The sequence below is a fragment of the Nordella sp. HKS 07 genome (assembly GCF_011046735.1).
GTDB lineage: Bacteria > Pseudomonadota > Alphaproteobacteria > Rhizobiales > Aestuariivirgaceae > Taklimakanibacter.
This window is the reverse complement of record NZ_CP049258.1, coordinates 733,339-787,979: the sequence shown is the minus strand read 5'-3', so window position 1 is coordinate 787,979 and position 54,641 is coordinate 733,339. Positions and strand designations below refer to the sequence as shown.

61 protein-coding genes and 1 tRNA gene (2 of these 62 only partly in view) are annotated in these 54,641 nt (G+C 61.3%); 38 read left to right on the top strand and 24 right to left on the bottom strand.

What is annotated here, in order from left to right; genetic code table 11:
- The 3 genes from G5V57_RS03845 to G5V57_RS03835 form a co-directional block, all read left to right on the top strand.
- A protein-coding gene (locus G5V57_RS03845; protein WP_165166275.1) for a xanthine dehydrogenase family protein molybdopterin-binding subunit crosses the window boundary here: on the top strand, positions 1-634 show its 3' portion. Its footprint begins 1,640 nt before the window's first position; the window shows 634 of its 2,274 coding nt (coding positions 1,641-2,274); its start codon lies off the left edge, out of view; its stop codon occupies positions 632-634.
- Positions 635-795: 161 nt separating this feature from the next.
- A complete protein-coding gene (locus G5V57_RS03840; protein WP_165166274.1) occupies positions 796-1,041 on the top strand; it encodes a MoaD/ThiS family protein in 246 nt (81 codons plus the stop codon).
- A 72-nt stretch (positions 1,042-1,113) separates the two neighbouring features.
- Positions 1,114-2,427, top strand: coding sequence for an NAD(P)/FAD-dependent oxidoreductase (locus G5V57_RS03835; RefSeq protein WP_246737514.1), 1,314 nt, complete (start codon positions 1,114-1,116; stop codon positions 2,425-2,427).
- Positions 2,428-2,459: 32 nt separating this feature from the next.
- On the opposite strand, the gene mntR is transcribed toward G5V57_RS03835, so the two are convergent.
- On the bottom strand, positions 2,460-2,909 hold the full coding sequence (mntR, locus tag G5V57_RS03830; protein WP_165166272.1) for a manganese-binding transcriptional regulator MntR: 450 nt from the start codon (positions 2,907-2,909) through the stop codon (positions 2,460-2,462).
- 127 nt (positions 2,910-3,036) lie between these two features.
- On the opposite strand from mntR, the gene G5V57_RS03825 reads away from it, so the two are divergent.
- Positions 3,037-4,164 (top strand): multicopper oxidase domain-containing protein, encoded by a 1,128-nt coding sequence (locus G5V57_RS03825; RefSeq protein ID WP_165166271.1) that lies wholly within the window; start codon positions 3,037-3,039, stop codon positions 4,162-4,164.
- Entirely contained in the window at positions 4,161-5,351 is a 1,191-nt protein-coding gene (locus G5V57_RS03820) for a ZIP family metal transporter (protein ID WP_165166270.1), read from the top strand. The genes G5V57_RS03825 and G5V57_RS03820 overlap by 4 nt, the downstream gene beginning before the upstream one ends.
- 7 nt (positions 5,352-5,358) lie before the next feature.
- Here the strand turns inward: G5V57_RS03820 and G5V57_RS03815 are convergent, their stop codons facing one another.
- Positions 5,359-6,051, bottom strand: a complete 693-nt coding sequence (locus G5V57_RS03815; RefSeq protein WP_165166269.1) for a glutathione binding-like protein — start codon at positions 6,049-6,051, stop codon at positions 5,359-5,361.
- Between the two features lie 187 nt (positions 6,052-6,238).
- Here G5V57_RS03815 and G5V57_RS03810 point away from each other — a divergent pair, with 187 nt between their 5' ends.
- From G5V57_RS03810 to G5V57_RS03790, 5 genes are all read left to right on the top strand, one after another.
- The gene (locus G5V57_RS03810) at positions 6,239-7,723 is read left to right on the top strand and encodes an amidase (protein ID WP_165166268.1); all 1,485 of its coding nucleotides are present in this window, start codon (positions 6,239-6,241) and stop codon (positions 7,721-7,723) included.
- 44 nt (positions 7,724-7,767) lie between these two features.
- Positions 7,768-8,688: a pirin family protein gene (locus G5V57_RS03805; RefSeq protein ID WP_165166267.1), complete on the top strand. Its 921-nt coding sequence runs from the start codon at positions 7,768-7,770 to the stop codon at positions 8,686-8,688.
- 21 nt (positions 8,689-8,709) lie between these two features.
- Complete coding sequence (locus tag G5V57_RS03800; protein ID WP_165166266.1) at positions 8,710-9,867, top strand: acyl-CoA dehydrogenase family protein; 1,158 nt, start codon at positions 8,710-8,712, stop codon at positions 9,865-9,867.
- A gap of 8 nt (positions 9,868-9,875) precedes the next feature.
- Positions 9,876-11,003 carry a CaiB/BaiF CoA-transferase family protein gene (locus G5V57_RS03795; RefSeq protein ID WP_165166265.1) on the top strand — a complete coding sequence of 376 codons (1,128 nt, stop codon included), beginning with the start codon at positions 9,876-9,878 and terminating at the stop codon, positions 11,001-11,003.
- Between the two features lie 189 nt (positions 11,004-11,192).
- Complete coding sequence (locus tag G5V57_RS03790; protein WP_165166264.1) at positions 11,193-11,345, top strand: DUF3309 domain-containing protein; 153 nt, start codon at positions 11,193-11,195, stop codon at positions 11,343-11,345.
- A gap of 526 nt (positions 11,346-11,871) precedes the next feature.
- Here G5V57_RS03790 and G5V57_RS03785 read toward each other — a convergent pair.
- Positions 11,872-11,946: transfer RNA gene (locus G5V57_RS03785), tRNA-Val, on the bottom strand.
- A gap of 192 nt (positions 11,947-12,138) precedes the next feature.
- Positions 12,139-12,501 (bottom strand): cell cycle two-component system response regulator CpdR, encoded by a 363-nt coding sequence (gene cpdR, locus G5V57_RS03780; protein WP_246737513.1) that lies wholly within the window; start codon positions 12,499-12,501, stop codon positions 12,139-12,141.
- Between the two features lie 154 nt (positions 12,502-12,655).
- On the opposite strand from cpdR, the gene G5V57_RS03775 reads away from it, so the two are divergent.
- Entirely contained in the window at positions 12,656-13,546 is an 891-nt protein-coding gene (locus G5V57_RS03775) for an N-formylglutamate amidohydrolase (RefSeq protein WP_246737512.1), read from the top strand.
- A gap of 467 nt (positions 13,547-14,013) precedes the next feature.
- A complete protein-coding gene (hisN, locus tag G5V57_RS03770; RefSeq protein WP_165166263.1) occupies positions 14,014-14,808 on the top strand; it encodes a histidinol-phosphatase in 795 nt (264 codons plus the stop codon).
- Here hisN and G5V57_RS03765 read toward each other — a convergent pair.
- The 5 genes from G5V57_RS03765 to G5V57_RS03745 form a co-directional block, all read right to left on the bottom strand.
- A complete protein-coding gene (locus G5V57_RS03765; RefSeq protein ID WP_165166262.1) occupies positions 14,795-15,745 on the bottom strand; it encodes an alpha/beta fold hydrolase in 951 nt (316 codons plus the stop codon). The two genes, hisN and G5V57_RS03765, sit on opposite strands and share 14 nt — an antisense overlap.
- A gap of 446 nt (positions 15,746-16,191) precedes the next feature.
- Complete coding sequence (locus tag G5V57_RS03760; protein ID WP_165166261.1) at positions 16,192-16,707, bottom strand: hypothetical protein; 516 nt, start codon at positions 16,705-16,707, stop codon at positions 16,192-16,194.
- A 59-nt stretch (positions 16,708-16,766) separates the two neighbouring features.
- Positions 16,767-17,144, bottom strand: a complete 378-nt coding sequence (locus G5V57_RS03755; protein WP_165166260.1) for a hypothetical protein — start codon at positions 17,142-17,144, stop codon at positions 16,767-16,769.
- A gap of 261 nt (positions 17,145-17,405) precedes the next feature.
- Positions 17,406-17,780: a hypothetical protein gene (locus G5V57_RS03750; protein ID WP_165166259.1), complete on the bottom strand. Its 375-nt coding sequence runs from the start codon at positions 17,778-17,780 to the stop codon at positions 17,406-17,408.
- Between the two features lie 141 nt (positions 17,781-17,921).
- The gene (locus G5V57_RS03745; RefSeq protein ID WP_165166258.1) at positions 17,922-18,281 is read right to left on the bottom strand and encodes a hypothetical protein; all 360 of its coding nucleotides are present in this window, start codon (positions 18,279-18,281) and stop codon (positions 17,922-17,924) included.
- A gap of 293 nt (positions 18,282-18,574) precedes the next feature.
- On the opposite strand from G5V57_RS03745, the gene G5V57_RS03740 reads away from it, so the two are divergent.
- A complete protein-coding gene (locus G5V57_RS03740; protein WP_165166257.1) occupies positions 18,575-19,033 on the top strand; it encodes an Hsp20 family protein in 459 nt (152 codons plus the stop codon).
- Positions 19,034-19,104: 71 nt separating this feature from the next.
- Here G5V57_RS03740 and G5V57_RS03735 read toward each other — a convergent pair whose 3' ends face one another.
- Positions 19,105-19,314 carry a hypothetical protein gene (locus G5V57_RS03735; protein WP_165166256.1) on the bottom strand — a complete coding sequence of 70 codons (210 nt, stop codon included), beginning with the start codon at positions 19,312-19,314 and terminating at the stop codon, positions 19,105-19,107.
- A 150-nt stretch (positions 19,315-19,464) separates the two neighbouring features.
- On the opposite strand from G5V57_RS03735, the gene ykgO reads away from it, so the two are divergent.
- Complete coding sequence (ykgO, locus tag G5V57_RS03730; protein ID WP_119272963.1) at positions 19,465-19,590, top strand: type B 50S ribosomal protein L36; 126 nt, start codon at positions 19,465-19,467, stop codon at positions 19,588-19,590.
- Between the two features lie 91 nt (positions 19,591-19,681).
- Positions 19,682-20,293 carry a tetratricopeptide repeat protein gene (locus G5V57_RS03725; protein WP_165166255.1) on the top strand — a complete coding sequence of 204 codons (612 nt, stop codon included), beginning with the start codon at positions 19,682-19,684 and terminating at the stop codon, positions 20,291-20,293.
- Between the two features lie 164 nt (positions 20,294-20,457).
- Here the strand turns inward: G5V57_RS03725 and pyk are convergent, their stop codons facing one another.
- Both pyk and G5V57_RS03715 read right to left on the bottom strand, forming a co-directional pair.
- A complete protein-coding gene (pyk, locus tag G5V57_RS03720) occupies positions 20,458-21,879 on the bottom strand; it encodes a pyruvate kinase (protein WP_165166254.1) in 1,422 nt (473 codons plus the stop codon).
- Complete coding sequence (locus G5V57_RS03715; RefSeq protein WP_371744725.1) at positions 21,876-22,265, bottom strand: DUF1036 domain-containing protein; 390 nt, start codon at positions 22,263-22,265, stop codon at positions 21,876-21,878. The genes pyk and G5V57_RS03715 overlap by 4 nt, the downstream gene beginning before the upstream one ends.
- 270 nt (positions 22,266-22,535) lie before the next feature.
- Between G5V57_RS03715 and G5V57_RS03710 the strand changes: the two genes are divergently transcribed.
- The 5 genes from G5V57_RS03710 (at position 22,536) to G5V57_RS03690 (ending at position 24,347) form a co-directional block, all read left to right on the top strand.
- A complete protein-coding gene (locus G5V57_RS03710; RefSeq protein WP_371744724.1) occupies positions 22,536-23,228 on the top strand; it encodes an N-formylglutamate amidohydrolase in 693 nt (230 codons plus the stop codon).
- A gap of 8 nt (positions 23,229-23,236) precedes the next feature.
- Positions 23,237-23,536 (top strand): DUF1244 domain-containing protein, encoded by a 300-nt coding sequence (locus G5V57_RS03705; RefSeq protein WP_165166251.1) that lies wholly within the window; start codon positions 23,237-23,239, stop codon positions 23,534-23,536.
- A 21-nt stretch (positions 23,537-23,557) separates the two neighbouring features.
- Complete coding sequence (locus G5V57_RS03700; RefSeq protein WP_165166250.1) at positions 23,558-23,821, top strand: DUF2312 domain-containing protein; 264 nt, start codon at positions 23,558-23,560, stop codon at positions 23,819-23,821.
- Positions 23,822-23,970: 149 nt separating this feature from the next.
- Entirely contained in the window at positions 23,971-24,108 is a 138-nt protein-coding gene (locus G5V57_RS03695) for a hypothetical protein (RefSeq protein ID WP_165166249.1), read from the top strand.
- A gap of 47 nt (positions 24,109-24,155) precedes the next feature.
- Positions 24,156-24,347, top strand: coding sequence for a hypothetical protein (locus tag G5V57_RS03690; RefSeq protein WP_165166248.1), 192 nt, complete (start codon positions 24,156-24,158; stop codon positions 24,345-24,347).
- A gap of 430 nt (positions 24,348-24,777) precedes the next feature.
- Here the strand turns inward: G5V57_RS03690 and G5V57_RS03685 are convergent, their stop codons facing one another.
- The 3 genes from G5V57_RS03685 to G5V57_RS03675 all read right to left on the bottom strand — a co-directional run bounded on the left by G5V57_RS03685 (position 24,778) and on the right by G5V57_RS03675 (position 30,228).
- Positions 24,778-26,199, bottom strand: coding sequence for a DUF882 domain-containing protein (locus G5V57_RS03685; RefSeq protein ID WP_165166247.1), 1,422 nt, complete (start codon positions 26,197-26,199; stop codon positions 24,778-24,780).
- A gap of 303 nt (positions 26,200-26,502) precedes the next feature.
- Complete coding sequence (locus G5V57_RS03680; protein WP_165166246.1) at positions 26,503-28,398, bottom strand: murein L,D-transpeptidase; 1,896 nt, start codon at positions 28,396-28,398, stop codon at positions 26,503-26,505.
- Between the two features lie 333 nt (positions 28,399-28,731).
- Positions 28,732-30,228 (bottom strand): sigma-54 dependent transcriptional regulator, encoded by a 1,497-nt coding sequence (locus tag G5V57_RS03675; RefSeq protein ID WP_165166245.1) that lies wholly within the window; start codon positions 30,226-30,228, stop codon positions 28,732-28,734.
- A gap of 394 nt (positions 30,229-30,622) precedes the next feature.
- Between G5V57_RS03675 and G5V57_RS03670 the strand changes: the two genes are divergently transcribed.
- Positions 30,623-32,419 (top strand): M3 family oligoendopeptidase, encoded by a 1,797-nt coding sequence (locus tag G5V57_RS03670; RefSeq protein WP_165166244.1) that lies wholly within the window; start codon positions 30,623-30,625, stop codon positions 32,417-32,419.
- Positions 32,420-32,479: 60 nt separating this feature from the next.
- A complete protein-coding gene (locus tag G5V57_RS03665; protein WP_165166243.1) occupies positions 32,480-33,850 on the top strand; it encodes an AarF/ABC1/UbiB kinase family protein in 1,371 nt (456 codons plus the stop codon).
- On the opposite strand, the gene G5V57_RS03660 is transcribed toward G5V57_RS03665, so the two are convergent.
- Positions 33,825-36,647 (bottom strand): CHAT domain-containing protein, encoded by a 2,823-nt coding sequence (locus tag G5V57_RS03660; protein WP_165166242.1) that lies wholly within the window; start codon positions 36,645-36,647, stop codon positions 33,825-33,827. The two genes, G5V57_RS03665 and G5V57_RS03660, sit on opposite strands and share 26 nt — an antisense overlap.
- Positions 36,648-36,957: 310 nt before the next feature.
- On the opposite strand from G5V57_RS03660, the gene G5V57_RS03655 reads away from it, so the two are divergent.
- The 6 genes from G5V57_RS03655 (at position 36,958) to G5V57_RS03630 (ending at position 41,341) form a co-directional block, all read left to right on the top strand.
- Complete coding sequence (locus G5V57_RS03655) at positions 36,958-37,245, top strand: aa3-type cytochrome c oxidase subunit IV (RefSeq protein ID WP_165166241.1); 288 nt, start codon at positions 36,958-36,960, stop codon at positions 37,243-37,245.
- 12 nt (positions 37,246-37,257) lie between these two features.
- Entirely contained in the window at positions 37,258-38,370 is a 1,113-nt protein-coding gene (locus G5V57_RS03650) for a Re/Si-specific NAD(P)(+) transhydrogenase subunit alpha (protein WP_165166240.1), read from the top strand.
- A 13-nt stretch (positions 38,371-38,383) separates the two neighbouring features.
- Positions 38,384-38,719 carry a proton-translocating transhydrogenase family protein gene (locus G5V57_RS03645; RefSeq protein WP_165166239.1) on the top strand — a complete coding sequence of 112 codons (336 nt, stop codon included), beginning with the start codon at positions 38,384-38,386 and terminating at the stop codon, positions 38,717-38,719.
- Entirely contained in the window at positions 38,719-39,285 is a 567-nt protein-coding gene (locus G5V57_RS03640) for a hypothetical protein (protein WP_165166238.1), read from the top strand. The genes G5V57_RS03645 and G5V57_RS03640 overlap by 1 nt, the downstream gene beginning before the upstream one ends.
- A gap of 2 nt (positions 39,286-39,287) precedes the next feature.
- Entirely contained in the window at positions 39,288-40,685 is a 1,398-nt protein-coding gene (locus G5V57_RS03635; RefSeq protein WP_165166237.1) for an NAD(P)(+) transhydrogenase (Re/Si-specific) subunit beta, read from the top strand.
- A 197-nt stretch (positions 40,686-40,882) separates the two neighbouring features.
- On the top strand, positions 40,883-41,341 hold the full coding sequence (locus tag G5V57_RS03630; RefSeq protein WP_165166236.1) for a hypothetical protein: 459 nt from the start codon (positions 40,883-40,885) through the stop codon (positions 41,339-41,341).
- A gap of 154 nt (positions 41,342-41,495) precedes the next feature.
- Here the strand turns inward: G5V57_RS03630 and G5V57_RS03625 are convergent, their stop codons facing one another.
- Entirely contained in the window at positions 41,496-42,011 is a 516-nt protein-coding gene (locus tag G5V57_RS03625) for a hypothetical protein (RefSeq protein WP_165166235.1), read from the bottom strand.
- 153 nt (positions 42,012-42,164) lie between these two features.
- On the opposite strand from G5V57_RS03625, the gene G5V57_RS03620 reads away from it, so the two are divergent.
- Together G5V57_RS03620 and G5V57_RS03615 are read left to right on the top strand one after the other, a co-directional pair.
- Positions 42,165-43,280 carry a flagellar motor protein MotA gene (locus tag G5V57_RS03620; protein WP_165166234.1) on the top strand — a complete coding sequence of 372 codons (1,116 nt, stop codon included), beginning with the start codon at positions 42,165-42,167 and terminating at the stop codon, positions 43,278-43,280.
- 3 nt (positions 43,281-43,283) lie between these two features.
- A complete protein-coding gene (locus G5V57_RS03615; protein ID WP_165166233.1) occupies positions 43,284-44,312 on the top strand; it encodes a peptidoglycan -binding protein in 1,029 nt (342 codons plus the stop codon).
- A 25-nt stretch (positions 44,313-44,337) separates the two neighbouring features.
- Here G5V57_RS03615 and G5V57_RS03610 read toward each other — a convergent pair whose 3' ends face one another.
- Positions 44,338-46,128, bottom strand: a complete 1,791-nt coding sequence (locus G5V57_RS03610; RefSeq protein ID WP_165166232.1) for an ABC transporter transmembrane domain-containing protein — start codon at positions 46,126-46,128, stop codon at positions 44,338-44,340.
- A 152-nt stretch (positions 46,129-46,280) separates the two neighbouring features.
- On the opposite strand from G5V57_RS03610, the gene rpmE reads away from it, so the two are divergent.
- Together rpmE and G5V57_RS03600 are read left to right on the top strand one after the other, a co-directional pair.
- On the top strand, positions 46,281-46,502 hold the full coding sequence (gene rpmE / locus G5V57_RS03605) for a 50S ribosomal protein L31 (protein ID WP_165166231.1): 222 nt from the start codon (positions 46,281-46,283) through the stop codon (positions 46,500-46,502).
- 69 nt (positions 46,503-46,571) lie between these two features.
- A complete protein-coding gene (locus tag G5V57_RS03600; RefSeq protein ID WP_165166230.1) occupies positions 46,572-46,874 on the top strand; it encodes a SelT/SelW/SelH family protein in 303 nt (100 codons plus the stop codon).
- On the opposite strand, the gene G5V57_RS03595 is transcribed toward G5V57_RS03600, so the two are convergent.
- The gene (locus tag G5V57_RS03595; protein ID WP_165166229.1) at positions 46,864-47,361 is read right to left on the bottom strand and encodes a DUF2165 family protein; all 498 of its coding nucleotides are present in this window, start codon (positions 47,359-47,361) and stop codon (positions 46,864-46,866) included. The two genes, G5V57_RS03600 and G5V57_RS03595, sit on opposite strands and share 11 nt — an antisense overlap.
- Before the next feature lie 92 nt (positions 47,362-47,453).
- Here G5V57_RS03595 and G5V57_RS03590 point away from each other — a divergent pair, with 92 nt between their 5' ends.
- Positions 47,454-47,696: a hypothetical protein gene (locus G5V57_RS03590; protein WP_165166228.1), complete on the top strand. Its 243-nt coding sequence runs from the start codon at positions 47,454-47,456 to the stop codon at positions 47,694-47,696.
- A 103-nt stretch (positions 47,697-47,799) separates the two neighbouring features.
- Here G5V57_RS03590 and G5V57_RS03585 read toward each other — a convergent pair whose 3' ends face one another.
- Both G5V57_RS03585 and G5V57_RS03580 read right to left on the bottom strand, forming a co-directional pair.
- A complete protein-coding gene (locus tag G5V57_RS03585) occupies positions 47,800-48,339 on the bottom strand; it encodes a DUF1465 family protein (RefSeq protein WP_165166227.1) in 540 nt (179 codons plus the stop codon).
- A 312-nt stretch (positions 48,340-48,651) separates the two neighbouring features.
- Positions 48,652-48,840, bottom strand: coding sequence for a DUF1192 domain-containing protein (locus G5V57_RS03580; RefSeq protein WP_165166226.1), 189 nt, complete (start codon positions 48,838-48,840; stop codon positions 48,652-48,654).
- A 79-nt stretch (positions 48,841-48,919) separates the two neighbouring features.
- Between G5V57_RS03580 and G5V57_RS03575 the strand changes: the two genes are divergently transcribed.
- The 3 genes from G5V57_RS03575 to G5V57_RS03565 all read left to right on the top strand — a co-directional run bounded on the left by G5V57_RS03575 (position 48,920) and on the right by G5V57_RS03565 (position 51,317).
- Positions 48,920-49,918 (top strand): NAD(P)H-quinone oxidoreductase, encoded by a 999-nt coding sequence (locus tag G5V57_RS03575; protein ID WP_165166225.1) that lies wholly within the window; start codon positions 48,920-48,922, stop codon positions 49,916-49,918.
- Positions 49,919-50,004: 86 nt separating this feature from the next.
- Positions 50,005-50,718, top strand: a complete 714-nt coding sequence (locus G5V57_RS03570; RefSeq protein ID WP_165166224.1) for a DUF1013 domain-containing protein — start codon at positions 50,005-50,007, stop codon at positions 50,716-50,718.
- The gene (locus G5V57_RS03565) at positions 50,718-51,317 is read left to right on the top strand and encodes a short chain dehydrogenase (RefSeq protein ID WP_165166223.1); all 600 of its coding nucleotides are present in this window, start codon (positions 50,718-50,720) and stop codon (positions 51,315-51,317) included. The genes G5V57_RS03570 and G5V57_RS03565 overlap by 1 nt, the downstream gene beginning before the upstream one ends.
- Positions 51,318-51,326: 9 nt before the next feature.
- Here G5V57_RS03565 and G5V57_RS03560 read toward each other — a convergent pair whose 3' ends face one another.
- Positions 51,327-51,941, bottom strand: a complete 615-nt coding sequence (locus tag G5V57_RS03560) for a GyrI-like domain-containing protein (protein WP_165166222.1) — start codon at positions 51,939-51,941, stop codon at positions 51,327-51,329.
- A 6-nt stretch (positions 51,942-51,947) separates the two neighbouring features.
- A complete protein-coding gene (locus G5V57_RS03555; RefSeq protein ID WP_165166221.1) occupies positions 51,948-52,493 on the bottom strand; it encodes a PadR family transcriptional regulator in 546 nt (181 codons plus the stop codon).
- 395 nt (positions 52,494-52,888) lie between these two features.
- Between G5V57_RS03555 and G5V57_RS03550 the strand changes: the two genes are divergently transcribed.
- Positions 52,889-53,884: a helix-turn-helix domain-containing protein gene (locus G5V57_RS03550; protein ID WP_165166220.1), complete on the top strand. Its 996-nt coding sequence runs from the start codon at positions 52,889-52,891 to the stop codon at positions 53,882-53,884.
- Positions 53,885-54,184: 300 nt separating this feature from the next.
- Positions 54,185-54,406 carry a hypothetical protein gene (locus G5V57_RS03545; protein WP_165166219.1) on the top strand — a complete coding sequence of 74 codons (222 nt, stop codon included), beginning with the start codon at positions 54,185-54,187 and terminating at the stop codon, positions 54,404-54,406.
- Positions 54,407-54,429: 23 nt separating this feature from the next.
- On the opposite strand, the gene G5V57_RS03540 is transcribed toward G5V57_RS03545, so the two are convergent.
- On the bottom strand, positions 54,430-54,641 hold the end of the coding sequence (locus G5V57_RS03540) for a GNAT family N-acetyltransferase (RefSeq protein ID WP_165166218.1). It continues 217 nt past the right edge of the window; the window shows 212 of its 429 coding nt (coding positions 218-429); its start codon lies beyond the right edge, outside the window — the gene reads right to left on this strand; the stop codon is at positions 54,430-54,432.

Sequence of the window (54,641 nt, the reverse complement as noted above, 5' to 3'; positions counted from 1 at the left end):
CAAGATGTGGGACATCCCGGAAGACGCGGTCACCTGGGAAGACGGTCATGCGAAGCCCGCCGGCGCAAATGCCGGCAACTTCCCGCCGCTCTCGCTCAAGGAGATCGCGGCAGCCGCCGCCAATACCGGCGGACCGATCGCGGGGCATAATGAGTTCGTCGCCGACGGTGCGGGTGTCAGCTTCGCCACCCATATCTGCGACGTCGAGCTCGATCCCGATACCGGCGCCACCAAGATCATCCGCTACACGGTGATCCAGGACGCCGGCAAGGCGATCCATCCGGCCTATGTCGAGGGCCAGTATCAGGGCGGTGCCGCGCAGGGCATCGGCTGGGCGCTCAACGAGGAGTATATCTACGGCAAGGACGGGCGGCTGCAGAATGCCGGTTATCTCGATTATCGCATCCCGGTCTGTTCGGACCTGCCGATGATCGACACGGTCATTCTGGAGATCCCGAATCCGAACCATCCGTATGGTGTGCGTGGCGTCGGCGAGACATCGATCGTTCCGCCGCTCGCTGCGATCGCCAATGCCGTCTCCAACGCGGCCGGGGTGCGTATGACGCATATTCCGATGTCGCCGCCGCGCATCCTGAAGGCGCTGGACGAGCAGGCGAAAGCGAAGGCAGCCTAGTGTGCTGAACGCGAAGTTCCTGAAATCTGGCCGCTTGTACCGACAGGAACTTCGCGTTCAAAAGCACACTAGAATTATAAATCTACTAGTGTCCTTTCGAATCCGAAGTTCGCTCGGAAGACGCTGCTGGTTGATGCGAACTTCGGATTCGAGACACTAGTATGGTCAAGGTCGTGCTCTGGGGGTCGCTCAGGGCGGCCGCCGGAGGCACGGAGGCCGTCGAGGTTGAGGCCGGCAATATCCGCGAACTGTTCAGCAGGCTCGAGACCGAATATCCCGGTCTCGAGCCGCATATCGGACGCGGTATCGCGGTATCCATCAACGGACGCATCTTCCGGGATTCGTGGGACGAACGAATTCCGGAGAATGCGGAAGTTTACCTTCTGCCGCGCATCGCCGGAGGATAAGTCCTCGGCGGGTTGCGCCCCCGCCACAAATCGCCCATTCTCGCTTGATTGGACAAAACAAGCAGGTGTGGCTTGAGCGACAGCCCAGACGCATCGTCAAGGCGACCCCAGGTCGTCATCCTCGGCGCCGGGTTTGGCGGGCTGACGGCCGCCAAAACACTCCGTCACGCGCCCGTCGACGTGACTTTGCTCGACCGGCACAATTATCATCTGTTCCAACCGCTGCTCTATCAGGTGGCGACAGCCGGCCTGTCGCCCGCCCAGATCGCATCGCCGATCAGGCGCATCGTCTCGCGGCAGAAGAATGTCGCGGTGCTCATGGACAAGGTGGTCGATATCGATAGGTCGAGGAACGAGGTGGTGACTGCCACGCGCCGCGTTCCGTTCGATTATCTGATCGTCGCCACAGGCGCCCGGCATGCCTATTTCGGCAATGATCAATGGGAGGAATTCGCCCCTGGCCTGAAGAAGATCGATGATGCGACAGAGATCCGCCGCCGGATTCTCCTGGCCTTCGAACAGGCAGAGGCCACGGAAGACGAGACTGAACGCCGTCATCTCTTGACCTTCGTCGTCGTCGGCGGTGGTCCGACCGGGGTCGAAATGGCGGGCTCCATCGCCGAGTTGGCGCACCGCACGGTGAGACGCGATTTTCGCCGCATCGACTCCACTCAGAGCAGGATCATTCTGATCGAAGCGGGTAGCAGGATCCTGGCCTCATTCCCGGAGCGACTGTCGCGCTCGGCGACAAAGCAGCTTGCCCGGCTCGGCGTCACCACCATGACCGGCGCCGCGGTCACGGGGTGCGATCAGAACGGAGTTTCCCTAAAGGACGGCAGCCGGATCGCCTCCGCTACGATTGTCTGGGCGGCGGGCGTCGTGGCGTCACCGGCGGCCAGGTGGCTCAAGGCCGAATGCGATCGCGCCGGCCGGGTCCTTGTCGACGCGAAGCTGCATCCGCCGGGCGCCGACAATATCTTCGTGATCGGCGATACGGCCGCGGTGACCGATGCCAAAGGCGTCGTTGTCCCCGGTATCGCGCCCGCCGCCAAACAGATGGGCCGCTATGCCGCTCTGGCCATCATGGCCAAGCTCGATCACCGCGCGGCCGATCCGTTCGCGTACCGGAATTATGGGAATCTCGCGACCATCGGGCGCAAATCGGCGGTCGCGGATTTCGGCGGCTTCGGACTGTCCGGATTCGTCGCCTGGGTGATCTGGTGCTTTGCCCATATCTGGTTCCTCATCGGCTTCCGTAACCGTGCCATCGTCTTCCTCGACTGGGTCGTGGCCTACTTCTCGTTCGAGCGAGGCGCGCGTCTCATCACCGGGGATGAAAACCGACAATCGGCCTCGACTTCGGGTCCGGAACGATCAAAGTCCTGACACCACGGCGGAGATCAGGGAAGCCGATGTGTCTATGAATTCTTGCGCAGGAACTCCCTGAAGGCGTCGAGGGTTTCCTGGCTTACATGATGTTCGATACCTTCGGAATCGACCTGCGCCGTCTCCGCGCTGATACCCAAAGCCAGCAGGAAACTCTCCACCACCTGATGCCGCTCACGGCTCATCTCGGCAAGACTTTTGCCCTCCTCGGTCAGGAAAATGCCGCGATAGGGCTGCTGGAGGATCAGACCTTCCGCAGCGAGGCGCTTGAGCATCTTGGCGACTGTCGGTTGCGCTACCCCGAGGCGCTGCGCGATCTCGACTTGCCGGGCCTCGCCGCGGCTCGCGATCAGCTCGGCGATCAGCTCGACATAGTCCTCAGCAAGTTCGCTTCGCCGATTGTGGCGGGTCTGACGGAAACCTTCGGCGCGCGCATCGGCGCCGGAGGTTTCATCCGCCGGACTGTTTGAGGCCTCTTTCAACTCACTTCACTCCAAAACGATATAGCTACGGCTATATAACATTCCGATACTTTTCACAAAATATAGCTCTTGCTATAATATTACGCATATGCTGATATTCTTTGAGTGGGCTAATTGGGAGAGTGTCATGTCGGGCTGGCCGGTCGATCTCAAGAGACGCGGTTTGATGGGGGCGGGACTATTAGCGGCGAGCAGTGCCCTGGTCGGTGCCAAAGGTGCGCTCGGGCAAGGCGATCAGGTGTCAGGGCATCAAGGGCACAATTCCGCCGCCGCGGATACCAGCGCGCACGTGAACGCCCATGGCGAGATGATCACCGTTGGCGATGTCGACAGCGCGAACAACGGCTTCGACCCCACAGCGATGCTGACCGAGTGGGATACGGGCGAGGTGTCGTACCTGCCCGACGGGCGCAAGCTGCGCACCTTCCAGGTGACCGCGGAAGACAAGGAGATCGAGATCGCTCCTGGCGTCAAATTCCCGGCCTGGACATTCAATGGACGTGTTCCCGGTCCCGCTTTGCGCGTCACCGAGGGAGAAAGGGTGCGCATCGTCTTCAAGAATTTCGGGTCGCATCCTCATTCGATGCATTTCCATGGATTTCACGCTGCCCGCATGGACGGCATTCCGGGCGCCGGTCTCGTCGCGCCTGGCGAGGAGTTCACTTACGAATTCGATGCGAGACCCTATGGCTGTCATCTTTATCACTGCCACGCGCTGCCCTTGGCGCGGCATATCCACAAAGGCATGTATGGCCTGTTCGTGATCGATCCCGATCCGGCGCGTCATCCCGAGATGGCCGAAGCCGCCAAGTCGCGTCTTCTCGGCACGCCGGAGAACGCAAGATGGCAGGAGATGGCCATGGTCATGAACGCCTTCGACACGAATTTCGACGGCGAGAATGAGTTCTACGCCTGCAACACGATTGCCCATTGCTATGCCAAGAAGCCGATCAAGGTGGTGCGCAGCCGGCCGGTCCGCATCTATCTGGTGAATGTGACGGAGTTCGATCCGATCAACTCCTTCCACCTGCACGGCAACTTCTTCGACTATTACGACCAGGGCACGACGCTCACGCCGACGCTCAAGACGGTCGACATCATCATGCAATGTCAGGCGCAGCGCGGCATCCTGGAATTCACCTTTGCCGAGCAGAGCGATCATGAGCCGGGGCTCTATATGTTCCACGCTCATCAGTCGGAATTCACCGAGCTTGGCTGGATGGGCATGTTCGACGTGGTGGAGGCCCTGTCATGAGCGTCGACGAAACCCCGCAATCCTCCGTCGCGCCGTCCTATGCCAGGCTTTCCTGGCTTCTCGTGCCCCTTGCTTTGCTGATCGGCGCGCTGTGGTGGCTCGTCTCCAGTGATCTGCTCGGCAATTTCGGCAATGGCGCGCCGCCGGTCGAGAATCTCACCGTCGAGCGCACGATACTCGACCAGAATGGCATCCGGCTCCTGGTGAGGGGCGGTGGTTCGGAACCGATGACCATCGCGCAGGTACAGGTCGATTCCGCCTATTGGCGCTTCACCCAGGATCCGCCCGGACCCCTGGAACGCGGCAGCGTCGCCTGGATCTCCGTTCCCTTTCCCTGGGTGCTTGGTGAAGCCCATAGCGTGACCTTCGTCACCAATACCGGCGCTACCTTCGGGCACGACATTCCGGTGGCGGTCGAAACACCACAGGCCAGCTCGCTTAATTTCGTGTCACAGGGGCTGTTGGGCGCCTTTGTCGGTATCGTGCCGGTCGTGATCGGGCTGGCTTTCTTCCCGGCCTTGCGCGGCGCCGGCCCGGCGCTCATGAAGTTCCTGCTGGCAATGACCGTCGGTCTGCTGGTTTTCCTTCTGATCGACACGCTGGAGGATGCGCTTGAATTCGCCGGACGCTCGGCGAGCATCTTCCAGGGACCGATGATGGTGATCCTGGCCGCCGGTGCGAGCTTCGCCTTCCTGCTCAGCCTGTCGCGCCGGCAGGGCGCGCCAAGCGGCCTGGCACTTGCCACCTACATCGCCATCGGCATCGGTCTCCACAATCTCGGGGAAGGGCTTGCCATTGGCGCCGCCTTTGCCGCCGGCGCCGCCGGTCTCGGCACATTCCTGGTCATGGGTTTCACGCTCCACAACATCACCGAAGGCATCGGTATCGCGGCCCCGCTTCTCAAGATCAAACCGTCATTGAAGCATTTCGCGCTGCTGGCGCTGATCGCCGGAGGGCCCGCCGTCATCGGCATGTGGGCCGGGAGTCTCGCCTATGCGCCACATTGGTCGGCGCTGGCGCTGGCCATCGGCGCGGGCGCCATCGCGCAGGTCGTCGTCGAGATCAGCGCGCTGCTGGCCCGCGGCTCGAAAGACCTGTCCAGCGGGCTGATGACGAAGCCGGTGCTGACCGGAACCGCGACCGGCTTGGCGATCATGTATGTGACCGCCATGCTTGTGAAGATATGAGAAGGAGTCACGATCCCGCGGAGGTGCCGAAGAGAATACGTCTCTCCGCATCGGAAACTGGCTTCGGCGAGGAATAGGAGTCGCGCGTGCCGGCATAGGCCCTGATCACCGCCGGGCGTCTGGCGATGGCGTCGAACCAGCGCTTGAGATTCGGATGATCGTCGAGCGCCTGGCGGTGGCCCTTATGCGGAACGATCCAGGGATAACAGGCCATGTCGGCGATCGAATAATCGCCGGCAATGAATTCGCGATCGGCGAGGCGCGTATTGAGGACCTTGTAGAGACGAGATGTCTCGCGTGCATAGCGCTCGATCGCATAAGGCACCTTCTCCGGCGCATAGACATTGAAATGGCCGATCTGCCCGGCCATCGGCCCAAGTCCGCCGACCTGCCAGAACAGCCATTTCATCACTTCATTGCGGCCTCTGAGATCCCCAGGCAGGAAGCGGCCGATCTTGTCGGCGAGATAGAGCAACATGGCGCCCGACTCGAACAGGGCGATCGGCTCGCCGCCATCGGCCGGAGCATGATCGATCATTGCGGGGATCTTGCCATTCGGTGAGATGGCCAGGAAGTCCGGTCTGAATTGCTCGCCCTTGCCGATATCGACCTTGATGATGCGGTGCGGAAGCTGGGCCTCCTCGAGGAATACCGTCATCTTGAGGCCATTCGGCGTGCCGCAGTAGTATAGATCGATCATTGGCAGGTCCGTTCGTGTGAGAACACGAGAATGCGGTGTAACGGGACTTCGTGAACAGCGCCAAAAACGGCGAATCGCGGTGAACCAAAGGGCGAAGCCGGCCGGCATGCCTGATATGCGCCGAGGCAGGGTGCCAAACCGCCATCCGCGGTTAAGATTGCGCTCCTAATGCCAAACGGGAGGAACTATGACAGGCGACGATCTTTCCTATGCTTCGGCCGGCAGCATCGCCGAAGCCATCAAGAGCAAGAAGCTGTCTCCAGTCGAAGTCGTAGATCACTTCCTCAAGCGGATCGAGGAGCGCAATCCGAGCCTCAATGCGGTGGTCCATCTGGCGCCGGATGAGGCGCGCGAGGCGGCGAAGGCGGCCGAGCAGGCTGTCATGGCGGGCAGGACGCTCGGGCCGCTCCACGGCGTGCCAGTGGCGATCAAGGATCTCTTCGACTTCAAGCCGGGTTGGCCGGCAACCCTTGGCGGCATTCGCGCACTCAAGGACTTCAGGCCGGATATCGCTTGTCCCTTTGCCGAGCGCATCGAGCAGCGCGGCGGCGCCATCATTGTCGGCAAGACTAACAGCCCGGTCATGGGCTTTCGCGGTGTCACCGACAATTACCTGTTCGGGCCGACCGGCAATCCGTTCGACACGACGAAGAATCCGGGCGGCTCGTCGGGCGGCAGCGCCGCGGCGGTGGCCGATGGTCTGCTGCCGCTGGCGGAGGGTACCGATGGCGGCGGCTCGATACGCATCCCCGCTTCCTGGTGCGGCGTCTATGGCTACAAGGCGGCCTTCGGCCGTGTGCCGATGTGGACGCGGCCCAATGCGTTCTCGGCCGAAACACCCTTCCTCTTCGAGGGACCGATCACCCGCAATGTGCGCGACGCCGCTCTGGCGCTCACCGCGCTTGCCGGTTATGACCGCCGCGATCCTTATGCGCTCGACGAGACCGTGGATTTCCTTGGCGCTCTCGATCGCCCGATCAAGGGCATGCGCATCGCCTACAGCCCCGATCTCGACGTGTTCCCGGTCGAGCCCGAGGTCGCCGAGACGGTGCGCAAGGCGGTCGATGCCCTGCGCGAGGCGGGCGCTGTCGTGACCGACGTCAAGCTCGGTATCAAACGCTCGCATATGGAGCTCGCCGATCTCTGGTGCCAGATTATCATGCCGCTCAATGTCAGCGGCATATACGGCCTGCAGGCGGCGGGCGTCGATCTCCTCGGCAAGCACCGCGCCGACCTGCCGCCCGAATATCTCTATTGGTTCGACCGCTACAAGGACATGACGGCGGTCGCGCTCAACCAGGCGCAGGTCGTGCGCACCGAGATCTATGATGCGGTGCAGAATGTCTTCGCCGATCACGACATTCTCATCTCGCCGACACTCGGGTGTCTGCCGGTCACCAATGCGAAGGACGGCAATACGCTGGGGCCCGAGACGGTCGCCGGCGAAAAGGTCAACCGGCTCATCGGCTGGTGCCTCACCTTTCCGATCAACTTCACCGGCCATCCGGCGGCATCCATTCCGGCAGGCCTCGCCAAGGGCATGCCGGTCGGCATGCAGATCATCGGCAAGCGCTATGCCGATACGGATGTGCTGGCGGTGAGTGCCGCTTTCGAGCGGCTCAGGCCCTGGCAGCAGACCTACGATATTTGCCGAAGCCGCGAATTGGCTTAGTCTGCGCGTAGTTTTGTTATTTTGTGAGTGAAGAGGAGTGGGGCATGAGCTGGCTACCGACAAACGATCCGATTCTAGGCGACGTCAAATCCTGCAATGCGCTCGATCTCGTCATCGTGCCCCGCGTGCGCGATCTCGGCGATGGCTTCAATGTGCGCCGCGCCCTTCCGCATGGTCGCCGCCAGATGGTCGGGCCTTTCATCTTCTTCGATCATTTCGGGCCGGTGCAGTTCATCGCCGGGCATGGCATGGATGTGCGGCCGCACCCCCATATCGGGCTAGCCACCGTCAGCTATCTCTTCGACGGCTCGATCCTGCATCGCGACAGCGAGGGCAATATCCAGGAGATCATGCCGGGCGCGATGAATCTCATGACGGCGGGGCGCGGCATCGCCCATTCCGAGCGCACGCCCGACATGCAGCGCAAGAACGGTCAGGCGATGTTGGGCTTGCAGAGCTGGATCGCGCTGCCGGCTGATAAGGAAGAAATGGCGCCCTCTTTCCAACATTTCGACGCGGCGACACTGCCGATCATCGAAGACAGGAATCTGCGCGCGCGCGTGATCGCCGGATCGGCGTTCGGCGCTACTTCGCCTGTTACCATGGTGTCCGACTGGTTCTATGTCGAAGTGACGGCGGAGGCCGGCGTCGCCGTGCCGCTCGATGCCACCTATGAAGAGCGCGCCGTCTATCTGGTCGAGGGCGAGGTCGATATCGCCGGCGAAACATTCGCCGCACCCCAGATGCTGATCTTCCGTCCCGGTGACCGCATCACCATCAAGACGGCGAAGAAGACCCGCATGATGTTTCTGGGCGGCACTGCAATGGAAGGGCCCCGCCACATCTGGTGGAATTTCGTTTCCTCGCGCAAGGAGCGCATCGAGGCGGCGAAGGAGGACTGGAAGACCGGTCGTTTCGGTCCGGTGCCGGACGAGACGGAGTTCATCCCGCTCCCCGCGAAGTGACAACTGGCGATAGAAAATCCCATGGAGGAAAATGAGACCTACGGCGAGATCCGCCAGGAAATCCGCAAATTGTGCCAGCGATTTCCCGGCGCCTACTGGCGGGAGCTCGATCGCGAGAGACGTTACCCGACGGACTTCGTCGCGGCCCTGACGGAGGCCGGCTGGCTGGCGGCACTCATCCCCGAGGAACATGGCGGCTCCGGTCTGTCGCTCTCGGCGGCCGCCGCCATTCTCGAGGAGGTTCAGCGCAATGGCTGCAACGGCGCTGCGGCGCATGCGCAGATGTACATCATGGGGACGCTGCTCCGCCACGGCAGCGATGATCAGAAGCGGACTTATCTGCCGCGTATTGCATCGGGCGAGTTGCGCCTGCAGGCCTTCGGCGTCACCGAACCGGGCAGCGGTTCCGACACGACATCGATCAAGACATTCGCCCGGCGCAACGGAGACGCCTTCGTCGTCTCCGGACAGAAAGTCTGGACATCGCGCGCCGAGCATTCGGACCTGATGCTGCTGCTGGCGCGGACGACATCGCGCGATGAAGTCGCCAAGCGCACCGACGGCCTGTCCGTCTTCATCGTCGATATGGCCGAGGCGCTGGGGCATGGCTTATCGATCAGGCCGATCCGCACGATGATGAATCATGCAACAACCGAAGTGTTCTTCGATGAGTTGCGGATACCGGCCACAAGCCTCATCGGCGAAGAGGGCAAAGGCTTCCGCTACATCCTTTCGGGCATGAATGCCGAGCGGATCCTGATCGGCGCCGAATGTATCGGCGATGCGAAATGGTTCCTCGTGAAGGCCGCCGGATATGCCAAAGAGCGCGCCGTATTCGGCCGGCCGATCGGCCAGAATCAGGGCGTGCAGTTCCCCATAGCCAAGGCCTATGCGTCCATGCGGGCGGCCGAGCTTATGGTCGCGGAAGCGGCGCGCTTGTTCGAGGCCGGCCGGGATTGCGGAGCGGAAGCGAACATGGCGAAGCTGCTCGCGGCGGATGCGGCGTGGGAGGCGGCCAATGTCTGTGTGCAGACGCATGGCGGCTTCGGTTTCGCTGAGGATTTCGACATTGAGCGGAAATTCCGCGAAACGCGGCTCTATCAGGTGGCTCCCATCTCGACCAACATGATCCTGAGCTATCTCGCCGAGCATGTTCTCGCCCTTCCGCGGTCCTATTGAGGTTTGGCATGACGCGCCCGCTCGCCGGTCTCCTGGTTGTCGCCATCGAGCAGGCCGTGGCGGCGCCGCTCTGTACCGCGCGTCTCGCCGATGCGGGGGCTCGTGTCATCAAGATCGAACGCCCGGAAGGCGACACGGCGCGTCATTACGATGCGGCCGTTCACGGCATGAGCGCCTATTTCGCCTGGCTCAATCGCGGCAAGGAGAGCCTGGTGCTCGACCTCAAATCCGCCGGGGACCGGCATATCGTCGAGACCATGCTCGGCAAGGCCGATATATTCGTCCAGAATCTGGCGCCCGGAGCCGCCGAGCGGCTGGGTCTCGGCGCGGCGCAGCTGGTCGCGCGTTTCCCGCGCCTGATCGCTGTCGATATTGTCGGCTACGGAAGGGATACGGCCAGCGGCGGTTTGCGCGCCTATGACCTCCTGGTCCAGGCGGAGTCCGGACTCTGCTCGGTCACCGGTTCACCCGAGCGCCCGGCCAAGGTCGGCGTCTCGGCGGCCGATATCTGCACGGGCATGAATGCGCATGCCGCAATCGTCGAGGCGCTCTATGCGCGGGAGCGCAACGGCAAAGGTGCCGCGATCGAAATGGCGATGTTCGACGGGCTGGCGGACTGGATGAATGTGCCGCTGCTCCACCATGATTATGCCGGGCGCATGACGGAACGCTTCGGACTCGCCCATGCCTCGATCTATCCCTACCGGCCCTATGCCTGCCGGGACGGGGAGGTTGTGATCGTCGCCCAGAACGCCGATGAATGGGCGCGCTTGTGCCGGCGTGTCCTTGCGCGACCCGAACTCATCGATGATCCCCGCTTTGGCAGCAACACCGCGCGGTTGACCCATCGCGTGGCGCTCGATCAGGAGATCGCGCCTGTATTCGCCGCATTGACGACAAGCGAGGCGATCGAGCGTCTTGCGGCGGCGGGCCTGGCCTGGGGCCGTGTCTCGACGGTCGCCGATCTCTCGACCCATCCGGCGTTGCGGCGGATCGCCTGCCGGGCACCCGGTGGCATGTTCGAACTCGCCGCACCACCGCTCCATCCCGATCTCACTGCCGTTTCGGTGCCGGCTCTCGGCGAACACAGCGCGGCGATCCGGCGGGAATTTTCGCCTGAAGATCAGAAAGCCTGAATTCAGACGGTGAGCGGGAGCGCTCTCTGAACGGTGCCAATTCTGCATAGTGGTGCAATTGGTTGCACAGCGGATAGGCGCCGACGAGATCCATTTCCACGACACGGGCGCAGACGCCGGCGGTAGCCAAATGGAACTTTGGCGCGCAGGAGACGTTGTTCGGCAACATGTAATTATGCGAGGTCGGGAATGAGCACTATACTGCTGGTGATTTTGATTCTGTTGCTTATCGGTGCGCTACCGAATTGGGGATACAGCCGCAGCTGGGGCTATTACCCGAGCGGAACGGTTGGGCTCATCTTCATCGTCCTGCTCATTCTCGTCCTGACCGGACGGGCCTGATCGTCTTCGACATAGCCATGACTGGTGGAGTCCAGGAGCGGCTCGTTGCGCGAGGGCGATCACCGCAACGAGCCGTCTGCTTTCGGCGGCTCAAACTGCCGAAAACCAAGCTGGGAATAGTTCAGCTTGTCCCGGCTCTTCCCGGTCGGCAAGTTGGACCAAGGGGTAATATCGGTCGGGCGTTGATCTTTCTGCCAGGGTCGCACACGGAAACGAACCTTGGAGGGGTATGTCCGTCATATATTCGTTCCTCCCGCGCCGGTGTTTCCGGATCAAGGCGAGTTCACACAGCTATTGCTGTTTTGCAACAATCAGGTAACTCTGGGGAGAGGGATAAGGCTCTGCGCGAGATGCGCACGACATTTTGATTGGTCGAGCAATGAATCAGCCCGCCAGAGTAGGCGCGAACGGAGAGATCGCTATCTCTGACGGGCCTCCCGATTAACTCTCAAATAGGTCGCAAGGCTGCCGCCGAAGGGGCGCCGGAATTTGGTGTGCGTAAAATGAATGAAGATTCTTCGAGAAATGGTGGGCGGTACATGGATCGAACATGTGACCCCTACGATGTCAACGTAGTGCTCTACCGCTGAGCTAACCGCCCACGCCATTGTCTGAAGCGGGCCTGCGTATAACGGGAAGCCGGCCGCAGCGCAAGCCTTTATGACCACCCCGCCGGCCAGCTGGAGCCGGAAAACGATACTCGTCCAGGATTTGTTTCGTTGGGGCAGGGACCCCAAGTGGATTCGGTTCGAAACCCTGCATTTCCGCTAACGAGGTGACGCCCGGTACCCGATCAGGCCGCCATCATGCGGTCGACCTCGGCCACGAGCTCGCGCAGGTGGAAGGGCTTGGACAAAACCTTTGCTTCCTTCGGCGCCCGCGAATCGGGGTGGAGCGCCACGGCGGCGAAACCGGTGATGAACATGATCTTGAGGTTGGGATCGAGTTCGGCTGCCCGGCGGGCGAGCTCGATGCCGTCCATTTCGGGCATCACGATATCGGTCAGGAGCAGGTCGTAGGAGCTCTGCTTGATCTCCTCGAAGGCGCTGGCGCCCTCGCCGAATGACACGACGGCATGCCCCGCCCGTTCGAGCGCACGCACCAGAAATCGCCGCATATCCTCGTCGTCTTCAGCCAAAATAATCTTGGCCATCATATCCCTGATCGTTTCGCCATGATGTGCGGCTTCTCCTATAATCCAGCACACTAGGCGGGACAGGTAAATGTCCTATAAAGCGCGTCTATCCTGTGGACAACGACGCTTTTGACCGCGATACTCGCCCAACTTAGCCACCCAGGAGCTTCTCGAATTGGGCAGACCTGCCGAGTTGGAACCCTTCGCCATTCTCGCCCCACGCCAGTGGACACGGCCCGTCATCTTCAATTCGCCCCATAGCGGCCGCATCTATCCGGCTGATTTCCTGGCCGCGTCGCGCCTTAACCCGCACGCGCTGCGCAAATCGGAAGACTGCTATATCGACGAGCTCTTCTCCTTCGTCGCCGACCTGGGCGCGCCCTTGCTCCACGCGCATTTCCCGCGCGCCTTTCTCGACGTGAACCGCGAGCCCTATGAGCTCGACCCCCGCATGTTTCGCGAAGACCTGCCTGGCTTCGCCAATATCTCGTCCATGCGGGTTGCCGGCGGGCTCGGCACCATCCCGCGCATCGTGAGCGAGGGCGACGAGATCTATCGTGGCCCCCTTAAGCTGCCTGAGGTGCTGTCCCGCATAGAGACGATGTACCGTCCCTATCACCGGGCGCTGTCCGATCTCATCAACCGGGCCCGCGAGGCCTTCGGCTATTCATTGCTGGTCGATTGTCACTCCATGCCGTCCACGGCCTGCTCACATGTGACGCCGCATCCCATGGGCCGGGTCGACATCGTGCTAGGGGATCGCCATGGGGTGGCTTGCGCCGACGAGATCGTGTCCATGCTGGAGGAGTTGATCCGCAGTCAGGGCCTCAGGGTCTTGCGCAACAAGCCTTATTCCGGCGGCTTCATTACCCAGAATTATGGTTCCCCCAGCCATAACCGGCATGCCCTGCAGATCGAGATCAATCGGGCGCTCTATCTCGACGAGCGCACGCTCGAGCGCAGCCGCGGCTATGCTGCCGTCAAGCTCACCCTGCATCGCATATTCGCCGGTCTGCTCGCCAGCCTCCCCGATATCATGCAACCGCGGCGCGAGGCGGCCGAGTAAGAAAAAAGGCCGGTATCACTTTCGTGAACCGGCCCAAGTCTAGGGAGGAAACGCCCAGGAAGGGCATGCGAGGGAAGACGTCGTCTCCACTCGCGAGATCTATTTGGCAGTGCAGCAGCAAAAATTCAAGTCAAAGAGTCAATCGAAGTGAATTTTTTGCCGGTGCTCCAAAAAAATGCAACACGCCAAAACATCACCTAATCCATTGTTATTGTTGTATAATGCGTGAATTAGGACGCGATATCCAGTCATCTTTGGATACAAGATATGCGCAGGACGCATGTCTCAAAGCTGGATAACTCTGCTGCGATGCAGCAAGGTTTCGGGGATTTTGAATAGAAACTCCATAAAAGTGGTCGAGTTATTGCGCTTATGGGAATCGAATCGGAATAGCGCTATCCGTCGTTCTGCCTTTCCCTCGCGCTAGACTAGAAAAAAATATCTCCGAAATAAGCCAGGAATCTCTCATGCCAACCCCGGACTGGACTGAACTCACCCGATTTGCACTCGAGCTCGCCGAGGCCTCCGCCAAAGAGATCATGCCCCATTTCCGCAACGACATCCCGGTGGACGTCAAGGCGGGGGTGGTCTGGGACCCCGTCACCGAAGGAGACCGGGCCGGCGAGCGGGTCATGCGGGCGATGATCGAGGAGCGTTTTCCGGATCACGGAATCCACGGAGAGGAATATGGAACGAAGCCCAGCCGGTCTGGACTGACCTGGGTGCTGGATCCGGTGGACGGTACCAGAGCCTTCATTTCCGGCATGCCGACCTGGGCCACACTCATCGGGCTGAACTTCGAGGGCAGGCCCAAGGTCGGGGTGATGAACCAGCCTTTTGTCGGCGAGACCTTCTATGGAAATCCCGACGGCGCCTGGTCACGCTATCGCGGCGCCGAGCGCAAGCTTGCCACCCGCGCCGGCCGTCCCCTGGCCGAGGCCACATTCACCACCACGGCCCCCGAGCTCTACCGCTCCGAGGCGGAAAAAGCGGTGTTTAATAAGTTGCGCCTGGCGACTCAACTCACCCGCTATGGCGGCGACGCCTATTTCTTCTGCGTCCTGGCAGCAGGTCAGGTCGATCTCGCCCTCGACGCGCATTTGCAGCCTTATGATATAGCTCCGCTTATCCCGATCATCGAGGGGGCGGGCGGCGTCGTCACCACATGGGATCGGGGCGAGGCGGCGCAAGGCGGCAATGTGATCGCCGCCGGCTCGCGCGCGCTTCACGAGGAAGCGCTGGCTGTCATTACGCCCGCGTGAAGGCGTCGAAGGCGGCGAAGAACTGCTCGCGGATGCTGTCGCGCTCGAACAGTATCTCATGGCGCGCCTCCGGAATGACGGCGAGCGATACGCCGGCGGCGGTCGCGCAGAAGCGCCGCGTCGCCTCATTGTCGACGACACGGTCGCGGCCCGCCGCAACGATAAGGATTGGTGCGCGGAAAGCCGTCGATTTGGCCACCCTGTTCAGCTGGCGCAGCGAGTGGAGCGCCGCATTGAGCCAGGAGAATGTCGGGGCGCCCAGCCCGAGGTCCGGCTGCTTCGCCAGTGTGGTCGTCGCCTGGTGATAGCGGCGCTGGTCGCTGGTCAGGTTGTTGCCGGGGAAGTTCTGCGGCGCGATCGGCCGTTTGCTCTGGCCGGGCAGGAAGAGGCGACCCAAGCCGGCCTTGGGGGCGAGCGCGCACATAAAGCGCACCAGTGACAGCGGCCACAAGCCCGTATCGACCCCCATCAGCGGCGCCGACAGCACCGCGCGTTCGAACCACGTGCGCTTGGTCAGCGCCCGGAGAAGAATCAGGCCCCCGGTCGAATGTCCGATCGCGTAGAAGGGGGGCGGGCAATCCGGCAGGACGACCTGCGTCATGAAGGAGGTGAAGTCGTCATCATACTCGGAGAAGCTCTTGATGCCGTCGCGGGAGCGATCTTCGTAAGCGCGCTCCGAACCGCCTTGCCCGCGGAAATCGAAGGTGGCGACGGCAAAGCCGCGGCGAAGAAAATCGGCGATCGTCTCGAACCATCGTTCGATGAAATCGCCTCGGCCGCAAACAAGCACCACCGTGCCCTTCGGCGAATTTGGAACGGCAAGTGCTGCGCGCAGCTTGCGGCCATCCTTGGCCGTCACCGTGGTCGCGACCAGTCCGTCCGGCAAGCCGTTGCCGGGCAAGGGGGTGAGCGGAATCAAGGGCGGTTGGATATCCACGGGCCTAGCGCATACAGCAGGCGGGGCGAACCGGCAAGAATCAGCCCGTGAACGCTCCGTTTCCCGCCGTGGCCGGTCAACCCAGCTTGATCGAGTGAACTCGTCCCGATCGAGCTGGATGGAACTAGTGTGCGGAACGCGAAGTTCCTGATATCAGGCGGCTTGCCCCGACAGGAACTTCGCGTTCAAAAGCACACTAGAATCATAAGGTTTTCTAGTGTCCTTCCGAATCCGAAGTTCGCTCGGAAGGTCCCGATGGCTGTAACGAACTTCGGATTCGGGACACTAGTGTGCTGAACGCGAAGTTCCTGATATCAGTCGGCTTGCCCCGACAGGAACTTCGCGTTCAAAAGCACACTAGAATCATTAGGCTTTCTAGTGTCCTTCCGAATCCGAAGTTCGCTCGGAAGGTCCCGCTGGCTGTGGCGAACTTCGGATTCGGGACACTAGCGCTTTTTGACTTCGGTGAGTTCGCCCGACGATGAGTTGAGCTTGACGGAGAAGGGCTTGCCGTCGCGCGTGGCGTTGAAGGCGTAGACCTTGCCGCTGCAGGTCACCTGCTTGACGCTCTTGAAGCCATAGCCTGAGACGATCTCCCCGGCCTTGCTGCAGGAGATCGCAGCCGGCTTCTTCTTGGCAGCTGACGGCCTCTCTTGGATCTGCGGCTTGGCGTAGGTCTTGCGCTTGCGCGGCGGGATATATTCGGGCTCGTAATAGTCCGGATCATAGGCATAGTCGTCATAATCATCCCGGTCATCCTCATAGAGGTAGGCCGGGCGATCGCGCCGGAAATAGCGATAGTAGCGCGGCTCCGGGATGTATTCGGGGCCGTAGTAGTAATCATAAGCCGGATCATAGGCGTAGTATCTGAACTTCAGCTTCGCTCCGGCATCCGCGACACCCGCGAATGCAATCGTACCGCTCACCAAGGCAGCTGCGACAAGTCCAAATCTGGTTAGCATGATATCATACCCTCGCACGTCGGAAGGGGAGCCGCTCCGCTCCCCTATCGGTCTCGATCTCAATAGTCGCCGTAGTCGTCGTCATCATAGTCGTCCCAGCCGCCCCTGCGGATCCGGTCGACATCCTTGATCTTGCCATTGCGCGACTTCATGGTGATCTTATACATGTCGCCGCGCCGAAAGGCATAATACTTGTACTCGGAGCCTTTGCAGTCGGACGGACGGACGCGGCGGAACCCTGCCGAAGCCACGATACGGGCGCCCTGACGGCAAGATATCTGCCGACCACCGCCATAATAGACCGGTCCCGGATCATAGTATCCGCCGCCGAGGCCGATACCGATATTGACATCCGTGCCGGCCGAGGCCTGGCCAATGGTGCCGAAACCCAGCACGCCAACAGTCAAGGCTCCGACCGCGATTAATTTCTTGAGCATAACCCCTATTACTCCTTTGCCACGCTCTTTCGCGCAACACGAACACGTTGCGGGAGGATCGTGAAGAAAATGCGGCGGACATGGTGCCTTTCCGCTTCCGATTGTAACACCTTGTGTACAGCGAAGGAGGCTTTGGCTGCCGCCAAGTGTTTCTTGGCTCCACAGCATCGGACCGAAAAGTGCGAAGCGGTTTTCGGATAATCCGATGCGCAAATCAAAGAGTTAGAGCGCCGGACCGATTCTATGTCAGCGCCCGGCGCTCTAAAGCTGGTGACGCCTGAGGACGTCACCGGTGCGCGGGTCGAGCTCGATCTCGAGCCGATCGCCATTCAGCTTTGCCCCGAATCGATAGACCGATCCAGCGCAGCTCAACTCCTCGATATCCCTGTAACCCTTCAGTTTGAGGAGTCCCACAGCCTCGCGGCAGCTCAAGGTCAGATTGACGCCCTTATAAGCGGGCTTGGCATAAACGGGTCCGCCATCCTTACCGCCATAAGGCACGAAGAAATCATAGTGCGAAGGCCAGGTATAGCCCGGCTTGCCGCCGGGCGGATCGGACTGCGCGTTGGCCGAAGCCGCCAGGAGAGGAAAGGCGAGAGCGAAAAAGGCAAAAGCGTGACGCAGTCTGGCGGCCATGATGGCTCCTTGTGTTCAGGTGACCACAGCATCCCAGAATGCGCCTGAACCTCATCCAGGAGAGATATTCACTTGGGGTTCATTCCCCAAACGAAAAGAGCGCCCCTGAGGGCGCTCTTCCCTTTATCTCATATCTGCGCGCTAGATGGGATCGACGTCGACGATGTTACCCCAGCGGTTGACCCTGACGCGATACCAATCGCCCATTTTCTTGGCCTTGAAGCGCATGACCTTGCCGCCGCAATTGATGGCGTTCACTTTGTAGAAGCCGTGATTCTGCACGATCTTCTTGGCCTTCCAGCAACTGACGCCGTCATAGCCGCCACCATAGGCAGGATAGTAGCCGCCACCGTAATAGCCGCCGCCGTAATAGCCGTCACCGTAGCCGCCGCCGATACCAAAGCCGACATTCACATCGATATTGGTTTTCGCCTGGGCCGGCACGGCCGCAATGGCGGCAGCGGTCACAGCGGCAGCGGCAACGATAAGCTTCGCGAACATATATGTCTCCTTGACCTTCTTCTGTGATGGCCTCGCCATCGATGGGTGGGAGATTACGGTTTTGTAACTGAACGCAGTTCGAAGCGGCCGTTCATTCTCCATTCACTCTCGTTTCTCGGTGTGCTCTGTGTAACCGGCTGAAACCGTTGAAAAAAATGAACAGCGGGGTAGCCCTTGAAATATCTCGCGCGGAAATTATTTGAGTCTATGCGGACGCCGCCGCGGCGGGTTCGCACCGAACGGCCCAGTCAATTCAGATGGGCTCAACCAACTGCACCTTGCTCAAGGAGGATGTGCATATGTTTGATCTTTCCCCCCTTTATCGTTCGACCGTCGGCTTTGACCGTCTGGGCCAGCTTCTCGACAATGTCGGAAGCTTCGAAGTTCCGGCCTATCCGCCCTATAATATCGAGCGCGTCAGCGAAGACGAATATCGCGTGACCATGGCGGTCGCCGGCTTCGGCCAGGACGACATCACGATTGAAGTGAAGCAGAACATGCTCAGCGTCACCGGCAAGAAGGTCGATAAACGCGAATCGAAGAGCGAGTTCCTGCACCAGGGCATCGCCCAGCGCGCCTTTGAGCGCCGCTTCCAGCTCGCCGATTATGTGCAGGTTGTAGGCGCCGAGCTCAACAACGGTCTTCTCCACATCGCGCTGAAGCGCGAAATTCCGGAGGCCATGAAGCCGCGCACCATCGCCATCAACGGCAGAAGCGAGCCGAAGGTGATCGAGAACAAGAAAGCGGCCTGATCACCCTGTTTTCAAGTCTGATCGAGGCGCCCGCATCCCTTGCCGGGGGGCGGGCGCCTTTCGTTTCGGGATCAGCGACCCGTGTGGACCCCTGCCATATTCACGAGATGAACCAGCGCGAGGAGGGCTACAAAGGCACAAATGATCATGACCGGTGTCGTCGGGAGGAGGCGCGGATTGAGATCGCTACGAGGGCGCTTCTCGATGATGACCATGCGGGCGATGACGGCAAGCGCGCCCGCCAGGACCAAAGCGGTGACAATAAACTGGGTCGTGATCATCGCGGGGTGAAAGATCCAACGTCCCTTGCGTAGGAAAGCCGAAGGGCGGAATTGACAGGCCATCTGCATATCACTATGGTCCCGCCTCCGAAAGAGGTGCCTGGACGTTCGGTCCGGGCGCAATTTATTTTGGTTTATTTGGTGATTGTCATGAAGATCCGTAACTCATTGAAATCGCTCTTGAAACGCCACCGTGACAATCGTCTCGTGCGGCGCAAGGGCCGCATTTACATCATCAACAAGACCAATCCGCGCTTCAAAGCCCGCCAGGGCTGAGCGATTCTGTCGACGGTTTTGTGATCACCGCCGCGGGGCTCCCACGGCGGTGATCATTTTATTGCCGCACGCGCTCCTGTATAATGGCGCCATGTTGATCCGGCGCTGTCTTGTCGCTCTATCCGTCCTCTTCGCTATCGCTTCGACTGCCGAGGCCCAGACGGAGCCGCGCGATCACAGCCCTGAGCCTACGCCCGCGGTCGCCCGGCTGAAGCCTTCGGAAATGCGTGCCGAGCAGCTCGACAAGCTCTTCGCCCGCCTGATCAAGAGCGAGGACGGTGCCGAGGCGCAAAGAACCGAGCAGACGATCTGGAACCTGTGGATGACGTCGGACAGCCCGACCGCGGACGCGCTCCTGGCGCAGGCGATGAAGGCCTCCGCTTCGAATGAAACAGGTCTTGCGCTGTCCATTCTCGACAATGTCATCGAGGTGCATCCCGACTATGCGGAAGCCTGGAACAAGCGGGCGACCGTTTACTTCCTGATCGGGCGCTACAACGATTCGCTCAAGGACATAGAAAAGGTGCTCGAGCTCGAGCCCCGGCATTTCGGCGCGCTATCGGGCCTCGGCATGATCAAGCGCCAGCAGGGCGACCTTGCGGCGGCGCGCGCCGCCTTCAGCGAGGCCCTGAGCTACAATCCGCATATGGAAAGCGTCAAGCGCGCGCTCGAGGAAATCGAGGCCGAGGAACGGCCGATCTGAACAGGTACGTCTTGCATCGGCGGGCGCGGGCGTGGCAGCTTGGCCATGTGGCGATGCAGGCGGAAGATCGATCCCTGTTTCTTAGGTCTTCGCGAAATACCCTGCAAATCCGCTGCAAATTCCCTGCAAACGCGGTCCAGTCTGCAGGGAATTCGCATCCCGCGCTAGTCGCGGTCGAGATAGGCGACGCGCAGCATGTTGGTGGCGCCCGGCGTGCCGAGCGGAACGCCGGCGGTGACGATGATGCGCTCACCCGGATCGGCGAAGCCTTCGGCCTGCGCGATATGGCAGGCGCGCGAGACCATGTCGTCGAGGTCGTACGCGTCGTCGGTCAGAACGCAATGCAGGCCCCAGACCAGGGCCAGGCGACGGCTCGTGGCGGTGATCGGCGATAATGCGATGATCGGCACATCTGGACGCTCGCGCGACATGCGGATGCCGGTGGAACCCGTCGCCGTATAGCAGACGATGGCCGCGAGATTGAGGGTCTCGGCGACCTGGCGCGCCGCCGCCGAGATGGCATCGGCGCTGGTGGGCTCGGGGTCACTTCTCTGCGCCGTGATTATGCCGCGGTAAAAGGCGTCGTTCTCGACCGACCGGGCGATCGCATCCATGGTGGCGACCGCCTTGTCCGGCCATTTGCCGGTGGCGCTTTCGGCCGACAGCATGATGGCGTCGGCGCCTTCATAGACGGCGGTAGCGACGTCGGAAACCTCGGCGCGTGTCGGCACCGGTTCGACGATCATTGATTCGAGCATCTGCGTCGCCACCACCACCGGGCGGCCGGCGCGCCGCGCCGCGCGGGTGATCTGCTTCTGGCGCGCCGGGACGGTTTCGAGCGGCAGCTCGACGCCCAGGTCGCCGCGCGCCACCATGATGCCGTCGGAAATCTCGAGAATTTCCTGCAGCACATTGAGGGCGGAAGGCTTTTCGATCTTGGCCATCACACCGGCGCGTCCGGCAATGAGCTTGCGGGCCTCGGCGACGTCCTCGGGGCGCTGCACGAAGGAGAGCGCGATCCAGTCAACGCCGATATGAGCGGCGAAATCGAGATCGGCGCGGTCCTTCTCCGTCAGGGCCGGTATCGGCAGGATCGTGTCGGGTAGGTTGATGCCCTTCTTGTCCGACAGCGAGCCGCCGAAGATCACCCGCGTGGTGAGCTTGTCGGGCTTCACATCGGTGATCTCGACGCGCAGCCGCCCGTCATTGACGAGCAGATTGTCGCCCGCCTTGACGGCCGAGAAGATCTCCGGATGACCCAGATAGACGCGCGTCTCGTCGCCGGGCTCGGGGTTGGCATCAAAGGTGAAGGTCTGGTCGGCAGTGATGCGGACTTCGCCGCCCTTGAACGTACCCAGCCGCAATTTCGGTCCCTGAAGATCGGCCAGAATGCCGATCGGCCGGTTGAGCTTCTGCTCCACTCTGCGAATCGCGCCATGCAGCTCCTCGAGCAGCTTGTGCGAGGTGTGGCTCATATTGATGCGGAATACGTCCGCGCCGGCGAGAAACAGCTTCTCGATCATCTCCTGGCTGGAGGAGGCAGGTCCTAGAGTGGCGATTACCTTGACGCTACGGTTGCGTCTCACTGCGATTGCGTGCCGCTGGTGGTCGTCTTTTCGCCGGAGAGTGAGATGGTCCAATCGACTTCCTCTTTGGTATCGACCTCAAAGAAGCCGGTCTTATTGTATCCGCGTTCGGTGCAGTTGCCGATGCCGCGGATGGTGAAGATCTTGTCCCTGGTGCACATCATCGACTTGCCGCCCCAGGAGCCGCCCTTATCGTAGTCGACGGCGAAAATGTAATAGTAGCGTGCGATCAGCGGGCCTTTCAGCAGCGTCTCGCAGCCATTGGCGCCGATATTCCACCAGCCTTCCGATGCCCAGCCTTCCTTGTCCTTGTAGCCGAGCGCCACACCGACGCGGCTTTCGGTCTTGTTGCAAAGCTTGAGATCGGCCTTGGCGCCTTGCGTCATGAAAGCCAGCGCCAAGAACGCCGCTGTCGATATTGCCAAAAAGTGTGCCATCCGTCCCGTGGACCCCGGTGATACTAGCGAATCTGTCATAACATTCCCTGTCAATGCACAGGCGTCAACAGCGGCGGGCCTGAAAGCGTGCCAAGTTGTGCCACAACCAGTCCTCCCGTCAAGTTTGGCAAGATGATGACTGGCCGAATGGGACCCCGTATAAAACCTGCAATGTTTGAAACAAGCCTTAATGAGAGTTTTGTCAGAGTTGACGGGAATTTGAAGCGGGGGCTGATCCTTCTCGCCGATCATGCCCGCAATAGCGTTCCAGCCGAGTATGGAGCGCTCGGTCTGCCGCGCGAGCAGTTCGAGCGCCATATCGCCTATGATATCGGAGTCGAGGCGGTGACGCGGGGGCTTGCCCATGCGCTTGGCTGTCCCGCTTTGATGACGACCTATTCGCGTCTCCTGATCGATCCCAATCGCGGCGTGGACGACCCCACTCTCGTCATGCGGCTTTCGGATGGTGCCGTCGTGCCCGGCAATGCCGAAATCGACGTGGCGGAGCGGGAGCGGCGCATCGCCCGGTTCCATCGCCCCTATCACGCCGCCATAAAGGCTGAAATAGACCTGGCGCTGGGGCAGGGGATCGACCCGGTATTGGTTTCCCTCCACAGCTTCACTCCTTATTGGAGGGGGGTACCCAGGCCCTGGCATGTGGGTGTCCTGTGGGAGCGGGACCGGCGCTTCGCCGGATATCTGCTGAAGGCGTTCCGGGCGGCGGGTGATCTCTGTGTCGGGGACAACGAACCCTATTCCGGTGCCCTCGAGGGCGACACCCTATATACCCATGGAACAAGCAGAGGCTTGCGGCATGGCCTGATCGAAATCCGCCAGGATCTGATCGCCCAGCAATCAGGTGTGGATGAGTGGATATCGCGTCTGGCGCCCATCCTCGAAGGGTATATGTAAGGTGGCAAATGACGACTGATCCCAATACCGAGACCGAGCTCGAAGCTGCGGTGTTCCGCCGGCTTGTCGAGCATTTGCGCGGGCGCAGCGATGTCCAGAATATCGATCTGATGAACTTGGCGGGTTTCTGCCGGAACTGCCTGTCCAACTGGTATGAGGAGGCGGCCAAGGCGCGGGGGCTCGAGGTTTCGCGCGACGATGCGCGCCAGCGCGTCTACGGCATGCCCTATGCGGAGTGGAAGGCCAAGCATCAGCGCGAGGCGAGCCCGGCCCAGGACGCGGCCTTCAAATCAACCCATAAGCACTAGCTTCAGCTCAGGACCATCCTCATGGACGCCAAGACCAGTTTTGCCCAAGGCCAGCTCAAGAGCCTCGTCGAGCGTATAGAAAGGCTCGAAGAGGACAAGAAGGCGGTCGCGGGCGATATCAAGGAGGTCTATGCCGAAGCCAAGGCGAATGGTTTCGACACGAAGATTCTGCGGAAGGTCATTTCGTTGCGTAAGAAGGACCGCCATGAGCGCGAGGAAGAAGAGGCGATCCTCGATCTCTATCTGAATGCGCTCGGCATGCTGCCGACGGAAGAAGCGGCATAGTAGGATCCGCTTCCTGCCCGCTTTTTTTCGGCGCGACCGGAACTTGGTTGGCCGTCGCGCGTTCCGCCTTCTGGAACGGGATGCGATGAGCCGATGAGCTGCTCCTCGTAAGAAGTCCCGGCTGGACACACAGCAAGGGAGGTATGACAGTGACGCGTATTCCGGCGAGCCCGCCTCCTATCGAGAAAACCGAGATTATTGAGACGTTTCTGCGCATGGTGGGTGGTGGCCTGACCATTGGCCTGCTGATCGTGTTGCCGGCGCTCAAAATCCTGGGCATCGCGTAATCCCTGCGTCGGATCCGCCGCCAGGCCCCACAGGGACGGTTGCGAGGATGGACAAGCGGACACAACTGATCCTGGCGCGGGCCAAGGAACTATTCGCCGCCGACCACGCGGGCGCGGCTTGGCGTGCCGCCATCGACAATCCGGATGCCGCCATCATGGCCCATCAGGGGCGCTATCTGTCGCGCGCCGAAGATCAGCTCCTGGCGGAGGGGTCAATCGAGTGCGTCGACCAGAGCTGATAGCCCGCGGTCGCGATTGCGCCGGCGCCCATTATCTGAGACGGCCGGCGGGGAACGCTCAGCTCCCTGAAGAAGTTCTGAAGGTCATGTGCCCGTCGCGAAACCACTGTGCGAGCAGAACGAAATTCCAAAGCTGAGACCGGCATTCAGTTGCGCCACACATGCGCGGAATTCAATGCGGTGATCGATTGACCGGGCCCGCTCCCTACGATTATCTCGATCTCACTGTACTTCTGGATCTTTCTCTGGCCCCAGCCCAGAGGAAGGCGACCGGAGAGCAGCCGATGCGTGCTCACGCCTCTCTCGAAAGCATGTACGCGTCTTCTCCGGCATTTCCCGATATACGCTGCCGAGGTGAGGCAAGCGGCAGCCGGCGTGCAAGAGGCCAGGCCGGACTGACCTGAACCGATCGTGATCTGGCGGTGGCCGATCAGTTGCTGTCGGTGATGTCTTCGATGAACTGGCCCAGCGTCTGGCGCTTTTTCTGCAGCGCGACCGGCTCGTTCATCAGCATGCTGCCCTTGGCCGAGCGATTGACTTCGAGCATGTCGCCCTTGCCGCTGGTCGTGGTCTGCAGCGACGGCAGGGGCGAGGCGGCATTGGCCTGCGCCATCATCAGGGTCGAGGACGACGAAAGCTGCGGGGCGGCCATCTCGGCGATGGTCTCGCTGTCATCCGGCACCACTTCCTGCGGTGCCCCATCGCGGCGGATCGCCTGGTCAGGGCTGAAGGTCAGCTGCTTGGGCCACCAGAACAGATCGTCATTGCCGGCGGATGCGGCCAGCGGGCGGATCAGCGGAACGTTTTCCGCCGTGCCGTCACGCAGCGAGTCGGCGAAACTGCCCTTGGCGGAGACATTGGCTGTCTGGGTGACATCCGGCTCCTCCACCATCGATTCCGCTCCGGCCACCGGGCCGAGACTGTCGGACGGAATGTGCGACTTGAAATTTGTTTCGACGCCGCGGGCTGGCGCCGAGGCCGGCTCGATCTGCATGTTGGCGGCGGCCATCATGAGGACTTCAATGGGTTTCGGCCGCGGTAGCGGGACCGGATAGGCTTCAACTACCTCGACAGGGCGCTGAACGACAGGCTTTGCGCGCGGGGTAGGCGCCTGCGAATCGGCTTCAGCCGCCGGCGTCGCCTCAGGAGCGCTCGCGGCCGCCACATCCTCGTCCTCGTCGCCATTATAGCTGTTGGCGATGGTGGCGAGCTTCGCTTTCATGGCGCCATGATCGGGCGCCGACTCGGTCGTCGCCACCATGACCTGGTCCTGTGCATTGCGCCGCGCCCCGATGGTCTTGCGATAGTCGCGGAAAATCTTGGCCAGCTGGTTGGGCGACACGCGCGGCCACATGCGGACCTTGCCCGAATCGACATGGACAAAACCATATTGACCGGAGGTCGGATAGTAGCCGACGCCGCCGACCTGGCGGACCAGTGCGCTGTTGCGGAGCCGCTGTGTCGGCACGTCGGGGAAATAGATATCGATTGCCTTGCCGATCATGTGCTGGCTCTTCTTCGCCACATTGCGGCCGATGCGCTTCAGGAAGGCATTGGTCTTGGGCGAACGGTAGCCGGAAACGATATGGACGGGCCGGGTCGAGCCCAGATCGGCATGGAGTTCCCAGACGAGGTCGATGGTCTTGGGATCGATGCGGATCACCTCGTTGCGCCGCCAGTCACGCAGAATGTAATTGAGCTTTTCCATCGCGGAAGGAATGTAGCGGCCATTCACTTTGTAGGTGACGGTCAGGCTTTCCTTCGTATGGGTCTGATAGAGGGAAAGGGTGCGGGTCTCGCCAGCGGCGGTGGCGTCATTGTTACTGAATCCGAACCACAGGCCGGCGGTCAAGGCACCGACCAAGGCGGTAGAGAGAGCGATCCCTCTTACGCGCGAGGTCAAAGATCCACGTTGTCCGTTTTCAGCGGCCAGGAAACCCATACTCACTTTTAGACCGGCTGAACCCCGGTTCCCCTTGCTATTGTCCCGAAAACAACGGTCATCCGTCCCAGAAACGGATTACACCAGTTCCATGCTTGCGACAAGAATACGGCTACTCTTAGGCAGTATAGCTGTCGAAAAATAACCTAAATCACTATCATTAACGGGCGCTTAAACAAAAAAGGCAAGCTGCCTCTGCGGCAGGTTTCGGGGTCACCTTGCTGCCACAGCCGTGGCCGAGAAGGCGGTCTCCATGCGCTGATCGCGGCCATAGACATCGTCATAGTAGACGATCCTGCCCTTCTGATCCGGCCAGGCAGTGAAATAGGTAAGATGGACCTTGATGTCTTCCTTGACCTTGGCGCTCTGGCTCACGCCGCTATCGATGCGCTTGGCCACTTCTTCGTCGCTCAGGCCCAGAAGCGTTTCTGCGAAGATACGGGGGTTCTCCACGCGCACACAGCCATGACTGAAGGCACGGGCGGAGCGCTCGAAGAGCGAGCGCGCCGGCGTGTCGTGGAAATAGATGCTGTGTGAATTGGGAAACAGGAATTTCACCTCGCCCAGCGCGTTGTCGTCGCTCGGCGGCTGCTGGATGGAATAGGGCACGCCCTTGCGGTAGGCCGACCAGTTGACCGAGCTCGAGCGAACGATCTGGCCGCCCTTGGTGATGACGCGGTAGCCCAGCCGGTCCAGATAGGAAGGATCTCGCCTCAGGATCGGCAGCATTTCGTTGCGGATGATCGATGGCGGCACGCCCCAGGAGGGATTGAAGACAACCGTTTCCATCCGATCGTGGAAGGCGACCGTCTGGGTCTCGGGTTTGCCGATGATGACCTTGGTGCGCCACACCTCGCGGCCGTTGTCCACGACTTCCAGTTGATAGGCGGCCTGGTTCACGAAGACATATTTGCTGCCCAGCGTTTTCGGCAGCCAGCGCAGGCGCTCCATGTTGTAGACCAGCCTGCTGACCATGCTTTCTTCGCTGCGCCCGTTGAGGGCATTGACGGTCGCCTGGTCAAGCGCGCCGGTGACTTTGATCTGGGCTTCGGTCTGGAAGGCCGACAGCGCATCCGACACCGCCGGGTCAAGAACCAGCTTAAGGCCATAGGCGGCGTCTTCGGTGGTGGCAGGCAGGCTGTTCTGCGCCGTGTCCTCGCCTTCGAGATAGCCGAGCCGCTCGAGATAATGGCGGACGAGGATGATACGCGAATCCTTGTCGCCGGGCTTCACCCGCCTGCCCGGCGGAATAGTCTCGCTGTCAGCCACATGAAGCGCGGCGCGCTTTTTTGCGAGCTCGGCCTTGAACAAGGCATAGGCCGGATGCCGCGGCTGCAGGCTGTTGAGATATTCGACTGGAAATGGGCTCCAGGCCAAGACCTTGATGGCAGTGCCCGGCGCCACCGGCTCAGTCTCGATATCGTTGTATTTGGTCAGCTGGTTCGGGATGATCCGGCCACCCGAGGCATGGCGGGCATATTTCAGCGCCATGGCCGTTATGCCCAGGTCAAGCCTGGCGAGATGGACCAAGTCTCCCTTGAAGGAGGTCGGGCTGTCGGTAAAGGTTCCCAAGGCCGGTGGCAGATAGTCGGAGGGCTGCATCGCCTCGTCGGCGCTCTTCGACAGAAGACGCAGCACGTCCTGGCCGCGCTGGTCGAGCCCGTCGGGCGTCGTCCACAAAGGCTTGAAGCCGTTGGCGCGGTAGAGATCGATGATAGCCGTCTTTTCGTTGCGGGTGACGCGCGGGGCCGCTTCCCGGCTCTGCAATTCTCGGTATACGGCCTGGGCCAGGGGCTCGGTCGGCTCGGGCTCGCTGAACGACTCCGCCTGCAAGGCTTCCAGCTTTTCCGGCTGGTAGACGAGCGGCGGCTCGGGCTTGTCCACATCGATCAGGGGCGCATTTTGGATACGGGGGCCCGGCTCCCGATTGCGCCGCAGTGTTTCACGGCGGGCTTCGCGCTTGCGTTTGAAATAGTCGAAGATGGATCCTGAGCTTTTGACGACCCGGCTGGGCGTATCCATGTCGCGCTCGGCCATGGCTTGGGGAGCTGACAGGCTCAAAGCCAGAACGAGCGCAGAGGCGCCCGCCAATCCCCGCGTCAGCCGCATAGTCGGAACACTCCCATAAGTTGCCGCCTCAGCGCGCGATCCGGAAAAGCGGGTACCGGGTTTCCTTCCCTTTACCCGCAAATCTCGGCAATCCGATCACGTCTATCACCTAGCTCGCCCCAGCCCGAGGCGGTTGACCTAGCTAAACGTGCCTTCATGGCATTTCAACGGTCGAGGGGCCACTTGGTTGCATAAAAGAAAAACTGTTACGTTTTTGCCGCAACGACGCGTTGATCGGGTCGCGATCACTCTAGAACGTTACGAACTTGGATAATAATCCAAATTGAATCATATGGTTAGCGGGCGTTCTGATGCTGGTCCTGCCGGCTGGCGCTAGCCAGTCGAGCGTCCGTTCTCGCCGTCCTCGAGGCCCAGATCGCGCATCTTGCGGTACAGGGTGGAACGGCCGATCCCGAGTTTGCGCGCGACTTCCGACATTTGGCCGCGATAGCGATGGAGCGCCAGGCGAATCATGTCGGCTTCGATCTCCTCGAGCTTGCGGATATGGCCGCCGTCGGTCACCGCGGGGATACCGATCGCCATGCCGTCGGAGATGACCGAGCCGGTCGAGCGCGAGGGGCCGGCGGCGGCCGGCGCGGCGGCCGCCGGCGTTGCGGGCAGTTCCGGGATCTTCACCTCATAGCCCTCGACCAGCGAGGCAATCTGCGGGAAGTCCTGGATTTCGAGGATGTCGCCTTCGCACAGGACAATGGCACGGAACACGGTGTTCTCAAGCTGGCGGACATTGCCCGGCCAGCTGTAGAGCTGCAGCATCGCCAGCGCTTGCGGATCGATGCCATGCACCTTGCGGCCTTCCTCGGCGGCGAAGCGGGTAATGAAATGATTTACCAGGGCCGGGATGTCGTCCTTGCGGTCCTTGAGCGGCGGCACCATGACCGGGAAGACGTTCAGGCGATAATAGAGATCTTCGCGGAACTGGCCGGCCTTGACCATCTCGATCATGTTACGGTTGGTGGCCGAGATCAGCCGGATATTGATCTTCATGGGCTTGCGCGCCCCCACCGGATCGATCTCGCCTTCCTGGATGGCGCGCAGCAGCTTCACCTGCATGTCGAGCGGCAGTTCCGCCACTTCGTCGAGGAAGAGCGTGCCGCCGTCGGCTTCCTGGAACTTGCCGATATGTTTGGCGGTGGCGCCGGTGAAGGAGCCCTTCTCATGGCCGAACAGGATGCTTTCTACCAGGTTTTCCGGAATGGCGCCGCAATTGACGGCGACGAAATTGCGGCCGCGCCGCTCACTCTCGCCATGGATGGCGCGGGCGATGATCTCCTTGCCGACACCCGACTGGCCTTCGATGAGAATCGGGATATTGGACTGGGCGCCGCGGCGCCCGAGCCTGATGACGCCCGCCATCGCGGCCGATGAGGCAATGAGGTCGTCGAAGGTCAAGGCGCCACCGACCTTCTTGTTGAGGCGTTTCACCTCCTCGGTGAGAGCGTTCACCTTCAACAGGTTCTGCACCGAGACACGCAGGCGCTCGGGCGAGATCGGCTTGACCACGAAATCATCCGCCCCGGCGCGCATCGCCTTGATGACGGTCTCGATGGAGCCCTGCGCCGTCTGCACGATCACCGGCACATGGCCGCGCACGCCCGCCATGCGCTCAAGGAATTCGAGCCCGTCCATACCCGGCATCATCAGGTCGAGGATCACAAGCTCGAGCTGGCCGCCTGTCGGCCCGCTCAGTATGTCGAGGCCTTTGGCGCCGCTTTCGGCACTCACCGCTTCGAACCCGAAGCGCTTCATCATCTCTTCGAGGATGCGCCTCTGGGCGGGATCGTCTTCAACAATAAGAACGCGTGCTGACATGCCTGACCGACACCACTCATTATCCGATGGCCGCTCGGGTCAAAAAGCCGGATCACGATGCGCGCCCAACCGCATCTCTGGCTTCCCCCCAATTTCACGGTCGAACTGTGACAAAGAAGGGTAAAGGGCTGATTAAGGGTATGGCGAGAATGGGGACAGTTCTCGAGCTTGTCCAGAGCCCTCGAAGGTGGCCTAGCGTCAGCTTGTTTCCCCGCGTCTTATTGCCGAGGTCCCGTGCATGGGCCATATGAGCACCAGCGCGGGATGCGAAAAAGTGGATGCCGGTTTTTCGCAAGAAATCCCGCGCTAACATATATGAGGCGATCACTTTTATGAGTTTGGGTTGATTCAACCCAAACTCATCGTGATCTAACGCCAATCGGATGGATGGATCATGGACGCTGCCGCTACAGCCAAAAAACTGGGCCCGTTGCCCGAATGGAATCTCGCCGATCTCTACGCATCGCCCGCCGATCCGGCTTTCGCCTCGGACATGCAGCGCGGCGAGGAGGATGCGAAGGGATTTGCACAGACCTACAAGGGCAAGCTCGCCGGCCTTTCGGGGGGCGATCTGGCAAAGGCGATCGAAGCCTATGAGAAGCTGAGTGATCTGCTCGGCCGCACCGGTTCCTACGCGCAGCTTTATTATGTCGGCGACACCACGGATCCGCAGCGTGCGAAGTTCTACGGTGACGTGAGCGCGAGCCTCACCAACATCTCTACCATCCTCCTGTTCTTCGAACTGGAGCTCAACAAGATCACCGATGCGGAGCTGGCGGCAAAGCTCGAAATCCCGGCGCTGGCGCATTATCGGCCGTGGATCGACAATCTGCGCAAGGAAAAGCCCTATCAGCTCGACGACAAGATCGAGGAGCTGTTCCTCGAGAAATCGCAGACCGGCTATTCCGCCTGGAACCGGCTGTTCGACGAAAGCCTCGCCGAGATGCGCTTCACCGTCGACGGCGAGGAATTGTCGCTCGAGCCGACGCTGACCCTGATGATGAATCCGGACGAAGCGAAGCGCAAAGCGGGCGCCGATGCGCTGGCTCAGGCCTTCAAGAAGAACATGCGGCTCTTCACCCACATCACCAACACGCTCGCCAAGGACAAGGATATCTCCGATCGCTGGCGCGGTTTCAAGGACATCGCCGATGCACGGCATCTGTCGAACCGGGTGGAGCCCGAAGTCGTGGCCGCACTCGTCGAAGCGGTGCGCGCCGCCTATCCGCGCCTGTCGCATCGCTACTATCAGATGAAGGCCAAATGGCTCGGCAAGGACAAGCTCGCCCATTGGGACCGCAACGCCCCTTTGCCACATGAGGACACACGCGAAGTTGCCTGGGACGATGCCAAGGCGACCGTGCTCAATGCCTATAGGGGCTTCGCGCCGGAAATGGCGGAGATCGCCGGGCGCTTCTTCGACAGAAAATGGATCGACGCGCCGGTCAGGCCGGGCAAGACGTCGGGCGCCTTCGCGCACCCGACCGTGCCCTCGGCGCATCCCTATGTGCTCCTCAACTATATGGGCAAGACGCGCGATGTGATGACGCTTGCCCATGAACTTGGGCATGGTGTGCATCAGGTGCTTGCTGCCGAGCAAGGCGCGCTCATGGCGCAGACGCCCTTGACGCTCGCCGAGACGGCTTCCGTCTTCGGCGAAATGCTTACCTTCCAGGCCTTGCTCAAAGAAGCCACGGATCCGAAGAAGCGCAAAGCCATGCTCGCCGCCAAGGTCGAGGACATGCTCAACACGGTCGTGCGCCAGATCGCCTTCTATACGTTCGAGCGCAAGATCCACACGGCGCGCAAGGACGGCGAGCTCACCGCCGAGCAGATCAATGCGCTGTGGCTCGAGGTGCAGAGCGAGAGCCTAGGGCCCGGCATCGCCTTCTCGGAAGGCTACGAGACGTTCTGGGTCTATATCTCGCATTTCATTCACTCGCCCTTCTATGTCTATGCCTATGCGTTCGGCGACTGCCTGGTGAACTCGCTCTATGCGCGCTACCAGGAAAGCGCCGAAGGCTTCCAGGCGAAATATTTCGCCATGCTGAAAGCGGGCGGCACCCAGCATCACAGCGAGCTGCTGAAGCCCTTCGGCCTCGATGCCAGCGATCCTGGCTTCTGGCAGAAGGGGCTCAAGGTCATTGAAGGCTTCATCGACGAGCTCGAAGCGATGGAAGCCAGCGCATAAGCCAAATACCCTCTCCCCCGTGGGGGGCGAGGGTATTTCATCTCATCGGTGAGACCTTAAGTGGCGGACGACGAAAACAGCCTGACCGGACGACTGCTCCGCTACGCCAATGTCGGAACGGGGGTGGGCGGCGCCGTCGCCCGCATCGCCGCCGGCCGGCTACTCGGCGGCGAACGGGGCACGGCCGCAGAAGGCCAGTTGCTCGCCGAGGCGCTAGGCCAGCTCAAAGGCCCGCTGATGAAGGTGGCGCAGCTTCTCGCCACCATTCCGGATGCCCTGCCGGCGGCCTACGCCGCCGAGCTGGCTCAGCTCCAGTCGCAGGCGCCCGCCATGGGCTGGGCTTTCGTTAAGCGCCGGATGGCTGCGGAGCTCGGTTCCGACTGGCGAAAGCTCTTCGCGGATTTTTCGCATGAGGCGGCGCATGCGGCCTCCCTCGGCCAGGTCCATCGCGCATCATCGCATGACGGACGGCCGCTCGCCTGCAAGCTGCAATATCCCGACATGGATTCGGCCGTCGAGGCGGATCTCAAGCAGCTCAACATCATCTTCGCGCTGCACCGGCGCATGTCGCCGGTGATCGATACGAGCGAGATCGGCGAGGAAATCGCGGCGCGCCTGCGCGAAGAGCTCGATTATGTCCGCGAGGCGAAACACATCCGTCTCTATACAGAGATCCTCAAAGACCATCCGACCATCCATGTACCGCAAGTCGAGGCGCAGTTGTCGACGCGCCGGCTTATCACCATGGGCTGGCTCGAAGGTCGCAAGCTGCTCGAATTCAAGGAGCATGGTCTCGACACGCGCAATCTCCTCGCCCGCCATCTCTTCGAGGCCTGGTGGACGCCCTTCTGCGGCCATGGCGTGATTCACGGCGATCCGCATCTCGGCAACTACTCGGCGTCGCTCGATCGCACGGGCATGCCCAACGGCCTCAACCTCCTCGATTACGGCTGTATCCGCATCTTCCCGCCGCGCTTTGTCGAGGGCGTTGTAGATCTTTATCGCGGGCTCCTCGCCAACGACCAGGCCCGCGTCGTGCATGCCTATGAGACCTGGGGCTTCCAGGGGCTCAGCAACGAGCTGATCGACATCCTGAATATCTGGGCCCGCTTCATCTACGGTCCCCTGATGGAAGATCGGGTGCGCGCCATCGCCGATGGCGTGTCGCCCGCCGAATATGGCCGCCGCCAGGCCTTCACGGTGCATCAGGCGTTGAAGGAGAAAGGGCCGGTCAAGGTACCGCGCGAATTCGTATTCATGGACCGTGCGGCCATCGGGCTCGGCGGGGTGTTCATCCATCTGCGCGCCGAGCTCAATTTCTACCGGCTGTTCAATGAGGCGCTGGAAGGCTTCAGCGTCGAAGGCGTCGCGGCGCGGCAGGGCGCGGCGCTCGCCGCGGCGGAGCTTACATCCAGTTCCCCATCAGGATGAAGGCCGACCAGAAGTAGGGATGCGCGGTGGGCACCGTTGCCGTTTCGCTGCTCGTATCTTCAATGACCGTCATCGCGCGACTGGCTTGTGTTAGTGGCTCTGTCTCTCCCCGGATCAGCGTGAGCTGCGCGTGCCGCAAGGCGTGGGCTTTGTCCAGGCCCTGCTTGATGAGCCCATCATAGAAGTCGGTCATAAGGACTGCCGTCGATTCGTCGGCGATCTGCCAGAGCGTAGACATCACCGCGGAAGCGCCTTTGGATTGCGCGAGCATGCCGAAGCTTTCGATCTCCTCGCCTTCGGCTCCGCCGCCAATGGCCGTGTCGCAAGCCGACAGCGTAATGAGATCGGTGCCCCGAAAACTGTACTGCTTCTGCGTGCGCAATTGAGCCAAGGTCAGCCCATCGCCATTTCCCAGAAGCAGATAGGAGTTGTTCTCATTGCCGGGACGGAACCGGAAGTGGCTTGCAATGTGAAGGATCTGCGTTTTCGTCGAGAGCGCTGTTGCCAGGCTTCTTTCGGTGAAGGCGTCATCGAGCTTCGGCTTGCCGCCGATGATCTTGAATACCGAGTCGAGTTCGCGGGCGGCTCCCGGCAAAGCCGCGAAGCCGGGAAATGGCCGCGTGACGCCGAAACCGGCTCCCTTGATCTTGTCACGGCTCATGGCCGCAAATTTTATCGGACTGGCCGGATTGTAGAGTGCCAGAGCGAAGTCCTCGACGAGATAATGCCGACCGTCATAGAGCGCCGCGTATGGCACATAGCGCAGGAAGCCCGACAGATCGAGAAGAAGAACCGGGACGTCCGCGTCGCCTCGTGAGACAGCTGCGTCGATATCCGATCGAATTGGCCTGATGAGCAGATCATAGAGAGCGGCCAGTTGGGCGGGAGCATCATCGCCCCGGTTCCTTACGGCGGCAATGGCCGCTGACACTTTGCCGGCGAGCTCCAAACGACTGACCGATATCTTGCGGTAGATCGTTTGTCGTCCTGCGCTGCTTGCGAAGAGATGTAGTTCGTCATCAAGGCTCATGATCTGCAAGAGCACGGTATTGCTCGGCATGGAGCGCAAGTCCGCCTGAATCTTCTCAGCGTAGTGTTCTCCGTAGACGAATGCTGTCTGCTGCTGCTGTCGTTTATCGAATTCGACGCGATCGATGAGATTGCGCGCGGATGCGAGGAAAACCCGTATGGCTTCACTACGTTTGCCCTTAAGTTCCTGCATCCGAGCCTGATCTTCGAGCGAGGCCGCTCCCGTCGCCTCCCGCGCAGCGCTCAAATCGCGCATATCGGCGGCGATTTTGAGGGCGGGCGCCATGGACATCTGCAGGTCCGCCCAGAATTTCAGTTCAGCCTCGGTGGGACGAAGGGTGCCCGGCTCAATGTCTCGATTGGTCGGCGAACGACCGCCTAGACTGCGGGTGAATTCGTAGAATTCCTGCTGTTTGAGCAGACCGCCCACGAACTGTGCTTCCGAGAACTGGCCGTCGTCCAACAACAGGTCCGACAACAGATAATAAGAAGGTTGAAAACTCCGGCCCAGCGTAGCGCGCAGTTCATCCGACAGTTTTGAATTTCGCGCGCGAACATCCTGATGTGCATTGACGGCCAGCTTGGCGAAGAAGATGGCCGTCGTCCTGTTGTTCGTGGCTGAGAGAGTTCGCGCCAGCATCCGGTAGGTGTAGCGCTGGCTGTCAACATCGGTGCCGAGTGCGCCGGTTTGAATGAGCAACGCCTCGAGTCCATAATCGAGGGCGGTATCATAGCGCTTGAGCTTGAACGACGTGTTGCCGAGGCGACCGAGCATGGTGGCGGTTTCGGCGTGATCGGGACCGTAGGCATCGAGGATGATCTCGAATGCCTTTTGATAGTAGGTGAGAGCGCTTTCGAATTGTTTGAGATCGTCGTCCACGTTGCCCAGATTAATGAGCGGATGGATCATCTCAACGGAGTTAGGGCTATGATTGACTTGCAATATCGCGATGGCGGCGCGGTATTCTACGCGCGCCTCGGCGTAACGGCGAAGCCCTTGGTAGGCGAGCCCCAGTACGCCATGAGCCGCGGCAAGAGTGAGGCCATCCGGCGAGGAGGACTTGGTGTAGAGGGTCAGTGCGGCCTGCGCCGCTTCGACGGCCTCTTGATTGCGGCTGAGAAGGTTAAAGGCGCGGCTCCGGTTACGGAGGGTATCGGCCACCTTTGAGGATTCCGGACCGCCCAATTTCACATAAATGGCCTGGGCCTGATCCAGGGCATTCAATGCCTCGCCGTAGCGCGCCAGGGCGATGAGGCTGACGGCCTTGTTCTGATAAAGATTTGCCGTTAATTCGTTTTCATCGCCCATGAGCAAGGTGATGAGGCGCAACGCCTTCTCCGTCGCGGCCAGCGACTCCTCCTGGCGTCCTGCGCCGGCGAAGCCGTTGGCGAGATTCATATAAGCACCCGCGACCTGCGGATGCTTTGGCCCCAGTTTGCGTTCGAAGATGCTGCGGGCCGCTTCATAGGCCACGATGGCTTCCTCGTAGCGGCCAAGCCTTTCATAGACGAAGCCGAGCTGTGACTGGATGTTGGCTTCGAGAAATTTCGATTCCTTGCTGTATCTCGCAAGGCTCAGCGCTGTCACGGCGTGGCGCAGGGCATCGTTGAGATCGCCCGGTTTTCCTCTTTCCCGAAGCGCGAAGCTCAACAGATAGACGGCATTGGCATTATTGATCCGCGCGAGCGGAGTGAACAGCCTGATCGCCATATCGAGGTCGCGCTTGACCCCGTTGCCATCCAAATAGGCCTCACCGAGGGCGATCATGGCGTCTGGATCACCCGCCTGGGCGCGTTGGGTGAGGAGAGGGATATTGGGGGGTGGTGAGGCGTTCTGGGCCGGGCAAGGACAGACAAGGCCCGTGAGCCACAGGCCAAGTGCAAGCCAGAAGACTACCAATCGCCGTCTCATGAGCCGTCCGGGGCGGGGAAGCAACGAGGATATTGCTCTTCCTTTGCGGGATTTTGAAGGCGACTCATGGGACTCATCGCCGCGCCGGGCCTCAGTTCTTGCGGCGCGTAAGGCTCTAGGCTAGGTAAGTTGCCCTAGAGTCTAAGGTTTTGAGGGGATTTCCGACATGGCGCAGCAGTCAGTGGACCACCATATGGATTTGGACGCGCATCGCAGGACCTATAGCGCCTTCATACGCGGTTCAGTGGCGCTCGGCATCGTCTGCGCCTATGTGCTGGTCGCGCTGAGCTCTTTCGCCTTCGGCAAGTCGCTCAGTGTTTTCATCGGTTTCGCCGGGCTCATCATCGGCTGCATCGCCGTGACGATCGACGCCCGTTCGGGCTCGCAGCGTTGGCTGCTTTCGACCGGCATTCTCGTGCTTTTCGGACTGATCACCGCCGTCAATGTCGGCTAGGACCTCCGACATATGAAGATCGCGGTCTCAGCCGAAACCTACCCGGGCGAGAGCCGCGTTGCGGCGACGCCCGACACGATCAAAGCCTTCATCAAAAAGGGCTTCGAGGTCGCCGTCGAGGCCGGGGCGGGCAAGGGGGCGTTCATTTCCGATGATGCCTTCGCCGGCGCCGGTGCCAAAATCGGCAATGGCGCGGATGTCCGCAAGGACGCCGATATCCTGCTCAGCGTCCGCCGTCCCGAGGTTCAGACCACGGAGCCGCTCAAGAGAGGCGCCCTGGTGGCCGCCATCCTCGATCCCTATGGCGACCGGCCGGGCCTCGAGGCGCTGGCCAGGCAGGGGCTCACCCTCTTCGCCATGGAGCTGATGCCGCGCATCACGCGCGCCCAGACGATGGACGTGCTTTCCTCGCAGGCCAATCTCGCCGGGTACAAGGCGGTGATCGATGCCGCAGCGCAATTCGGCCGTGCCTTCCCGATGATGATGACGGCGGCCGGCACGGTGCCGCCGGCCAAGGTCTTCATCATGGGCGTCGGCGTCGCCGGCCTCCAGGCCATCGCCACGGCGCGCCGGCTCGGGGCCATCGTATCGGCGACCGACGTGCGCAAGGCGACGGAAGAGCAGGTGAAGAGTCTCGGCGCCAAATTCGTCTTCGCCGATGTCGCCGACGCCGCGACGGCGGGCGGCTACGCGCGGGAGTTGTCTGACGAGGACAAAGCCAAGCAGGCGGCCCTCATTGCCGAGCACATCAAAGCACAGGACATCGTCATCACCACCGCCCTCATCCCGGGCAGGCCGGCGCCAGTGCTGGTGACCCAGGACATGGTCGAGACGATGAAGCCCGGCTCGGTGATCGTCGATCTGGCGGTCGAGCGTGGCGGCAACTGTCCTCTCTCAAAACCGGACGAGGTCGTCATCCATAAGGGCGTGACGATCATGGGCAATCTCAATCTTGCCGGTCGCCTCGCCGGCAATGCCTCGCCGCTCTACGCCAGGAATCTGCAGAACTTCCTCGATCCCCTGATCAAGGACGGGGCGCTCAATATCGATTGGGCGGATGAGATCATCACCGGCACGCTTGTCGCCAAGGACGGCGAGCTGGTCCACAAGATGTTCAAATCATAAGGGGCTTGCCGCGATGGAACATGCGATCGATCCCTTCGTCTCGCTTTTCGCGATCTTCGTGCTGGCGGTGTTTGTCGGCTACTACGTGGTGTGGAACGTGACGCCGGCACTCCATACGCCGCTGATGTCGGTCACCAATGCGATCTCCTCGGTGATCGTGGTGGGGGCACTCCTCGCGGTCGGCGCCGGCGCCATCGCGTCTGGCTCGACGCTCGCCATGATCTTCGGATTCCTGGCGCTCATCCTCGCCTCGGTGAATATCTTCGGCGGATTCCTCGTCACCCAGCGCATGCTGGCGATGTACAAGAAGAAGGATCCGGCCGCCGCCAAGTCCGCGAAGAGCCGCTGATGCCACATGTGAGGGGATTGCGGGGGCACCTTCTAGCGGCCATCGCCGCGTTTTCCTGTCTTGCCGGCCTGCAAAGCGCATCCGCACGCGATCTGACCGACGCCGAGAACACCATGCTCAACACCGCCGTGGAGACATACGACAAGGCGATGGAAAGCAAGGATCTCCAGATCCTGGTCCGGGCGATCCCGCCGCGCATCGTCAGGAAGATGGCCGAACACGACAAGGTGAGCGAGAGCGACATCCGGAAAACCTTGGCCGAGCTCATCGGCCAGACATTGGAAGCGCTGCGTGTTCAATCCTTCACAATGAATATGGCCGAGGCCCAGCAGGGGCAGATCGCCGATGGGACGCCCTATCTCCTCATTCCGACCGAAACGGTGATGACGACCGGCGGCGAGGACAAGAGCCTCATGCGCTCGGCGACGCTTGCCCTTCAGGACGAAGGCTTATGGTATCTGGTTCGCGGCAGCGATGCTCAACAGGTTGCCATTCTGCGCGAAGCTTATCCCGAATATGAAGCGGTGGCCTTCCCGGACGCCACCATGGAGCTGGTCAAGGAATAGTCATGAGCGCTTCACTCGCCGCCTTTCTCTATCTCGTCTCCGGTGCCTTGTTCATCATGGCGCTGCGCGGACTGTCGAGCCCCGAATCCTCGCGGCAAGGCAATTTCTACGGCATGATCGGCATGGGGCTGGCGATCATCACGACGCTGCTGCTCGCGGCACCGGCGAGCGGGCTCGCCTGGGCGCTCATCATCGGTGGTATCGCGATCGGCGGCGCGATCGGCGCCGTCACCGCCAAGCGGATCGCCATGACGGCGATGCCGCAGCTTGTCGCCGCCTTTCACTCCCTCGTCGGGCTCGCCGCCGTCTTCGTGGCGGCCGCCGCCTATTATTCGCCGGAAGCCTTCGGCATCGCCACCAATGGTGAGATCCACGCCCAGAGCCGCATCGAAATGGCGCTCGGCGCCGCCATCGGCGCCCTGACGTTCACCGGCTCGATCATCGCCTTCCTCAAGCTCGACGGGCGGATGAGCGGCAAGCCGATCATCCTGCCGGGCCGGCATCTCATCAATATCGCGCTGGGTTTGGCGCTCCTGGTCTTCATCTACAGCTTCTTCGCGGGCCAGAGCGCCTTGGCCTTCTGGCTCATCGTCATCATCGCCCTGGTGCTCGGCTTCCTGCTCATCGTGCCGATCGGCGGCGCCGACATGCCGGTGGTCATCTCGATGCTCAATTCCTATTCGGGCTGGGCGGCGGCGGGCATCGGCTTCACCCTCGCCAATACCGCGCTCATCATAACCGGCGCCTTGGTCGGCTCCTCGGGCGCCATCCTGTCCTACATCATGTGCAAGGGCATGAACCGCTCCTTCATCAGCGTCATCCTCGGCGGCTTCGGCGGTGAGACCGCGGCGGCCGCGGGCGGTGGCGAGGCCAGACCCGTCAAGCAGGGCTCGGCTGATGACGCGGCCTTCATCATGAAAAACGCCGGCTCGGTCATCATCGTGCCGGGCTATGGCATGGCGGTGGCGCAGGCCCAGCACGCTCTGCGCGAGATGGCCGACCATCTCAAGAAGGCGGGCGTCACGGTCAAATACGCCATCCATCCGGTGGCGGGCCGCATGCCGGGCCACATGAACGTGCTCCTGGCCGAGGCCAATGTTCCTTATGACGAGGTGTTCGAGCTCGAGGACATCAACTCGGAATTCGCCCAGTCGGACGTCGCTTTCGTCATCGGTGCCAATGACGTGACCAATCCCGCCGCCAAGGACGACCCCGCCTCGCCGATCTACGGCATGCCGGTGCTCGAAGTGTGGAAGGCGAACACGGTGATGTTCATCAAGCGCGGCATGTCGTCGGGCTACGCCGGCATCGACAACGGGCTGTTCTACCGCGACAACACCATGATGCTGTTCGGCGACGCCAAGAAGATGACGGAAGAGATCGTCAAGGCGATGGGCTGACGCCCTCATTGCACTCGAATTCGAGCGCGATGGTGTCGCGCTCCGTGAAGACGTCGTCGACGGCGGCGATGAGCGCTTGACATCGTGGGCCAGACGGTAGGATTTGGAAATATCAAGTTGAGGAGTTGCGTTCGGACTTCAACTCCTGAGTCTGACCGAAGAGGCTCCTCTATCCGAACTGCGACAGGATCAACCGAATGGCTCTCGGCCTCCGAAAAGTCCGTGAAATCCTACAAGCTTTGCTACGCGCGTGGAACAAGAAGGATGAGGGTAATCGTCTCGAGAATGCCGCACAAACCGCATCAGAGCCGGGCGTGACGACAGGCGGTGGAACTGCAAGTCAATCGCTCGGGACTCCATCACGGCCGGAGAATGTACAGACCATCCCTGGCCGGCCATTGAATGCGGCCGGATCGCGTGAAGCTGAGCGCGCAACACAATTGGGCTTTGGCGGAACAGGGACACATCAACGCCCCGAGAATGCAAGCAAGGGATCAAGTGATCCCAGAGTTCACGCAGACATTTTTCGTCTGGCCGACGGTGAATCCGAGATGGCCAGGAAAGCTCAGTGCCAAGAGAAGCAGTTGCCGGAGATTCGCGAATTCAATTGGCAAAGGCGGTCACCCACAAGTCCGCTGGCAGGTGTCGCCACGTAAATTGTGCATGAGGTTATCCGAAAACCACTTCGCATCTTACGGTCCGATGCTCTGACACGGGCTCTCCGTAAGCCCGTACCGGTTCTCGAGAACGGACAGGGCTTTCTCATAATTGTCACCCGGCTTGATTGCCGCCAGGCCGTGCAGATAGGTGTTAGCAGCCAGCCATAGGACGGTGTGCCTGGCCTGCGCTGGGGGCGGGAACATTTCCGAAGGCGACAGGGTCGAAGTTCAAAATCGTCTTGGCCGTGATGTGAGCATCCAGTTGAAGCCGCGCATCGGTGTTGCGATCGCGCCGGTTGAACTCGTTCGGTTCCGGCGCCACGTAGATTTCGATTCCGGACATATCGGCTGCACCGGCACGCCGGCCCAGAGTGGCGGGCGCGTAGGAGTGAATGATCTCCAGATTGTAGATGGCGGCAGGAGCGCAGCCTTCCTTTGGGCAGGACACGTAGATTTGAGGCAGTGTGCGATATTTGAGGAAGCCCGGAAACATCAGGCCGGCCCAGACATAGTTCTCGACCAGCAAGCTGCGTCTCGCTTGCGGCAAGTCCTTGATATAGGCCTCCATTTTGTCGGCGGGCGTGGCTGCGTCAGGCACGGAAACGGATGCCGCCATCCACAGGGCCATCGCGGCCTCTGGAGATGCGAACCAAGGCAACAGGGTCATGAGCTCCCCCTCTTTCCACGCCAGCGAACATAGGTGATCCCTGTCCGGAAATTCAGGAGACGCCGGATAAGCTTTACGGTCGCGCTGTTAACCCGCCACGCAATCGTCTAGATTTACAGTCATTTACCGCGCCCTGAGGTTCCCAAGCCGCCCATGACCGACGCCAAAGAGCATACCGTCCTCGAACTCCCGAAAGTCTACCTCGTCCGCATGACGGTGTTCATGCTGGTCGTCACCATCCTCGCGGTCGTGCTTTTTCCCCATATGCAGCGGGCCTTTATGGCCAATCCGGGCCTTAATGGGGTGATTATCGGCGCCCTCCTTCTGGGTGTTGGCTACTCCTTCCGCATTGTCTTGCGGCTGTGGCCGGAGATCAACTGGGTCAACGGCTTCAAGATCAGCGACCCGGCCCATGAGACGACTCACACGCCACGGCTGCTGGGACCGATGGCGACGCTGTTCCGCGACCGGCCCAACCGCACCGTGCTGTCGCCCCTGTCGATGCGCTCGTTGCTCGATTCGATCGCCTCCCGCCTCGACGAGGCCCGCGACATCTCGCGTTACATGGTCGGCCTGCTGATTTTCCTCGGCCTGCTCGGCACCTTCTGGGGCCTGCTCGAGACCGTCACTTCGGTCGGCGACGCGATCCGGGCGCTCGATGTCTCCTCGGCCCAGTCGGCCACCGTCTTCGAGGAGCTCAAGACCGGCCTCGAGGCGCCGCTATCGGGCATGGGCCTCGCCTTTTCGTCCTCGCTCTTCGGCCTCGCCGGCTCGCTGATCCTGGGCTTCCTCGAATTGCAGGCCAGCCAGGCGCAGAACCGCTTCTACAACGACCTGGAAGACTGGCTTTCCACCATCACCGATATCCAGGCGGGTGAAAGCGGCACCCTCACCGTGCCGCACTATCTGAGGCTCGACATGGCCGGCCTGCAGAAGGGCATCGAGCGCATCAACCAGACGCTTGACGAGGCGCTTGCCGCCGAGCCGGTGTCGTCGGCGCCCGCTGCCGTCTCCCCTGCCTCATCCTTCTCCGCCCCGGGCTTGCCGACGCTCTCTCCCCAGGACGGCGAATCGATGGAGAAGCTCGCCGACGCGGTGGCGAGCCTGGTGCAGCAGATGCGCGAGGAGCAGAAGATCGTGCGGCAATGGGCCCAGGCCCAGCAGGTCCAGCAGAACGAGATGCAGAAGCTCATCCTGCGCACCGCCAAGCAGCCACCGCAAGGCCCGGTGAGCCGGTTCGGCACCGCCGCCGCGGTAGAGGACGAATAGGCTATGGCGCAAGCCCTTTCCCGGCGAAGGCGTCATGACGATGCGCCATATTGGCCGGGCTTCGTCGACGCGATGGCGCAGCTCCTGCTCGTCATCACCTTCCTCCTGTCGGTCTTCATCGTGGCGCAGTTCCTGCTGGCGCGCGAAATCTCGGGGCAGGACAGCGCGCTTGGGCAATTGCGCTCGCAGATCGCAGAGCTGACCCAGTTGCTGGCGCTGGAGAAATCGGCCAAGGCCGAGCTTGAGCTCAATCTCGCGACGCTGGGCGACGATCTCAATGCCGAAAAGGCCAAATCGACCAATCTGGCGCTTCAGCTCGAAGGCGAGGCCTCCAAGGGTGAGAGCACAGGCTCGACCATCTCAGGCCTGCGCACCGCGCTGGACCAGGAAAAGCAGCTCTCCGCCGATGCTTTGGCCAAGGTCGAATTGCTGAACCAGCAGCTTGCCGCGCTCCGCCGGCAGATCGCGGCGCTTTCGGGTCTCCTCTCCGATGCCGAATCGCGCTCACGCACGGACCAGGCCCAGATCATCGATCTCGGCAAGAGGCTCAATTCGGCGTTGGCGCAACGGGTGCAGGAGCTGACGCGCTATCGCTCCGAGTTCTTTGGGCGCTTGCGTAAGATTCTCAGCCAGCGTTCAGACATACTGGTGGTCGGCGACCGCTTCGTCTTTCAGTCGGAAGTGCTGTTCCCGAAAGGCTCGGCGGTGATCAATCCGGCCGGTCTCGTCGAAATGGAAAAGCTCGCCACCGCGATCAAGGAGCTTGAGGCCGAGATCCCGCCCGACATCGCCTGGGTGCTGCGCGTCGACGGCCATACCGACACCGATCCGATCCAGACGACGTTCAAGTCGAACTGGGAACTGTCCGCGGCGCGCGCCATCGCTGTCGTCAACTACCTCATCCAGCAGGGCGTAAACCCTAAGCATCTGGTGGCGGCGGGCTTTGGCGAATTCCAGCCGCTCGACCCGGACGATACCGAGGATGCCAAGATGCGCAACCGCCGCATCGAGCTCAAGCTCACCGAACGTTGAGCACCCGGTCTAAACCTGTCTCAAATCAGGCGGACTGGGCGCTGAACTGGAGCTTGGCCAGGCGCGAATAAAGCGGGTTGGATTGGGCGAGCTCGCCATGCTGGCCCTCGGCGACGATCCGGCCCTCATCGAGGACGAGAATGCGCCCGGCATTCCTCACCGTCGCCAGACGATGGGCGATCACCAAAGTCGTGCGGTGCCGGGTGAGTTCCGAGATCGCCTCCTGGATCAGCGCCTCGCTTTCGGCATCGAGCGCGCTCGTCGCTTCATCGAGCAAGAGGATCGGCGCGTCGCGCAGGATCGCACGACCGATGGCGATACGTTGGCGCTGGCCGCCCGACAAAGTGATGCCGCGTTCACCGACCTGAGTGTCGTAGCCTTCGGGCAGCTTTTCGGCGAATTCCTCGATGTGGGCGGCGCGGGCCGCCGCCTTTATCTCAGCCAGCGAGGCTTCGGGCCGGCCGAAGCGGATATTGTCGAGGACGGAGCCCGAAAAGATAACCGTTTCCTGCGGCACCACCGCGATGCGCGATCTGACCGCGCGCGGATCGGCCTCGCGGACATCGACGCCATCGACCAGAATACGGCCCGCTTGCGGGTCGTAGAAGCGCTGAAGCAACGCGAAGATCGTGGATTTGCCCGCTCCTGAGGGACCGACGAGCGCCACAGTCTCGCCCTTGGCCACGGAGAAGCTGACGTCGTCGAGCGCCGGCCCGTCGGGCCGGGTCGGATAATGGAAGCTCACCTTGTCGAAGACGATCTCGCCCCTGGCGGGCGAGGGCAGGGGCACCGGCGAAGGCGGGGCGGCGATGGCTGGCTTCTCGTCGAGAAGCTCGGCAATGCGCTCGGCCGCGCCCGAAGCGAGCTGAACCTCACCCCAGACCTGCGACAGCTCGCCGAGCGCGCTGGCGGCGAGAACCGCATAGAGCACGAACTGGCTGAGCGAGCCCGCCGACATGGCGCCGGAAATGACCTCGCGGGCGCCATACCAGAGCACCGCCGTGACCGAGCCGAGCGAGAGGAAGATGATAGCGGCGGTCAAGAACGCGCGGGCACGGGTGCGCTTGGCCGAGGCCTCGAAAGCGACAGCAGTGGCGTCCTTGAAGGCCGTGATGGCGGTCAATTCCTGGACGAAGGACTGGACGGCCGTCATCGCCAGCAGGCGCTCCTGAGCGTAAGCCGCAGAATGAGCAAGCGTGTCCTGCGCCTCGCGTGACAGCGCGCGCACCCGCCGGCCGAAGAAGATGAGCGGCAGCACGATCAGGGGAATGGCCAGGAGCACGAGCCCCGACAGTTTGGGACTCGTCACCACCATCATCACGGCGGCACCGATCAGCATCACCAGATTGCGCAGCGCGACCGAAGCCGAGGTCGAGAAAGCCGATTTGATCTGGGTAGTGTCGGCGGTCAGGCGCGAGACGATCTCGCCCGAGCGGTTCGCCTCATAGAAAGCCGGACTCAGATCGAGCAGGTGCTTGAACAGGAGATCACGTGTATCGGCGACGATGCGCTCGCCGAGCCAGGTGACGAGATAAAAGCGGGCGGCGGAGGCGAGCGCCAGGACGGCAACCACCGCCAGCATCACCGCGAAATACCGGTTGATGAGGAGGTTGCCCTCGGCCGAGAAGCCATGGTCGATGACCCGGCGCACCGCCAAGGGCACACTGAGGGTGGCCAAAGCCGCGACCACCAGGGCCAGGAAGGCCAAGGCGACAGGCAGGCGATAGGCCGTGAGCAGAGGGAGGAAGCGGCGGAGCGGCTTCAGGCTCTTGCCGGCAGGCCGGGCCGGGGTGGTATCTTGGGTTGAACGAGCCATTCCGCTCCAGTTAGACCACCCGGACCGCCCTAAAAAGGGGCCAAGCCGCCGCACTTGCGTGCAGGGTCCCCCTCCTGTATAGACGCCGCCCGAAGCCCCTTGAATTTGCAGTTTTCCGGGCGCCCGGGCGCGCCGCCAAGAGAGTTTACGCCATGAAGAAAGACATCCATCCCAATTACCACACGATCAATGTGGTCATGACCGACGGCAGCAAGTTCCAGACGCGCTCGACCTACGGCAAGGAAGGCGACACGCTCAATCTCGACATCGATCCGAAGTCGCATCCGGCCTGGACCGGCGGTCAGCAGACGCTCATCGACCGCGGCGGCCGCGTCAGCAAGTTCAAGCAGAAGTTCGGCTTCCTCAACAAGTAAGCCCGAAATTCCGCCTTTACGCTATAAACCCGGCCCTCGCGCCGGGTTTTGTGTTTGGGAGGACAGGACATGCCGCAGGACACCAGGGACCGCATCGCCATCACCTATTGCACCCAGTGCCAATGGCTTCTCCGGGCGGCCTGGATGGCGCAGGAACTGCTCTCGACCTTCTCCACCGAACTCGGCGAGGTCGCCCTCGTTCCGGGTACGGGCGGCATTTTCCAGATCGCCTGCGGCGACGAAGTGATCTGGGATCGTAAGCGGGACGGCGGCTTTCCAGACGTCAAGACGCTCAAGCAGCTGGTGCGCGACCGGATCGCTCCGGAGCGCGATCTCGGTCACACCGACCGCGCAGGCCTTGCTAGCGACTGAGATCCCCGTCGGGCTGGTTGAGATAGATCAGCACGCCGATGATGGCGACGTAGAATTTGAAGGCAGCCTCCTGGCCGTTCCAGGTCTGCGACTGCCACATGGCAAACCATTCGCCGCCCACCACCATGAAGCCGAAGAACCAGACGAGGAAGCCCATCGTGGCGCCGATGACGGCGAACCGCTTGGCCTTGTTGAACTCGGCGCCGGTCGCGTGGCGCGCCTTCCAGAGGTGCCAGGCGCCGATGAGGAACAGGATGAAAGTCAGGCCTTCGCCCAGGATGATGAACCAATAGGCCACATGCCAGAGACTCTCATTGGTGATGGCACGGTACATCAGCTTGTTGCCCGGGAAAGTTGTGTCCATGTTGAGCACATGCTGGACGAAAGCGAAGTTCGAGCCGAAATCGGTGATGTTGCCGAACGTCACCATGAAGGCGAAAGCCGCCAGGCACAGGCACATGATGATTTTGGACAGACGGACGGTCATAATCGAATCTCCCCCGAATGCGATTGCGCCATTTTAACTAGAGCGGGTACGCATCGCCATGAGATAATCCGGTTGAGCCGTGAGGAGCCCCCATGCGCAAATGCATCATCGCACTGACCGATAGCGCCAGGCGCTATGCGGACGGCCATGGGATCATGAAGGAAGTGACAAAGCTCGGCCTCGACGACGACTGCCTTCCGGGAGATATCGTATCTCTCGAACGCGAGGAGATGCCGCATGACTTCGTGATCCTGCGGCGGCGCTGGGTGATCAGCGGCGAGGGCCGGCGGCTGGAACTAACGCTGGATTACCCGGCCCGGCCGTTGAAGGTCTGAACGCCGAATATGGTCGGGAGCCGAGCTTTCCTCATTGTTTTAGAAACGAAGCAAACACTCGAGTCCTCATTGTCGGACTGCAGAGATGGAAGCGGCAAGCGTTTCAGCGGCGTGCCACTTTGAACACAGCAGCCAGACGGTCCATCTGGTGGCTCACCGGGCTCGGCTGCGGCGGGGAGAACCGCGCTTTGGTTGAGAGCATTTCATCCAGCTTCTGAATGCGCTCATGCAACCTGAGCGAGCGGTCGACGAGATCCTTCAAGGCGGCGGGGATCTGATCGAAGCCAGTCAAGGTATGGCCGGCGCCGATTTCGGACAGATGGATGCGGTGCTTTTCCTTGGAGGCATCCTCCAGCGTGATTTCACCGGCAGAGACGGCGCGCTGCAACAGAAGCCAGGAAGCGAGCTGCATGAGCCTCGTCGTCAGGCGCATGCTTTCAGTCGCATAGGCAATGGCGCCGGTGCGGTCGAGGAGGCGGGCATCCTGACGGCCCGGTCCGTCGAGATAGTTCGCGGTCTCTTCGACCAGGCCCATGCCTTCCTTGAAGATCGAAGCGAACTGATCGGACGCGGTGAAGCGCGCCAGAAAGTCGACCAGGCTCTCGCCGCGGTCATTCGTTGATTTGTCCCCTATCGCCGTCATGAGAATCGATTCTTTCGTTCTTCCTCCGTCTCACCCTCATCGGAAGGGGCTAACGGAACATTAAAACTTGCGTCATTTTCGGGCACTATCCACAGAAAATGGCCCGGCACTCGTCACGGAGCAATTTGCGGGCCAAAAAAAAGCCGCGCAAAGCGCGGCTTAAAAGGTTCTAACAGGGAGGCGTCAAACAGAGTGGACAGGAGCCACTCGGAGAATCCAGATGACTGGATTACATTGACAAAAATACAACCGAATCCCTTACTGATTGGTTAACGATACGGTTGCTTAACGCAAAAAGAGTCTGAACGCGGCTCAGCTCCTGAAAAACGCATCGGCGGCGGCCTTGCTCGACTGCTTGTCGGCAATGGCTTCACGGATGCGGACGACCTCGGCTTCCAAAAGGTGAACGCGGTGTTCGAGTTCGGCAACCGACAGCAGGGCCAGATCTTCGCCAATGACGATGTCGGGTTTCTTGAGCGGACGGATGTCGTCGAGGTCCATGGGCCTACTCCCTTGACGATGTGAACAGAATGGGCAGTTTGGCCTCTGCTTCCCGCACGTGCAAGTATAGGAGCCTACCATGTCAGCGCTGCCCCACCAGATGACCGCCATCGCCATCACGACACCCGGCGGACCTGACGTGCTCAAAGCCGAGGCGACCGCCCTTCCGGTCCTCAAGGACAGCGAGGTGCTGATCAAGGTCGCTGCCGCCGGTGTCAACCGGCCGGATGTATTGCAGCGCCAAGGCGGCTATCCGCCGCCCGCCGGGGCGCCGGCGACGCCGGGCCTCGAAGTGGCGGGCCATGTGGTGGCCATGGGGGCACAAGTGACGCGCTACCGGGAAGGCGACTCCGTCTGCGCTCTGGTGCCGGGCGGCGGCTATGCGGAGTATTGCGCGGCGGCCGAGGACAATGTCCTGCCGGTGCCGCAAGGGATATCCCTCATCGAGGCGGGGGGCATTCCCGAAACCTTCTTTACCGTATGGACGAATGTCTTCGAGCGGGCCGGGCTCAAGCCCGGCGAGACGCTCCTCGTCCATGGCGGCTCGAGCGGCATCGGCACAACGGCCATCATGATGGCGCACCAGCTGGGCTCACGTGTCTTCGCCACCGCGGGCTCGGCCGAAAAATGCCGCGCCTGCGAGGCCTTGGGAGCGGAGCGCGGCATCAATTACCGGGAGGAAGACTTCGTCGAGGTCGTCAAGTCAGCTACGGCGGGGAAGGGGGCGGACGTCATCCTCGACATGGTGGGAGGCGACTATGTCGGGCGCAATCTGGCGACCGCGGCGATGCATGGGCGGCTTGTCAATATCGCCTTCCTCAAGGGCTCGAAGGTGGAGGTAGATCTTCTTCCCATCATGCTGAAACGGCTCACTCTTTCAGGGTCTACCCTGAGGCCCCGCAGTGTCGCCGAAAAGGCGCAGATTGCCCGGGCGCTGGAAGCCCGGGTCTGGCCGCTTCTGGCCGAGGGCAAAATCCGGCCGCAAATCTACCGGACCTTCCCGCTGGCGGAGGCCGCGGAAGCGCACCGCCTCATGGAATCGAGCGCCCATGTCGGCAAGATTGTGCTTGTGCCGTGAGGGCCGCAGCGCCTATATAACCCTTATTCCATTCATCTTTTGATCTCGCGATCACAGAGCCATCGGTTCTGAAGGAGTTTTTACCTATGTCACGCGCACCGCTGATGCCCAAGGCCACCGCCGTGTGGCTCGTCGAGAATACCGCGCTCACCTTCCGCCAGATCGCCGACTTCTGCGGACTGCACGAGCTCGAGGTAAAGGGCATCGCCGATGGCGATGTGGCGCAGGGCATCAAGGGACTCGATCCGGTGACCGGCGGCCAGCTCACCCGCGAGGAGATCGAGAAGGGCGAGAAAGACGCCGAATACCGTCTGAGGTTGCTGGAGCCCAAGGTCAATATCGCTATTCAGAAGTCGACCAAGGGACCGCGCTACACGCCGGTATCGAAGCGCGGTGACCGGCCCGATGCGATTGCCTGGCTGTTGCGCTATCATCCGGAACTGCCGGACTCGCAGATCATGAAGCTGGTCGGCACCACCAAGACGACGATCGCCGCGATCCGCGACCGCACCCATTGGAATGCCCCCAACATCAAGCCGGTCGATCCGGTGTCGCTGGGCCTGTGCTCGCAGATCGATCTCGATTTCGCGGTGCAGAGAGCGGCGCGCAAGGCCGGCCGCGGAATCGCGCCCGACGCCGAGCCAGTGCGCACTCTGATTCCGGCCGCGGCGGCGGTCGCACCGGCCGAGCCGCATGAAGAAGAGGCCCCACGTCCGAAGAAATCGGATGAGGACGAATATGACGCCGATTCCGTCTTCGCCAAGTTGAAAGGCCTCAAGGCGCCGTCAGAGGACGAATAATGCGTGTACTGATCATCGGGGCGTCTGGCACGCTCGGCCAGGCGGCCGTCGCGGCGCTGAAAGGCCGGCATGAGGTCATCACCGCCGGGCGCTCGTCGGGCGACGTAAAGGTCGACCTACTCGACCGCGCCTCGATCGAGCGCATGTACAAGGAGGCGGGCAAGCTCGATGCCGTCGTCGCCTGCACTGGGCATGCGCATTTCGGTCCGCTGGCGACGATGACCGAGGACCAGTTCATGCATGGCCTCAAGGACAAGCTGATGGGGCAGGTCAACGTCGTCCTCATCGGACAGTCGCTCATCAATGATAGCGGATCCTTCACGCTGACCGGCGGCGTGCTCGACCGCGACCCGATCCGCAAGGGTGTCAATGCCTCGACGGTGAACGGCGCGCTCAATGCCTTCGCGCTCAGCGCCGCCATCGAGCTTCAGCGCGGCATCCGCATCAATGTGGTAAGCCCCACGGTGCTCGAGGCGTCGGCCCAGAAATATGACGGCTTCTTCCCGGGCCATATGCCGGTCTCGTCGGCGCGCGTCGGCCTTGCTTATGTGAAGTGCGTCGAGGGAGCGATCACCGGCCAGGTGATCAAGCTCGATTAAGCGCGCTTCTCAGGTTTTGGGCCGGACCGGCTGACGCAGCACCATCTTGCGCCGTTCGGGTGCGGTCCGGCTCCAGTCGTCCAGATAGATTTCATGATAGGCGCCAGCCGGCACCAGATTGTTTTCCGGCAGGAACCGCGTGTAAAGCCGCTCAAGCAGGGAAGGGATGTCCCGCGCGAGCCCGGCATGCATGATCTGGACGCATCTGCCTTCCTCGAAATGCTCCATCCGAAGTGTGTCGGGCACGACGCCAAGCTGTCTGTGGGCCTCGGCCACGGCGTTCGAAAATATCGTTTGGTCCGTCCAAACGGGAAGAGTGATCATCGCCCGCCACGACCACATCTCCTTGTTGCCGGTCGCAAGGTCGCGCATGTCTTGGGCCCAATACAGCATTTCGAGCGGCGCCTCGACAAACGCCTTGCCCATGCGCGCCCGGGCCTGGCGTCTTATCGGCTGGATGGCCGTGAAGAGACACTTCGTCAGGCGCGCGGCGGTATCATGCTCTGGCGGACCATGCCCATCGATCATGGCGAAGGGCAGTTCAGGGACGTCGACCAGGTCGAAATCCTTCGTGCCGGGCATATAGAGTTCCTTGAGCTTGGCGCGATCCTTGGTCAGGTCCATGTCGGTTCACTCCATCCAGGGCTTGGCTCGCATGTATTTCAGCGTCGCGGCGATCCATGATTTCTCTGCCGCCAGCTGGCCGGTCGTGAAGTCGAAGATCGCCTCGATGAAGTCGGGCTGCGGCTGACGCTCGAGACGAACACGTTCTATCCGCTGGATCTCTCGGGAAACTGCTGCTTTTCGGGATTCGAGCGCTGCGAGCGCGGTTTGGCGTGACAATGTCGGCCAATGGATCATGCCCAGCAAAACTGATGAATAAGTCGGACGGAACTCGCGCAGCGCCTCGAAAGTCTGCGCGCTCAGCGCCGCCTTGCCGGCAGGCGTGATTGAATAGGCTTTCCTGGCCTTGCGCGCGGAGGGCGTCCTTGTCACGACCAGCTCAGCCTTCTCGAGCTTGCCCAGTACAAAATAGATCGATGAGAATCCGATTTGCGTCCATTCGCGCATGCCGCGCTCAGCGATGACCTGCTCCAGCTCGTAGCCATGGCGCGGCATTTCGGCGAGTAGGCCCAGCACCAACAGCTCTGCATCCGTCAGTGAGCGAGGTTTCATTATCCTAGTGCTAGAATAAGAGCCAGGCGTAGTCAATCTTCGCGGATCCTCAGGCTTTCCTGGCAGGAAATATTTTGCTATTGTCGAAGTTCATTTTTGTTGTAGTTCCAACATTTTTATTGTAGCGTCAGCATTACTCAGAGTTCGATTATACATCGGCGAGTTCCCCATCATTTCCGCTGATCTACTTCATAAAGTGTAGTTATTGCAATAATTTGCTCGCGAGATGAGTTTTGAGATCGAGACTTGAGCGTGAGTTGGGTATTGCAACAATTGAGATAGTAAAAAGTTCAGTGCATTCACGCATCACCTTCCCCTCGACGGTGCGCGAGTGTGAGGCAGTTCACGGGAGGGGCCGAAAACACCAAAAGCTCCACAACGATGCGGTGCATGGCATGAACAAGCTTGTATGGGATGAATTCAGCACCTCGCTACCGGCGGACGGCGATCGCTTTCCGATATTCCACGCCGAAATGGCCGATTGCCAAGCGGTGCTCGGCGCCATCGCGCAAAGAGACACGCATTTTATGGGCATACTCAAACGCTGCCGATTGGGGAGCGTTGCCGTGATCAAGGTCTCGGCCAGCACTATGAGCCAGATACGCGCGTCAGAGCTCACCTACGACAGCTGTGATGCAGTTGTCGCGGTCATCTGCATCGACGGCAGCATCTTGTGCACACAGGGTGAGACGCCCTTCCAGCTTGGGCCGGGAGAGGGCGTGCTTTGCGACGGTGCCGAAGCAGGCGGGCTGCATATGGGCGCCGGGGCCAGCTGCTGGGCGCTCCAGGTCATGCGCGCCGACTTGGCGAAGGCGGCGCCGCATATCAAGCGGTTCGTCGGGCTCAAGCTCGGCACGAGCGGCTTGGCGGTCAGATTGCTGACCAAGTATCTCGACGGTCTCCAGGACAGCGAAACCCTGGGTGATGCGGAGGAGGTGCGAGTCTTCGGCGAGCATCTCATTGATCTCATCAGAATGGCAATCGCTTATGAATCTGGAGCACTCCAGCTCGCCGAACGACGCGGGGTGAGGGCTGCACGGCATGCCGCCGTTCTGCGGGAGATAGAGCGCAAGCTGGCCCAATCCACCTTGAGCGCCGCATCGGTCGCCGCGACCCTGGGCGTGACCCCGCGATATGTGCATTTTCTCCTCGCCGAAAGCGGCCTTACCTTTTCCGAGCATGTGCTAGCGAGACGGCTCAAGGCGGTAGGGGCGTTGCTAGCCGATGCCGGCAAGAGCACCCTCAAGATATCGGCGGTCGCGCGCCAGGCCGGCTTCACCGATATGTCCTATTTCAACCGCAGCTTCCGCGCTCACTATGGCGACACGCCCTCGGGCTTTCGCAAACGGATGACCAGCGAGACCGCGGATTGCGACGATGTGGCCGCCTGAGGGCGTATGTCACCGACAAGGTGAAAAAATCGGCCTTTCGATCGCCGTCCGTATGTGACCTAACGGCACAGTCCGTTTCGGCCGTAACCGACTGAATGGGCTTGAAATTGGGCGATTTGTCCCCATATGAGGAACATCGAATTTTCAACCCAACATTGTTGGCGGGCGCTTGTGAAGCGCGGAAATCCCGGATTTCAGAACATCGATCAAAGCGGCCATGCCGCGTCAGCAGCGTAGACCGCGGATGTACCGGCTACGCTGCCGACGAACCTTTGAAGAACCTGTTTGCGAGAAAGATCAATGTCTTATTCAATCAGTGCGAGCAAAGCGAAGGCCACCCACGATACCGCAATGGCCATTATCGAGAAGGATGCAAGGGAGCGCGCTTCCAAGACCGAGCACCTGCGCGCTTTGCGTCTGGCCAGGGAAGCACAGGAAGTGACAGAGCTCCAGGATGCCCTGCGAAGCGCCAAGTCACGCTCGCTCAAGACAAAGTCGCTGTCTGCCAGGAAAAAGGCATAGCGCTGCGGCATTTCGCTCCCGCCTTACCGGGCGAGCGATTTGCGGAACAATGTGTCGCCCGGATCGCCTTCATCGGTCGTTCGCCGGCCTTTCAAGGCGTAGAAGGCAGCGGCACGCGAGTCCGTCGCGGTCGTGAGCCAGGCCTCGCGATGGCCCATTTCAATCAGCCACGCCTCAGCTGCGGCGAGAAGCGCCGAGCCATGACCTTTTCCTTCGCGGCCGGGCTTGGTGAAGA

What these genes read in the sequence shown, in the direction of transcription:
- G5V57_RS03805 (WP_165166267.1), top strand. Translation starts at nt 7,768, where the DNA reads ATGAGCTGGCTACCGACAAACGATCCGATTCTAGGCGACGTCAAATCC.
- rpmE (WP_165166231.1), top strand. Translation starts at nt 46,281, where the DNA reads ATGAAGAAAGACATCCATCCCAATTACCACACGATCAATGTGGTCATG.
- ykgO (WP_119272963.1), top strand. Translation starts at nt 19,465, where the DNA reads ATGAAGATCCGTAACTCATTGAAATCGCTCTTGAAACGCCACCGTGAC.
- G5V57_RS03715 (WP_371744725.1), bottom strand. Translation starts at nt 22,265, where the DNA reads ATGACGCAAGGCGCCAAGGCCGATCTCAAGCTTTGCAACAAGACCGAA.
- G5V57_RS03625 (WP_165166235.1), bottom strand. Translation starts at nt 42,011, where the DNA reads ATGACCCTGTTGCCTTGGTTCGCATCTCCAGAGGCCGCGATGGCCCTG.
- G5V57_RS03815 (WP_165166269.1), bottom strand. Translation starts at nt 6,051, where the DNA reads ATGATCGATCTATACTACTGCGGCACGCCGAATGGCCTCAAGATGACG.
- cpdR (WP_246737513.1), bottom strand. Translation starts at nt 12,501, where the DNA reads ATGATGGCCAAGATTATTTTGGCTGAAGACGACGAGGATATGCGGCGA.
- G5V57_RS03790 (WP_165166264.1), top strand. Translation starts at nt 11,193, where the DNA reads ATGAGCACTATACTGCTGGTGATTTTGATTCTGTTGCTTATCGGTGCG.
- G5V57_RS03675 (WP_165166245.1), bottom strand. Translation starts at nt 30,228, where the DNA reads ATGTCAGCACGCGTTCTTATTGTTGAAGACGATCCCGCCCAGAGGCGC.
- G5V57_RS03680 (WP_165166246.1), bottom strand. Translation starts at nt 28,398, where the DNA reads ATGCGGCTGACGCGGGGATTGGCGGGCGCCTCTGCGCTCGTTCTGGCT.
- G5V57_RS03735 (WP_165166256.1), bottom strand. Translation starts at nt 19,314, where the DNA reads ATGATCACGACCCAGTTTATTGTCACCGCTTTGGTCCTGGCGGGCGCG.
- G5V57_RS03645 (WP_165166239.1), top strand. Translation starts at nt 38,384, where the DNA reads ATGGAACATGCGATCGATCCCTTCGTCTCGCTTTTCGCGATCTTCGTG.
- G5V57_RS03690 (WP_165166248.1), top strand. Translation starts at nt 24,156, where the DNA reads ATGGACAAGCGGACACAACTGATCCTGGCGCGGGCCAAGGAACTATTC.
- G5V57_RS03595 (WP_165166229.1), bottom strand. Translation starts at nt 47,361, where the DNA reads ATGACCGTCCGTCTGTCCAAAATCATCATGTGCCTGTGCCTGGCGGCT.
- G5V57_RS03795 (WP_165166265.1), top strand. Translation starts at nt 9,876, where the DNA reads ATGACGCGCCCGCTCGCCGGTCTCCTGGTTGTCGCCATCGAGCAGGCC.
- G5V57_RS03565 (WP_165166223.1), top strand. Translation starts at nt 50,718, where the DNA reads ATGCGTGTACTGATCATCGGGGCGTCTGGCACGCTCGGCCAGGCGGCC.
- G5V57_RS03745 (WP_165166258.1), bottom strand. Translation starts at nt 18,281, where the DNA reads ATGTTCGCGAAGCTTATCGTTGCCGCTGCCGCTGTGACCGCTGCCGCC.
- G5V57_RS03650 (WP_165166240.1), top strand. Translation starts at nt 37,258, where the DNA reads ATGAAGATCGCGGTCTCAGCCGAAACCTACCCGGGCGAGAGCCGCGTT.
- G5V57_RS03570 (WP_165166224.1), top strand. Translation starts at nt 50,005, where the DNA reads ATGTCACGCGCACCGCTGATGCCCAAGGCCACCGCCGTGTGGCTCGTC.
- G5V57_RS03580 (WP_165166226.1), bottom strand. Translation starts at nt 48,840, where the DNA reads ATGGACCTCGACGACATCCGTCCGCTCAAGAAACCCGACATCGTCATT.
- G5V57_RS03725 (WP_165166255.1), top strand. Translation starts at nt 19,682, where the DNA reads ATGTTGATCCGGCGCTGTCTTGTCGCTCTATCCGTCCTCTTCGCTATC.
- G5V57_RS03800 (WP_165166266.1), top strand. Translation starts at nt 8,710, where the DNA reads ATGGAGGAAAATGAGACCTACGGCGAGATCCGCCAGGAAATCCGCAAA.
- G5V57_RS03700 (WP_165166250.1), top strand. Translation starts at nt 23,558, where the DNA reads ATGGACGCCAAGACCAGTTTTGCCCAAGGCCAGCTCAAGAGCCTCGTC.
- G5V57_RS03560 (WP_165166222.1), bottom strand. Translation starts at nt 51,941, where the DNA reads ATGGACCTGACCAAGGATCGCGCCAAGCTCAAGGAACTCTATATGCCC.
- G5V57_RS03630 (WP_165166236.1), top strand. Translation starts at nt 40,883, where the DNA reads ATGGCTCTCGGCCTCCGAAAAGTCCGTGAAATCCTACAAGCTTTGCTA.
- G5V57_RS03840 (WP_165166274.1), top strand. Translation starts at nt 796, where the DNA reads ATGGTCAAGGTCGTGCTCTGGGGGTCGCTCAGGGCGGCCGCCGGAGGC.
- G5V57_RS03660 (WP_165166242.1), bottom strand. Translation starts at nt 36,647, where the DNA reads ATGATCGCCCTCGGTGAGGCCTATTTGGATGGCAACGGGGTCAAGCGC.
- hisN (WP_165166263.1), top strand. Translation starts at nt 14,014, where the DNA reads ATGCCAACCCCGGACTGGACTGAACTCACCCGATTTGCACTCGAGCTC.
- G5V57_RS03610 (WP_165166232.1), bottom strand. Translation starts at nt 46,128, where the DNA reads ATGGCTCGTTCAACCCAAGATACCACCCCGGCCCGGCCTGCCGGCAAG.
- G5V57_RS03655 (WP_165166241.1), top strand. Translation starts at nt 36,958, where the DNA reads ATGGCGCAGCAGTCAGTGGACCACCATATGGATTTGGACGCGCATCGC.
- G5V57_RS03755 (WP_165166260.1), bottom strand. Translation starts at nt 17,144, where the DNA reads ATGCTCAAGAAATTAATCGCGGTCGGAGCCTTGACTGTTGGCGTGCTG.
- G5V57_RS03585 (WP_165166227.1), bottom strand. Translation starts at nt 48,339, where the DNA reads ATGACGGCGATAGGGGACAAATCAACGAATGACCGCGGCGAGAGCCTG.
- G5V57_RS03555 (WP_165166221.1), bottom strand. Translation starts at nt 52,493, where the DNA reads ATGAAACCTCGCTCACTGACGGATGCAGAGCTGTTGGTGCTGGGCCTA.
- G5V57_RS03810 (WP_165166268.1), top strand. Translation starts at nt 6,239, where the DNA reads ATGACAGGCGACGATCTTTCCTATGCTTCGGCCGGCAGCATCGCCGAA.
- G5V57_RS03760 (WP_165166261.1), bottom strand. Translation starts at nt 16,707, where the DNA reads ATGCTAACCAGATTTGGACTTGTCGCAGCTGCCTTGGTGAGCGGTACG.
- G5V57_RS03750 (WP_165166259.1), bottom strand. Translation starts at nt 17,780, where the DNA reads ATGGCCGCCAGACTGCGTCACGCTTTTGCCTTTTTCGCTCTCGCCTTT.
- G5V57_RS03620 (WP_165166234.1), top strand. Translation starts at nt 42,165, where the DNA reads ATGACCGACGCCAAAGAGCATACCGTCCTCGAACTCCCGAAAGTCTAC.
- G5V57_RS03590 (WP_165166228.1), top strand. Translation starts at nt 47,454, where the DNA reads ATGCGCAAATGCATCATCGCACTGACCGATAGCGCCAGGCGCTATGCG.
- G5V57_RS03670 (WP_165166244.1), top strand. Translation starts at nt 30,623, where the DNA reads ATGGACGCTGCCGCTACAGCCAAAAAACTGGGCCCGTTGCCCGAATGG.
- G5V57_RS03640 (WP_165166238.1), top strand. Translation starts at nt 38,719, where the DNA reads ATGCCACATGTGAGGGGATTGCGGGGGCACCTTCTAGCGGCCATCGCC.
- G5V57_RS03575 (WP_165166225.1), top strand. Translation starts at nt 48,920, where the DNA reads ATGTCAGCGCTGCCCCACCAGATGACCGCCATCGCCATCACGACACCC.
- G5V57_RS03705 (WP_165166251.1), top strand. Translation starts at nt 23,237, where the DNA reads ATGACGACTGATCCCAATACCGAGACCGAGCTCGAAGCTGCGGTGTTC.
- G5V57_RS03600 (WP_165166230.1), top strand. Translation starts at nt 46,572, where the DNA reads ATGCCGCAGGACACCAGGGACCGCATCGCCATCACCTATTGCACCCAG.
- G5V57_RS03825 (WP_165166271.1), top strand. Translation starts at nt 3,037, where the DNA reads ATGTCGGGCTGGCCGGTCGATCTCAAGAGACGCGGTTTGATGGGGGCG.
- G5V57_RS03635 (WP_165166237.1), top strand. Translation starts at nt 39,288, where the DNA reads ATGAGCGCTTCACTCGCCGCCTTTCTCTATCTCGTCTCCGGTGCCTTG.
- G5V57_RS03615 (WP_165166233.1), top strand. Translation starts at nt 43,284, where the DNA reads ATGGCGCAAGCCCTTTCCCGGCGAAGGCGTCATGACGATGCGCCATAT.
- G5V57_RS03550 (WP_165166220.1), top strand. Translation starts at nt 52,889, where the DNA reads ATGAACAAGCTTGTATGGGATGAATTCAGCACCTCGCTACCGGCGGAC.
- G5V57_RS03545 (WP_165166219.1), top strand. Translation starts at nt 54,185, where the DNA reads ATGTCTTATTCAATCAGTGCGAGCAAAGCGAAGGCCACCCACGATACC.
- G5V57_RS03820 (WP_165166270.1), top strand. Translation starts at nt 4,161, where the DNA reads ATGAGCGTCGACGAAACCCCGCAATCCTCCGTCGCGCCGTCCTATGCC.